Origin of the sequence: Pseudomonas sp. PAMC 25886 (assembly GCF_000242655.1) — a bacterium.
In the GTDB taxonomy this organism is placed as follows: Bacteria; Pseudomonadota; Gammaproteobacteria; order Pseudomonadales; family Pseudomonadaceae; genus Aquipseudomonas.
Genome location: NZ_AHHC01000039.1, coordinates 1 through 55,005, shown reverse-complemented (window position 1 = coordinate 55,005; position 55,005 = coordinate 1). Strand labels below are relative to the sequence as shown.

The following is a 55,005-nucleotide window of genomic DNA, read 5'->3' as shown; positions in this document are numbered from 1 at the left end:
TTGTTCTTTGCCAGTGCTCATAACGTTAACTCCAGGCTAAGACTGCCGTTGGCGCTCCTTATAACGATAATCCCGGGCCTGGTAAAAAAGATTTTTTCAATCGACTCATCGATAAAAGCAATGAAGGCTCAATCGTCGGAAGTCTTTTCCTTGTATTCGCACAGGTCTTCGATGCGGCAACTGCCACAGCGCGGCTTGCGGGCCTGGCAGACGTAGCGCCCGTGAAGGATCAACCAATGGTGTGAATCCAGCAGATACGGCTTGGGAACAAACTTCATCAGTTGTTTTTCCACCTCCACCACATTCTTTCCGCGGGCGATGCCGGTACGGTTGCTGACCCGGAAAATGTGCGTGTCCACGGCCATGGTCAATTGGCGAAATGCCGTATTGAGCACCACATTGGCGGTTTTGCGTCCTACGCCTGGCAGCGCTTCCAGGGCTTCCCGTGTCTGCGGCACTTCGCTGCCGTGCAACTCCACCAGCAGCCGGCATGTCTCGATGACATTCTTCGCCTTGCTGTTGTACAGGCCGATGGTCTTGATGTACTCGGACAGCCCCTCCACCCCAAGCGCATAGATCGCCTCCGGGGTGTTGGCCACGGGATACAGCTTGGCGGTGGCCTTGTTGACGCCGACGTCTGTGGACTGGGCCGAGAGAATCACTGCGATCAGCAACTCGAACGGCGAGGAATAGGCCAGTTCGGTCTTCGGTTCCGGATTGTCTTCGTGAAGCCGGCGGAAAATTTCCAGGCGTTTTGCGGCGTTCATGGGGCGAGCGGTTCCTTGCAGACAGTCAGTGTGATTTTGAAAAATGGGCCCAGGCTTGTCGCCCGGCCAGCAACAACCCGAGCAGGATAAACCCGACGGGGGCCAACCCGGTGACAGAGCCGCTACCGATCAGCCCACGCAGTATGCCGAGGGTGATCAGCAGTGCGCCAAACAGGCCGAACAGTTGCACGCGTGCCTTGCCCTGGTCTGCTTCGAAAAAGCCCGAAAACTCCAGTAACACGCATTGAACACTGATCAGTGCCAGGTAAATACCCAGCTGTTGATATAAGGGCAACGCGAACGCTTGCAAGAGCAGTTGTACCCAACTGACCAGTGTCGCGGCGATCAGCAGGCTGGCCATCAGTTGCATACGCTCGCCGAGGCGGTTGCGCAGGGTGTGCATGCCCAGGCCATACAGCGTCACGATCAGCACCGAGAGCACCCAGAAGCCCAACGCCCTGGGCAGCGTGTCGGTCACGCCAATCAATGGCGCCAGCATCAGCGAGCGGGCCAGGGCTTTAGTCATGGGTTGACGGCTCCAACACCCGTTGGCGGTGCTCATCAAAGTAACGCAACGCATCGTGAACCCCATTGATCACCGCCCGCGACGTGATGGTCGCGCCAGCCATCTGATCGAATTGGCCGTGGTCTTTCTTCAGCGCCCAGGCGGAATCATTGGAGTCGTCTCGGGACAGTCCCTTGAATGCCGCCAGCCACGGATTGCCAGGTTCTGCGATATGCCCACCGAGGCTTGGGGTTTCCGACTGACTCAAGGTTTTTACCGCCAACAGCTTGCCGTTGTGGGAGATGGCGATCAGCAATTCTATGGGGCCGCCATAGCCATTGGTTTGCGAGCGCAGCAGCACTGCGCTGGGTTGCCCGTTCATGCTGGCGAGGTAGCCGCCCAGCAATTGGCTGTTTGCCAGTGCCTGTGGATGTATCGCGAGCGGGTGTTGCAAGGGCTGATTGTCGTAAGTGCCGACGGGGAGGATATCCAGCAAGGCCTGGCGCTGGAGGTTGTGTTGGGCTTCGCTGGCACGGTTGGCAGTCAACTGCTGCACGCCCAACGTCAGTGCGATCCCCGCCGCAGCGATCAGTAACACCGTCATCAGGCCCCGTGTGGTGTTCATGAACTCACCTCAGGCTGTCTGGGTGTTGCCAGGCGCTCAAGCGCCGGCACCGCCAGGTTCATCAGCAGCACGGCGAACGCCACGCCGTCGGGGTAACCGCCCCACGTACGAATCAGGTACACCAGCAAGCCCACGCCGACGCCGAACATCAGGCGCGCCCGCGGGCTTATCGCGCCGGACACCGGTTCGGTCACGATAAAAAACGCCCCGAGCATAGTGGCACCGCTGAGCAGATGGAACAGCGGCGAACCGTGGGAATCCGAGCCCGAACCGTTCCAGCACAACAGGCTGATAACGAACACGCTACCGAGCATTCCCACCGGCGCATGCCAGCTGAATACCCGTTGTTGCAACAGCCACAGCCCGCCCGCCAGAAAGGCCAGGTTCACCCATTCACTGCCCTTGCCGGCGACGTGCCCGAAAGCGGAGTGGCTGGCAAACAGCTCATCCATGGTCAGGCTCTTATTGATCCGCAGGGCATCCAGGGCGGTCGCCTGGGCCCAGGCATCCGGCGCATCACCTTGCACACCGAACACCTGTTGCAGGCCGGCCAGCAGGTCCATGCCGTGGGAGACGGGCCAATGGGTCATGGGTTGGGGAAAGGCCACCAGCATCAGTGCATAGCCGACCATGGCCGGGTTGAACGGATTCTGGTTGCCGCCATACAGGTGCTTGCCCAGCAATAACGCACCGGCGACGGCCCCCACGCATAACCACCACGGACAATAAGGTGGCAGCGCCAGGGCCAGCAGCGTGGCCGTGACCAGGCCGCCGAGATCGCTGACCGAACGCCCGCGCAGCCGCTGAACGCCAGCCTCCACGACCCGCGCACAACCACAAGCCAGCAATAGATTGATCAACACGCCCCAGCCATACAGCCAGAACATCGCCAGCAAGCCCGGCACGGTCGCCAGCAGCACACGCGTCATCGCGTGCTGCTGACGATCAACGGCTTCAAGCACTGGCATCGGCGCCCACCAGCGCCGCAAGCGCCTGCTCTGCGGTTTCGAAGTGCTGTTGCAGGATGATCAACTGCGACTGCTGCTCAAAGGTCGGCGGATGCCCGAACGCTTTCAGGGACTTGTGCAACTGGGCGCGGCTCATGGCCAGGTTGATCTTGGCCTTCTTCAGGGCGGCGTCCCTCGCGGCGGCTTTTTGCGCGCGAACCCGCTCAATGGCCGCCTGGACCGGGTTAACCGTGACCGCGGCCGCAGCCACGGGCGCCGCGCGCTGGGTGCGGGCCAAACGCTCGGCGAGCTTCTGTTCTTCCTCACGTTGCAGCCGCGCGTTGCGCTGTTCAAACCGCCGTCGGGCCCGGTCACGCTTGAGGTCGCGGGCCTGGCGCTCGGCATCGTTGGAGGCCAGCCCGCCGACCATCGGCAGCACCGAGGTCAACGGGCGCATCTCGATGCAATCCACCGGGCAGGGCGCGACACACAGGTCACAACCGGTGCACTCGTCGATAATCACGGTATGCATCAATTTGGCCGCCCCGACGATGGCGTCCACCGGGCAGGCCTGGATGCATTTGGTACAGCCGATACACTCTGCTTCACGGATAAACGCGATCTGCGCGGGCGCTTCGCCCCGGGAAGTGTCCAGCTCCAGCACCGGGAACTTCAGCAACTGCGCCAGGCCGGCGATGGTTTCCTGCCCGCCGGGTGGGCACTTGTTGATCGCCTCGCCCTGGGCAATGCCTTCGGCGTAGGGCTTGCAGCCAGGGTGCCCGCACTTGCCACATTGGGTCTGCGGCAGCAGCGCGTCGATACGTTGAATCAGGCTCATGGTTTGATCATTGCGTTGAAACCCAGAAAAGCCACGGCCATCAGCCCGGCGCTGATCAACGCCACCGGCAGACCCCGAAAGGGCAGCGGGATGTCGTTGTCGGCAATACGTTGGCGCAGGTCACTGAACAGGCTCAGCACCAGCCAGAAACCCAGCCCTGCGCCCAGGCTCAGAGCGGCCATGTGTGTCAGCCCTTTATCCGCTTGCGTACCCAGCAGCACCACGCCCAACACGCCGGCATTCCCCAGCAATAACAGCCATAGGCCATCGAACGGCAGCGTGGGTAACCGGCGGGCCAGGACGCTCAACAGCGGTTGGATCAACAACACCGTCACCGGCAAAAACACAAACAGCCGCAGGGGTGTCAGCGCCAGCGGCTGCAGAAGATAGTGGTCAAGCAGATACCCCAGGATGGCACTCAGCAGCATCAGCGCCGTGGTGGCGATGCCCAGCGCATGTACGCGCCGGCGTGAGTCGGCCGTGGATGCCAACACCGGGTCGACAGCCAGCGGCATCTGCAACACGAGGTTGCTGATCAGGGCTGTGCTGACAAGGGTGAGAAGCATATCGGTCATGGTCGTGCCGGGTTAAGCCAACAGAATCCGATTATCCGGCAAGCGAGGAGGGGGTACTAGCTGAAACCGCCCCATGGCCGAGACCAGGGGGCGGTTCGCAGTTTTACTTGATGCGCTGACCCGGCTTGGCGCCGCTATCCGGGCTCAACAGGTAGATCTCTTCACCGCCAGGGCCCGCCGCCATCACCATGCCTTCCGAGATGCCGAACTTCATTTTCCGTGGCTTGAGGTTGGCGATCATCATGGTCAGGCGCCCGTCGAGCTTGGACGGGTCCGGATAGGCGCTCTTGATCCCGGAGAACACGTTGCGTTGCTCGTCACCGATGTCCAGGGTCAGGCGCAGCAACTTGTCGGCGCCTTCCACGGCTTCGGCCTTGATGATCAGCGCAACCCGCAGGTCTACCGCAGCGAAGGCGTCAAAGTCGATTTCCGGCGACAATGGATCTTTCGCCAGCTCGCCATTGCCTGCCGGGGCCGCGTCGCCAGTGTCGGTCTTGCTGGCTTCGAGGTCTTCTTTCGAAGCGTCGGTCATGGCCTGGACTTTTACCGGGTCGATACGGGTCATCAGCGGCTTGAACTCGTTCAGTTGATGGTTGCTGAGCAAGGTCGCGTGGTCGTTCCAGGTCAGCGGCGGCACGTTGAGGAACGCCTCGGCGTCGGCCGCCAGCAGTGGCAGTACCGGCTTGAGGAAGATCACCAGTTGGCGGAACAGGTTGACGCCCGTGGCGCAGATGGCCTGGACTTCAGCCTGCTTGCCTTCCTGTTTGTTCAGCGACCACGGTGCCTTGTCGGCGATCCAGGCGTTGGCACGGTCGGCCAGGCCCATGATCTCGCGCATGGCGCGGGCAAAGTCGCGGGCTTCATAGGCGTCGGCGATGCTTGGCGCAGCGGCCAGGAACGCATCGGTCAGCTCGGGTGCGGCATTTTCAGCCACCAGCACACCGGCGTTGCCCTTGTGGATAAACCCGGCGCAGCGACTGGCAATGTTGACGACCTTGCCCACCAGGTCCGAGTTGACCTTCTGTACGAAGTCTTCCAGGTTCAGGTCGAGGTCGTCGACGCCACGGCCCAGCTTGGAGGCGTAGTAGTAGCGCAGGTATTCCGGCGACAGGTGGTCCAGGTAGGTGCGCGCCTTGATAAAGGTGCCACGGGACTTGGACATCTTCTGGCCATTGACGGTCAGGTAGCCGTGAACCGCGATGCCGGTCGGCTTGCGGTAGCCCGAACCTTCGAGCATTGCCGGCCAGAACAGCGCGTGGAAGTTGACGATGTCCTTGCCGATGAAGTGATACAGCTCGGCGGTGGAATCCTTGGCCCAGAACGCGTCGAAGTCCAGCTCCGGCGTGCGGTCGCACAGGTTCTTGAAGCTGGCCATGTAGCCGATTGGCGCGTCCAGCCATACATAGAAGTACTTGCCAGGTTCGCCCGGGATCTCGAAACCGAAATACGGCGCATCGCGGGAGATGTCCCACTGTTGCAGGCCGGCATCCAGCCATTCGGCGATCTTGTTGGCCACGGCATCCTGCAGGGTGCCGCTGCGGGTCCAGGTTTGCAGCATTTGCTGGAAATCCGGGAGCTTGAAGAAGAAGTGCTGGGAATCCTTGAGCACCGGGGTGGCGCCAGAGATGGCCGACTTCGGATCCTTCAGGTCGGTAGGCGCGTAAGTGGCGCCGCATTTTTCGCAGTTGTCGCCGTACTGGTCTTCAGTGCCGCATTTCGGGCAGGTGCCCTTGATGAAGCGGTCGGCCAGGAACATTTTCTTTTCCGGGTCGAAATATTGGGTGATCGAACGCGTGGCAATGTGCCCGGCGTCTTTCAAGCGCAAGTAGATCTGGCTCGACAGCTCGCGGTTTTCGTCGGAGTGGGTCGAGTGGAAGTTGTCGAAATCCACCAGGAACTCGGCAAAGTCGGCGCTGTGTTCAGCCTGGACGTTGGCGATCAGTTGTTCCGGGGTGATGCCTTCCTTCTCGGCGCGCAACATGATGGCCGAACCGTGGGCGTCGTCCGCGCAGACATAAATGCATTGGTTGCCGCGATGCTTCTGGAAGCGCACCCACATATCGGTCTGGATGTACTCAAGCATATGGCCAAGGTGGATGGAACCATTGGCATAGGGCAGGGCGCTGGTGACGAGGATCTTGCGTGGCTCGGACATGGGGCTCGGCTACTTGATGAAACGGAGGTCGGCCACTATAAAGCGCCGGGAAATTTATTTCACCCCGTGCGGCTGTTTCAGGATTTTCCCGGCGGCCGAAAGCGTGCCGTTGAAGCGCTGGAACGGTTAGGATAGCCGCCTGTTTTAGTCAGTCTTTTTTCGGGAGTAGCCCATGAGCGCCGTCAATCGCGCAGCGGTGGAAGCCGTTCTTCGCCAATACACCGACCCCTACCTGAACCAGGACCCGGTCAGCGCCGGGTGCGTACGGGCCATCGACGTGCAGGGTGACAAGGTTTCGGTCCAGCTTGAGCTGGGCTATGCCGCCGCGCTGTTCAAGAGCGGCTGGGCGCAGATGCTGCAAATGGCCATTGAAGGCCTGGACGGCGTCAGTTCGGCCAAGGTCGACATCCAGTGCGTGATCGCCCCGCACAAGGCCCAGGCGCAGATCCCGGGCCTGGCCAACGTCAAGAACGTGGTAGCCGTGGCCTCCGGCAAGGGTGGCGTGGGCAAATCCACCACCGCGGCCAACCTGGCCCTGGCCCTGGCCCGCGAAGGCGCGCGCGTCGGCATTCTCGACGCTGACATCTATGGTCCCAGCCAAGGCGTGATGTTCGGCATCGCCGAAGGCACCCGGCCGAAGATCAAGGACCAGAAATGGTTCGTGCCGATCGAATCCCATGGCGTGGAAGTCATGTCCATGGCCTTCCTGACCGACGACAACACGCCGATGGTCTGGCGTGGCCCGATGGTTTCCGGCGCGTTGCTGCAACTGGTCACCCAGACCGACTGGGGCAACTTGGACTACCTGGTGATCGACATGCCGCCGGGTACTGGTGATATCCAGCTGACCCTGGCGCAGAAAGTCCCGGTGGCCGGCGCGGTGATCGTTACCACGCCGCAGGACCTGGCGCTGCTGGATGCCCGCAAGGGCGTGGAGATGTTCCGCAAGGTCAACATCCCGGTACTGGGCGTCGTGGAAAACATGGCGGTGCACATCTGCTCCAACTGCGGCCACGCCGAGCATCTGTTCGGTGAAGGCGGCGGCGAAAAGCTGGCGACCCAATACGGAGTTGAACTGCTGGCGTCGCTGCCCCTGTCCATGGGGATTCGTGAGCAGGCTGACGGCGGCAAGCCAACGGTCGTAGCCGAGCCCGATGGCCAGATTGCCATGGTCTACCAGGAACTGGCTCGTCACGTCGGGGCGCGGATTGTCCTGCAGGAAGCCGGGGCCCAGGCGATGCCGACCATCACTGTCAGCGACGACTGATCCACCGGATGGGAAAAAAGCCTCGACTGTGTCGGGGCTTTTTCTTGTCTGGCGAAAACTCAAGGGTCACTTGTTACCCGTTTACGTAATTGCTGGTGTAAGCATTCACTTACTTTTTCGTAAGCGTTTGGGTTTTTTCGCCGGTGCGGACGTCTCGAATCGGCTGCTTATATTTCTATCTAATTGAAATATAACAATTATTTATTCGTGTCTGATTATCGAAACCTGTAGTCCAGCGATTTGGATCCCGTTGAACTTCCTCGGGAACTCTCTAAGATCAGCCCTGTGTCCACGGATTGACACAGTCATCACGGAACGATGATTCAGGGAACCTCGCAGGATGCGATTCATCAGGACGATGAAAAGGAACACAGGGACTAGGGAAAAAATGTGGGCGGGTCATACCGCCCCTTTTTTTTGCCTGTAGAAAAGTGAAACCCGCCCCGCAGAAATGCAAAAAGGCCCGCAAGGGGCCTTTTGGAGGGCATCGACGCTATCAGCGCTCGAGGTCTGCAATCTTGCCTTTTTTGCCATCCCACTCTGCCGCGTCCGGCATCGGGTCTTTGCGCTCAGTGATGTTTGGCCAGATTTCCGCCAGCTCAACGTTCAACTGAATAAATTCCTGCATCTCTGCCGGGACTTCGTCCTCGGAGAAAATCGCGACGGCCGGGCATTCTGGCTCACACAGGGCGCAGTCAATGCACTCGTCCGGGTGGATGACCAGGAAGTTCGGGCCTTCGTAGAAGCAGTCCACCGGACACACTTCTACGCAGTCGGTGTACTTGCACTTGATGCAGTTGTCGGTGACGACGAAGGTCATTTCTAATTCTCTCCTCAGGCGGCGGCAGCGAAACCCTTTGTGGCAGGGCTCGCGAGGTTCGGGAGCGATAGTCTGCAGGCCAGGCTAAAAGCCCGCAGCATCCCAAACCGCGCGAGAGTCTACCAGCTTGCAAGCGTCTGCGTTATATCCGAGTCTTAAGTGCATATAACATTTCGAGCGCTTTTCGCGGCGTCAAGTCGTCCAGGTCAAGTTTAGCCAACTCATCCAGTACCGGGTGAGGCAGGCTGGCGAACATGTCGCTCTGGTGCGGCGTGCTCGGTTTGTTGCTGGCTTTGGCCGGGCTGGCCACGGGAAGCTCGTGGGGCAGGGCGGTTTCTTCCAGGCGGCTCAGGTGCTCGCGGGCACGGGTGATCACTTCAGCCGGCACACCGGCCAGTTGTGCCACGGCCAAGCCGTAACTCTGGCTCGCGGGGCCGGGCAGCACGTGGTGCAGGAACACGATGCGCTCGTTGTGCTCGGTGGCATTGAGGTGCACGTTGGCCACCAATGGCTCGTTTTCCGGCAGCACGGTCAGCTCGAAGTAGTGGGTCGCAAACAGCGTATACGCCCGCAGGTGCGCCAACCGCTCGGCTGCGGCCCAGGCCAGGGAAAGCCCGTCGAAGGTGCTGGTGCCGCGGCCCACTTCGTCCATCAGCACCAGGCTGCGTTCGGTGGCGTTGTGCAGGATGTTGGCGGTTTCGCTCATTTCCACCATAAAGGTCGAACGGCCACCGGCCAGGTCATCGCTGGAACCGATCCGGGTGAAGATGCGGTCCACCAGGGACAATTCGCAACTGGCTGCCGGCACGAAGCTGCCGATGTGGGCCAGCAGCACGATCAATGCGGTCTGGCGCATGTAGGTGGATTTACCGCCCATGTTCGGACCGGTGATCACCAGCATGCGGGTGTCGTCGTCCAGCGACAGGTCGTTGGCGACGAACGGCGTGGTCAACACCTGCTCCACCACCGGGTGGCGACCTTGCACGATACGCATGCAAGGCTCGCTGACAAACCGCGGGCAGTTCAGGTCAAGGTTCAGGGCACGCTCGGCCAGGTTGCTCAGCACATCCAGTTCGGCCAGGGCGGCGGCGGTGTCCTGCAACGGCGCCAGCTTGTCGATCAAGCTTTCCAGCAACGCTTCATAGAGCATCTTCTCCCGAGCCAGGGCGCGGCTTTTCGCTGACAGCGCCTTGTCTTCGAACTCTTTCAGTTCCGGGGTGATAAAGCGCTCGGCGCCCTTGAGGGTCTGGCGGCGCTGGTAGTCGATCGGCGCCTGCTCGGCCTGCTTGCTCGGCAACTCGATAAAGTAGCCGTGCACGCGGTTGTAGCCGACTTTCAGGTTGGCCAGGCCCGTACGGGCTTTTTCACGGGCTTCCAGGTCGATCAGGAACTGCCCGGCGTTCTCGCTCAGGGATTGCAGTTCGTCCAGCTCGGTGTCGTAACCGGTCTTCAACACGCCACCGTCACGGATGATCGCGGGCGGGTTGTCGATGATGGCTTTTTCCAGCAGCGCCGCCAGATCCGGGTAGGTGCTGGTGGTGACGGCCAGCTGTTGCAGGTGTGGCGCTTCCAGCTCGGTCATCGCCGCTTGCAGTTGGGGCAGGGCGCCCAGCGCGTCCCGCAGGCGCGCCAGGTCACGGGGCCGTGCGTTACGCAGGCCGATCCGTGCGAGGATCCGCTCGATATCGCCGATTTCCTTGAGCTGCGGTTGCAGCTTTTCAAAGCGATAGCGGTCCAGCAGGCAAGTAATGGAGGTTTGACGGGCTTGCAGCACCGTCAAATCCCGCAGCGGGCGGTTCAACCAGCGAGTCAGCAACCGGCTGCCCATGGCGGTCTGGCAACGGTCGACCACCGATTGCAGGGTGTTGTCGCGCCCGCCGGCCAGGTTGGTGTCCAGTTCCAGGTTGCGACGGCTCGCGCCGTCCAGCACCACAGTGTCGTCCAGGCGTTCATGACGCAGGCTGCGCAAGTGCGGCAGGGCGGTGCGCTGGGTTTCCTTGGCGTAGCTGAGCAGGCAACCGGCGGCGCCGATGGCCAGGGTCAGGGTTTCGCAACCAAAGCCCTTGAGGTCTTGCACGGAGAATTGCTGGCACAGGCTTTTCAGCGCCGAATCGCGCTCGAAATCCCACGGCGCGCGGCGCTTGGTCCCACGACGACGTTCCGCCGGCAGGTCCTTTGGCCAGTCATCCGGAATCATCAGTTCCACCGGGTTGACGCGCTCCAGCTCCGCCAGCAGGTTTTCCCAGCCCTTGATCTCCAGCACCGTGAAGTTGCCACTGGTGATATCCAGCACCGCCAGGCCGAACAGCCGCTCGTCCCCCAATACCGCAGCGATCAGGTTATCGCGACGCTCATCCAGCAGCGCCTCATCACTCACCGTGCCCGGGGTAATGATGCGCACCACCTGACGTTCCACCGGGCCCTTGCTGGTAGCCGGGTCGCCGATCTGCTCACAGATCACCACCGACTCGCCCAGCTTCACCAGCTTGACCAGATAGCCTTCCAACGAATGATAAGGAATCCCGCACATCGGAATCGCCTGCCCGGCCGACTGCCCGCGCGCGGTCAGGGTGATGTCCAGCAACTTGGCGGCCTTCTTCGCATCTTCATAGAAGATCTCGTAGAAGTCGCCCATGCGATAGAACATCAACTGATCAGGGTGCTGGTTTTTCAGGCGCCAGTACTGCTGCATCATCGGGGTGTGGGAGGACAGATCGGAGGTGTTTTTACTCATTGGATAGTTAGCAGATTCGTTGAAAGTGATGGGGCAAAGGGGGCGCTTGGCCCAGCATTTTTTGCAATGGGCGCAAGGTTAACACGCGAGGTCGGGGCTTCGCAGTTCACAAACGGTCAGGTCAAATTCGCCGCTCGATGCATAAAATATGCAAATTAGCATTTGCCAAGCATCAAAACTGCCTGCACTATCCGCGTTATGCAAAAACGCAACGTTTCTATCGTCTTAAGAGAGCTGCTGGACCGCGACCGGATCTCCCCCACGGAGCTTCACCGGCGTACCGGCGTGCCTCAATCCACGCTGTCCCGGATCCTCAGCGGCAAGATCGTTGACCCGTCGGACAAGCACATCTCGCGCATCGCCGATTACTTCCAGGTCAGCACCGACCAGCTGCGCGGGCGCGCGGCGCTGGTGCCGGCGCGGTCGGAAGAGCGCGACCCGATGCATTCGGAACTCAAGGACATAAGCCTGTGGGACGACGACACCCCCGTTAATGATGACGAGGTGTCGATCCCCTTTCTGCGCGAGGTTGAATTGGCTGCTGGATCAGGAAGATTCGTCATCGAGGAAAGTGAGAAGGCCAGCCTGCGTTTCGGCAAGCGCAGCCTGCGGCACAACGGTGTGCAGTTCGACCAGGCCAAGTGCGTGACGGTGCGCGGCAACAGCATGTTGCCGGTACTGCGTGATGGCGCGACGGTGGGCGTCAACGCCGGCAAGTGCGGGATCGGCGACATCGTCGATGGCGACCTGTATGCCATCAACCACAACGGGCAGCTGCGGGTGAAACAGCTCTACCGCCTGCCTTCCGGGATTCGCCTGCGCAGCTTCAACCGTGATGAACACCCGGACGAGGACTACAGCTTCCAGGACATCCAGGATGAACAGATCAGCATCCTCGGTCACGTCTTCTGGTGGGGCATGTACGCCCGCTAACCCCTCCGCGTAGGAAAAAGCCCGCCCATGAGCGGGCTTTTTTTCGCCTGTGCAAAACCACCAAACCCCATACCTGTAAGGCTATGAATGCATGCGTGCATATCTATCGCAAAAATAAATGCATTTGTGCATTGACTGTATATGCATACATGCATATTCTCCATCTCAAGCCAGCCAAGAAGGCCTGGTGGAGGCGGCAAGGATGCTGCCAGGGAAGACAAGGACGTTACGCAACACCGGCAAGGACGCCATCGAAGCGATGGCAGGGATGCCAGGCAACACCGGCAAGGATGCCGACGCTCTTTAGTTTCAAACCGCTTCAAGAACAGGCAGCGATGAACCGGCCTTAACGGTTCAGAGGGTTGGCAACTGGCCCGGGTGTGCAGCGTAAAGCACCAGAAGCAGTTATCCGGCAGACAGGGATCGTGGTCGGAAAAACATTGAGGAAAGGTCCGTACCGCGCCAGTAGCGCCGAAAGACCGAGGAAATCATTACTGAAAAGCCCGGGCAACCGGGCTTTTTGGAATGCCTACCTATAAATGGAATTACCCAAAACCCGGCACTGCGCCGGTAGTGCTCAGCCAGGAGGCGTGACATGACAAACGAGCAGCAAGCGTTAGCGGAAATGCCTATCTGGCTGGTGATCGTATTGGCCCTGATCGGCGGTGTATCCGGAGAAATGTGGCGCGCCGACAAGGAAGGCGCCCGTGGTTGGTCGCTGTTGCGGCGCCTGGTCCTGCGTTCCGGGGCCTGCATGGTGTGCGGGGTATCAGCCCTGATGCTGTGCTACGCCGCCGGCATGTCGATCTGGACGGCCGGCGCCATTGGTTGCCTGACCGCCATGGCCGGTGCAGACGTGGCCATCGGCCTTTATGAACGGTGGGCCGCCAAGCGGATTGGCGTCAACGAAGGCACCCGTCAGGACCCGCAGTAACCGTTGCAAGGACGCTACTTAAATGACCCTCATCGAAAAACCTTCCCAACTTCCTCAAGCCATCAGCGAGGCGCTGCATATTGCCTTTCCGGACCTGAAGGTCGGCAATCACCAGGATTTTCAGGGCGCCGGGGATAACACCGGCGTATTGATCACGGTCGAAGGCAATGGCCCGGGCATCCGCTCCCGCGAAGGGCGCAAGGCCCATGCCCTGGGGATTTCGCTCAAGGCCATGGTCGCTCCGGGTGCATTGCCGTTTGATGCCTGTGACCTGGCCAGTCGACTGATGGACCTGGTGCTGGACAACCGCTGGAACCTGCCGCAGGCGCAGTGCGACCTGCCGACCAACATCGTCGCCGCGCCCTCAATACGCACTACCGCCGAAACGGACTACGACACGTGGACCGTCACCTTCACCCAAACCCTCTATATCGGACCGCCGTTGCTCAACGACCCCGCAGGCAAACCGCTGTTCGCCTGCACCTGGGAAGTCTCGAACATCGACGACCCCGACCAATACAAACCACTGGCGGAGTAACCCATGTTTGACGCGCTGTTACGCATGCAACTGGGGCCAATCATCGAGCGCCTGGCTGAAATGGAAGCTCAGCTCGAAGACCTTTATCGACGCGCTGAAAGTTTCTGCCGCATCGGCGTGTGCCAGGAGGTCGATGCCGCCAGCAACACTTGCAAGGTCAGCCACGGCGACTTGCTCACGCCGGCGATCCGGTTTTTCAACCCCAGCGCCGGTGCGCAGACCGAAACCCGCATCCCTTCGGTGGGCGAGCAATGCGTGTTGCTCAACTACGGCGGCGGCGAGGGCGGGGCGCAATCGGTGGCTTTGTTCGGCTTGAACAGTGATCGTTTTCCGCCGGTTTCCAGCGTTCCGACGCTGACCCGGCGGCGCCATCAGGACGGCACCCAAAGCGACTACGACGACGCCAGCCACACCTTCAACTGGGCCAATGGTCCCACCACGTTCATCGGTTCCCGCGAGCAGGTCGACGTCAAGGTCGGCGCCGCCAGCCTGACGATGAGCGCCGAGAGCATCACGCTGCAAGTCGGCGGCACCAGCTTGTTGCTGGATGCCGGCGGCGCGCACTTCAGCGGCCCGGTGGTGGACCACCAGGGCCGGGTCATCAGCCCCTGATAAGGACATCCCATGATTGGAATCGATCGGAACACCGGGGCGGCCGTCGATGACTGGCTGCAATTCGTACAGCGCGCCACCCGAGCGCTGACCACGCCGTTGGGTACGCGCCAGAAGCGCCCGCTGTACGGCTCAATGATCCCGCAACTGCTCGGGCAAAACCTCGGCGACGACCTGCTGATTCTCGCCCAAAGCCATGCCGCCCAGGCGTTCTACAACCCACAGAACGGCATTGCCGACTTCGAGCCGCAAGTCATCGTCGCCAACCGTCAGGGCGCCGGACTGTTGCTGCGCTTTGCCGGCACCTGGAAAAACCGCAAACAAACCTTCGAGGTGGTGACATGAGCATGCTGATACCCGGCCAGAACCAGTTGGCCGAGCCGGCGATCATTGCCGTCGACGAGTTCGAACCGCTGTTGGCGGAGTTCAAGGCGTTTGTGGTTGATTACGTCGCTGGCCGAGCGCCGGAAAATGCGGCCAAGCTCAAGGTCAGCCTGGAGAACGAGAGCGAGTTGCTGACGCTGGCGCTCGAAGCTTTTTGCGTTCGCCTGCAAACCCACGAACGCAAATACAACGCCCGCATCAAGCAGATGCTGGCGTGGTGGGCCACCGGCAGCAACCTCGACGCACGCCTTGCCGACATGGGCCTGGAGCGTCAAGTGCTCGACCCAGGTGACCCGGCGGCTTTCCCGCCGGTGCCGCCGACGCTGGAAAGCGACGATGACGCCCGACTGCGTTATTACCTCGCGCCTCACGCTCCGGCGGCGGGCTCGCGCATGCAGTATCGCCGGGAGGTTTTCACCCTAGGTGAGCGTCCATCGGTGAAAGTGCAAAGTGCTACGCCCGGTGTGGTGACGGTTACTTATACCTTTGACCCGGACGGCTACGCGGCTCGGGTCAAGGATGGCAACGGGCGTCGCACCGCGCCGGGTGAAGTGATGGTGACGGTCTTGGCCCGAGACGGGGATGGCACGCCACCTGCTGATCTGCTCGACGGTGTGCGCCGGCATTTCGCCCGGCCTGATGTGCGGCCGGAAACGGATCTCGTCACGGTGCAGGCGGCTCAGATCCTGCGCTACAAAATCCGCGTGGTGGCGAAGATCAACGCCGGCCCGGATTCCGGGCTGACCCAAGTGGCCGCGCAACAACTGCTGCAAACCTACGCCGAGTCTTGTCATCGCCTGGAAGGGCGGGTGGACCCGAGCTGGATCGACTACGCCATCCACTCGGCGGGCGCTGCGCAACTTCAAATCCTTGAGCCGCTGGAGCCGATCGTCACCACGGCGTTTCAGGCGCCGTATTGCACGGGTGTCGAGGTGGAGGTGCGCACGCTATGAACGAGCCAAAAGGCAGTTTGCTGCCTGCCAACAGTTCTCCGTTGGAGAAGGCGCTGGATTTGGGTTTCGGGCAGTTGCTCGACCGGGTTACTCCGCCGTTCCCTGAACTGATGGATCCGGCTCGAACGCCAGTGGCGTTTTTGCCCTACCTGGCGGCGGATCGGGCGGTCAACGAATGGAGCGCCACTGCCCCCGAAGCTGAAAAGCGCTTGACGGTCAAACTCGCCTGGCCCACTGCCCGGCAAGCGGGCACTCGCCAAGCGCTGGAAAATGCGGCCAAGGGTTTGCAATTGGCACCGGAGGTTCGCGCCTGGTACGAACAGACGCCGCCCGGCGAGCCCTACAGCTTCTCCGTGCGGGCTTACACCGAGCTGCCCTACAGCGAAGAAATTGACGCCCGTCTCGACCGTCGCCTGTCCGATGCCAAAAGCGAGCGCGACATGCTCTCGATCTCCGTGGGCTTGAGCGCGTTCGGTGGCCACAGCATCGGCGCCGCCACCGTGTGCGGCGAGCTGACCACGATTTATCCGCTGGTGCTTGCCGGGCTCGAGGCGTCTGGCAGGGCCTTCATGGCCGCCGGCCTCTACACCGTCGAAACCACCACCCTTTATCCACAGGAGTCCTAAATGGCTGACTACTACACCCTGCTTACCAATGCGGGGATCGCCTACGAAACAGCCTGCAAGGCTGCTGGCGTGCCGATCAAACTTGCGCAGATCTCGATCGGCGACGGGAATGGCGCTGCCTACAACCCCGCCGCAACGGCTACTGCACTCAAGCGCGAAGTGTGGCGCGGCCCCTTGAACGCATTGTTCCAGGATGACAAAAACCCTAGCTGGTTGCTGGCTGAGGTAACGATTCCTCCCGAGGTGGGCGGCTGGTACGTGCGCGAGGCCGGGATCTGGACCGACACCGGTATTTTGTACGCGATCGTCAAATATCCTGAGTCGTTTAAGCCAGTGCTTGCGACATCGGGCTCTGGAAAAGAGTTCTATATTCGGTCGATTTTCGAGACAAGCAACGCGTCAGAAGTAACGTTGCTTATCGACGACAATATCGTCAAGGCCACGCGGGCTTGGGTGGCCAGCTATGTCGCTGACGAGCTGGCCAAGCTCGATAGCAAGCGGTCGGTTCGTGTGGTTACCACGGCAAATATCGTGTTGAGTGGCCCGCAGCAAGTTGATGGCGTTGCAGTTGTTGTTGGCGACCGTGTCTTGGTCGCTAAGCAAACGGCTGGCAAGGATAACGGACTATATGTTGTAGCTGTCGGCGCTTGGGTGCGTGCGACAGATGCGGATAACAGCCTCGAGGTGACGCCCGGCATGTTCGTCAGTGTCGAAGAGGGCAAAGCCTACGGTGATAGCGCTTGGCAGCTCGTTACGGATGCGCCGATAGTGTTGGGCACCACCGCGCTCGCCTTTGAGGTGGTCGCCGGTCGCACGGGGGTAGTCGCTGGTACCTATCGAAGCTTGACGGTAGACAAGCTTGGTCGCGTTATTGCTGGTACTAACCCGACAACGCTTGAGGGAAATGGCATCACTGATGGCGCAACAAAGACCGAGCTCGCGGAAGCGATTAGCGGTGTGGTGGCAAAAGCTGGTTCCACCATGTCGGGTCAGCTGATTTTTCAGAGCGGCACCGAAGACACCCCGGAGCTAGGTTTTAAGACTCCAACTTCCGAGGCGTACTTTGATTTATATGATAAGAACATGCGAATCGAAGCCGTATCAGACGGGGTGTTTTCAACGCCACTTCGTTTAAATCTTCCAACAAAGTCGGCCTATGTGTTCGGCAGCCTTGTTTGGAACTCTGCCAATTTTGATCCCGCAGGAAAGCTTTCTGTTGGGGCAGGCGGGTGGCTTGCAGGCGCGCCAGCGATAATGGGGTCTATTGGTGGACTTCCGGCAAGTCAACTATTTTCTGGGGCCAGCGGTCACACCACGGACGGCCCGACTAATTACCCGAACACTGTTGGTTTGCATATGACTTTTGCGAACCCTGATTTTGGGGCAGACATAGCCGTCAGTGTTAATGAGGCGGTGGGAACCCTTTTATTTCGAAACCTTGGGGGCACGGTGCCGAGTGGATGGAAAAAGGTTTGGCACGATGGAATCTTCACTCCATCTTCAAAGATCAGCGGCAACTATTGCCCCGCGGCCGGATTTTCGTCCGGGGATAAAGATGTCCCTTATATGTCTCACTCGGATGGCACAGTAGTACGGCTGCAAGTCAGTCGGCCAAAAAGCACGGCATTACTAGCCGCAAACGGCTGGAGCAAAAACGCGGATACCGGCGAGATTATTCAGTGGGTTGAATACGCTCAAGGGGATATGCCGAATTCGCAGATAATTAATATTGCATGGCCTTTTCAGTTTCCGACCCAGTTCCTAAACGCAAAAATTAACATTAAATTTCCTGGCAGTGGCACCGTAAGTTCGGTGACCCATTCATATTCTGGGGGGACTGTTACAGGCTGCGTTGTTCGCTTGGAAGAGTGGGCTGCTGTGGTTCAAACTGGAATGGTGATAGTTGTTGAAGGTAGGGGGTTTTAGTAAGTGAAACTATTCTATAGCTCAAAGCAAAACACGTTTTTCAATGAGGAGTTCCACGGAACCCGAACCATTCAAGTAGTAGACCCTGAATGGAAACGGCCAAGTGTGAAGGTGCCTGATCCTAATTGGACCCCCCCGGATATTCAGGTGCCGAATCCGGCGTGGGTTGGGGGTGATAAATCGGTGCCTGAAACAATATCGATTCCCGACTTTGATGCCGTAGCACCAATGATCGATTCGCCGGACTTGGAGGCAGTACAGCCGATGATTGCTGTCCCTAATCCGGCATGCTTGCTTCCACCTACGGCTGAACTTGTTGAGGTCAGACAGGACGAACACGACGCGATATTTCGGGCGGTCTCAACAGGCAAGTCGACCTTTACGGGCGGCGAAGGTGGCCGACCTATGATCGTTGCAGCACCTGGGCCGACTCTGGAAGAGTTGAAATCCAGCGAGCGAGCCTTCCGCGACAAAATACTGTTGCTAACTGATCCGCTGATCGCACGCCATCGTGACGAGCTTGAGGCTGAACGCCCTACAACCCTCACCGCCGCGCAGTACAAGCAGTTGCAGGGCTACCGGCAAGACCTGCGCGACTGGCCTGAGTCGCAGTATTTCCCTGCAGTCGAGCACAGGCCCGAGTCGCCGCCCTGGCTATCTGAGCAACTCTAATAACGCCCCTCACTGACAAGGCGTTTTGCCCTGTCACTTCCTGAAAGCCCAAGAAAACCGCGCAGCGGTTTTTTTTATGCCCGGAGATCCACCTATGGCCAACCGCCAAACCTACACCGTCCTCATCCCGTTCCCCACCGGCGCCGGCCATTGGTCCACCGCAGGCGAGGAACTCGACCTGCTGGACGTCGAAGCATCCGCCCTGCGCACCGCTGGCCGCCTGGAACTCACCAGCGTCCTCAACTCCACCCCGAAGAAGGCTGAATAACCATGGCTGAGGTTTTGAACTTCGAGCACAACGGCATCACCGTGAATGCCACCGAATCCCCCGAGGCCATGGGTGGCCTGGGCGATAACGTGATCGGCCTGGTGGGCACCGCGCCCAACGCCCATGCGTCGATCCCGAAAAATGCCCCGTTCCGCATCAACAGTTTCACCACCCAGGCGCTGCTGGACCCCACCGGCGCGGAGACGGGCACGTTGTTCCACGCCGTGTACCAGATCCTCAAAGTGGTCAAGGTGCCGGTCTACGTGGTGATCGTCGACGAGGGCACCACCCCGGCCGATACCCTCAATAACGTAATCGGCGGTGAAGAGCCGGTTACCGGCCGCAAACTGGGCCTCGCCGCCCTGGCCAGCGTCCCCGAAGACCTGACCATCATCGGCGCCCCTGGCTTCACCGGCACCAAGGCCGTGGCTGGCGAATTCGCCTCCTTTGGCAAGCGCATCAAGGCCCGTGTGGTGCTGGATGGCAAGGACGCAACCGTCGCCGACCAGGTGACCTACAGCGGCGAACTGGGCGGTGCCGACCTCGGTTTCGACCGTTGCCTGCTGGTGCACAACATGCCGTCGGTGTATTCCAAGGCCGCGAAGAAAAACGTGTTCCTGGCGCCGTCGTCCCTGGCCATCGCGGCACTGGCCAAGGTCAAGCAGTGGGAAAGCCCGGGCAATCAGGTGACGTTCGCCGAGGACGTTTCCCGCGTCGTCGAGTACAACATCCTCGACACCTCCACCGAAGGCGACCTGCTTAACCGCTACGGCGTGAGCTACTACGCCCGCACCATCCTCGGCGGTTTCTCGCTGCTGGGTAACCGTTCCATTACCGGCAAGTTCATCAGCTACGTGGGCCTGGAAGATGCGATCAGCCGCAAGCTGGTCAAGGCCGGTCAGAAAGCCATGGCCAAGAACCTGACCAAGTCGTTCATGGACCAGGAGGTGAAACGCATCAACGACTGGCTGCAAACCCTGGTGGCCGACGAAACCATCCCCGGCGGCAGCGTGTACCTGCACCCGGAATTGAATAGTGTCGAGAAGTACAAGAACGGCACCTGGTTCATCGTCATCGACTACGGCCGCTACGCGCCGAACGAACACATGATTTATCAACTCAACGCCCGCGATGAAATCATCGAGCAGTTCCTGGAGGACGTTCTCTAATGTTTACCAACCGTGTAAGACAGGCCATTGCGGCCACCCTTCAGGGCTTGCCGTTGTCGGCTACCGTCAATTCCTTCACCCCGCCGAAGATTGACTTCGATATGGAGCCCATGACCGGCGGGCGCTTCATCGCCGAGGAAATGGCCAAGAGCGCCAAAGTGCTCAACGCCACACTGGAGCTGCAAGGCGCGGGTCCGGAAATCATGCTTGCCCTGGGCGACGACATTTTGCTGAACGTGCGCGAAGCCGGTCAGGACCAGGACGGCAAGACTTACTTCACCTACCACACCATCGGCGGCAAGCTGAAGACTCTGACCGAGGCACCGGTGAAGATGGGCGATAAACCCACCATCACCCTGGAGTTCTCCTGCCGCACCTACAACCGCCTGGAAAACGGCATCCCGGTAATCGACATCGACGTACGCACCCAGAAGTTCGTGCTCAACGGCGTCGACATCCTCGGCGATGCCCGCCGCGCGGTGCTGATGCCGTAAGGGCCTTGCGATTTGTGTAGGAGCTGGCTTGCCTGCGATGCAGGCGACTCGGTGTATCAGTTGCACCGAGGCGATGCCATCGCGGGCAAGCCCGGCTCCCACATTGATCGCGTTCGCCCCGAGAGGTGCGGTGCTTTTCAACAACGTTTGACCAAGGAATAGACTCATGGCCTGGATGCCTCCGCTGCACATCCTGCTGTCCCCGATCACCGCCGACACCGGCGCGACAATCGAGCAGGTGCAACTCAAACCGCTGTACTACGCCGCGCAAAAAGACGCGCTGGCCCGGGCCGGTGACGATGAGGACGACCAGTTTTTCGAACTGGCGAAACTCGCCACCGGCCTGTCGGAAAAAGAGCTCGACCAGCTCAAACGCCCGGACTACGTGAGCATCGCGCAATACGTGCATGACATGTCGACCCGCCCAGCCTCGTTCTTCCGGGACGAAGCCCGCGAACCGGGCGACTCAATCGTCAGCGAACAGGTGAAACTGCTGCTGCCACTTAACGCTGCCGGCCGCACCCTCACTGCCGTGACCCTGGAAATGCCTGCCCTGCGCGCCACCAAAGTGATGAAAAAACTCACCACGGCCAAAGAGCGCGCCGAGTTCATCACCGCCCACTGCTCCGGCCTGATGATCCCCGACCTGGCGGACCTCACAGTGCCCGACTGGACCGAACTGCAGGAGCGCATCGACGATTTTTTAAATCAACCGGCGGCCTTCTTTCGGAGCGCGACATCGAAGTAATCCTCGACGTCGTGCCGCTGGTTTACTCGGTAAACGAAGCGGAAATCCTGGACTGGGAAGTCGGAAAAGCATTACGCCGCTACGACATCGCGATCACTCGCCTTGGCGTCAAACAGGAGTAGAGCGGGATGCACATTAACTATGCGCTGGCGTTTGCCGGGCAGACGTATGACCGGGGGCTTTCGGGAGACGTTTCACCGGCGGCACAGGATTTGACCGGGTCTTCTTCCCTTGATGCGGTGCCCGCCGCGCTGACGGACCTTAGCCTGGCACTGGCCAGCGCCAGCCTGGAAATCAACGGCTTGACCCTGGAGCAGGTACGGCTGCGCGAGACCCTGGAAACCCTCAACAGCACGTTGTTCATTAACGGGGATTCGCTGGCGAGCAAGACGGCTGATGCCGCCTCTAATGCACCGAAAAGCGAACAGAAAGAACCGGCACTGACGACCGATTCCTGGGTGGACAAAGGCCTCAAGGTTGGTGCAGATCTCGGGAAGGATTTGATTTCGAGCTTCTTTGATACGGCCAAGACCCGAGTGATGGGCAATGTGGTCGACGTGACCCTCGGCAAGATTCCCAGAGTCGGGAAACTGTTCAAGGACGGGGGGCTCGATAAAGACAAGGACAAGGGCGGCGACAAGCAATGTTGCCCTGGCGCCGCCGGCCTACTTGAAACGGCGGCTGCACAGCTACCCGAAAGCGTTGGAGAGACGGCCCGGAAGAAAGACAAAGCTCGCACCCCCGGGAATATGAAGAAGCGACGCGTCAAGCTTCCCAAACCAGGACAAACGGTTCCACGTGGACCGACGGCAGCCGTCGATGGCAAGTTGGCGGATATCAAGCCACAACGCCTTCCTCCCTTGGCAAATGCCACGCCCCAGCTCAATGCGATGGGCCAGCCGCTTGCTCCGTTCTCGGCCAAACAGGCGGCTCAGGCGTCGACCCATCTCCCTGGCAATTCGTTTGCCTCCTACGCGGCGCCGCCGGCAAACCGGCGTATGGCGCGCGGTGCAGGCAAAGGCCTGGCCGCGAGTTTGTCGGGAGCGTTTGCCAAGCTGGAATCGGCAGGCACCCGCCGCCTCGGCCCGTTGAAGTACGTCGACACCGCGATGGATGTGGTTCAGGGCGTACGCCATGGCGACGCAAAAGCTGTTGCCTCCGGCCTCAGCACTGCGGGCGGTGCCTGGGCAGGAGCCTCCGCCGGAGCCGCGATCGGGACTCTGATTTTTCCCGGTGTCGGTACTGCTGTCGGCGGGGCAATCGGTGGTTTGCTGGGCAGTGAGGCGGGCACTTGGCTCGGCGACAAATTGTTCGGGCCAAGTGATCGTCTGCCAGCGCCGGATGCGGTGAGCAAGGAACTCAACAGTGCCCGCACCGACAATGTCCAGGTCACGATTGCACCGAGTATCCAGATCACCGGCGTCAACCCCGCCGACGCTCAACAAGTCGTCAACCAGGTGATTCAGGCCCTGCAATTCCAATGCATGCCGATGGTCACCGACACGCTGGGTATCCGGCGCAACGCAGCACTGGCCGACCCAGGAGGTGATTGATGCGACAACAAATGGTACTCGGCGATTTCATCTTTGGTCTGTCCCGGGGCTTTACTTATTCCTCGCTGGTGCGTAACAGCGACGGCGGCTGGAGTGACCTGACGATTATGGCCAGCAAGCCCCAGTCGCGACAAAACGGTCAAAAACTGGAAAAGCTCACGTTCAGCGGCACGGCCATGTACGCCGTCGGCATGCAGCGCCTCGACGAACTGCGCGCGCTGCAAAATGCGCGGGTGCCGTTGCCCTTGGTCGATGGTATCGGGCGCAACTGGGGCTTGTGGCGGATCAATACCGTCGTGGAAACCCAGGGCAACGTGATCGATGACGGCACCGCCATGGTTATGACCTGGACCCTTGAGATGGAGGAGTTCATCAATGCGTAGAGCCCGAAGTATTGCCGGTGACTCGGTCAACCTGCTGCTCTATCGCGAGCTTGGACGATGCGATGACGCAGCTGAAGAAACCCTTTGGCGCCAGAACCCCTGCCTCGCAGAGTACGGCCCGGTGTTGCCCGCCGGTGTGTGGGTAAGCGTGCCGGAACTGGAGTCGCGGCCAACGGCCGTGCGTCCCGTTTCAGCTTGGGATTAAGGAGGCCGCATGGCCCAGGGATTTACCCCGATCGTGGAGTTTTATGGCGCCAACGCGGCGCTACTCAATCAACGCCTGATGCACTGGAGCCACACCGACGCCGGGGGCATTGAGTCCGACCGACTTGAACTGACCCTCAATATCGAGGGCCTTGAAGGCCTGCCGAGTCTCAGTGGAAAAATCGGCTTGCGAGTCGGGTACCAGGAATCGGGGCTGGTGGAAAAAGGCGAGTTCGTCGTCACCCAGCGAACCCCGGTGCTGTTCCCCATGCGCCTGATGATCGTCGCCACGGCGGCGCCCTTCAGCGTGGTCGACAAAACAGGCTACCGCCAGCGTCGGTCTGCCAGTTATGGGCCGACGACCCTGGGGGCGTTGTTTCGCCAACTGGTGGGCCGTCACGGCTATTCACCGCGTGTTGCGCCGTCTTTGGAAGGGATTGTGATTTCCCATATCGACCAGTCCAACGAAAGCGACATGGCCTTTATCACTCGCCTCGCCAAGCGCTACTGCGCCGTCAGCAAGCCGATCAATGAGCTGTATGTGCTGGCCGAAAGTGGCCAGGTCAAGACGCTCTCCGGTCAACAGCTGCCTGACGTAAAACTCTCGGTGACGCAGGACAACCGCCCCGGTGATCAGTCCTTTATCACCGCCAGGCTCGATGAGAAATCCCGGGCGAAATACGAGGGTAGCCGCGTCACCTGGTGGGATGCGGCGGCGGGCAAACAGCGCGTGGTCCAGGTCGGGAATGCCCCGTTTAAGACGCTGCGCCAGCGCTGCCAGAACGAAGTGGAAGCGCGCGCCGTGGCCGAAGGTGAGCTGCGCCGCGTCGGGCGTGAAAATTTGCAGTTGCTGATCGATTGCCCCGGCAATCCGCTGCTGTCCGCCGAAGGGTTATTGCTGCTGGATGAAACCTGGCCTTCGTATATGCAGGGGCGCTGGTCGATTACCAAGGTGACCCACGTTGGCGATCCGGCGACGGGGTATCGAAGTTCGATTGTTGCTGGCGGGTTGTCTGTCTAGCCGCCCCCCTCAACCAAACCCGCTCCCGAGCGGGTTTTTTATTGCCCGGTGAACCCATGAAGATCACCCCGTTACTGACTCACCTGCGGGATCACTGCCAAGGCTTCAACCAACAGATCCATGCCGGCCTTGATCTCGATGCCCTGCAAACCCTGCCCGGTGCACCCGCTGCGGTCGTCACGCCGATCACTGACGAGGCCACCTTGAACAGTTCGCAAAACACCAGCCGGCAAACCCTGCGCGAGCATTTCGGCGTGGTGCTGGTACTCGATCTGGCAGACGGCCAACAAGCCATGGCGATGGACCAACTCCACGCCCTGCGCGCCGAAGTCTGGCGTGCCCTGGTGGGCTTCAGGCCCGAGCGTTTCTACGAACCCATCCAGTACGAAGGCGGCGACTGGCTGCTGTTGACGAAAACCCGCGGGCTCTACCGGCTGCGCTTTTTCGCCGAGTTCCAACTGGGACGCAACCTCAGCACGCAGCCAGCCGAAACCTGGCCCGAGCTTGAGCTGGACGCTCTGCCGTCCTTCACCGGGGTGACGGTGCGGGTCGATGCCATCGACCCGGCCGACCCCAATCTGCAACGCCCAGGCCCCGACGGGCGCCTGGAAATGACCTTTTCTGCCGAGGTAAAACCATGAGCAAACGCATCACCGTACTGCCGGTTTCTGGCCGTGCCGTACCTGACCCGGAGGCGGGCGATCTGTTGCCGGCCGAAGGTCGCGAAGTCCCGGACAACGCCTGGTGGCGTCGACGTCTGGCCGATGGCGACATCACCACCAAAGCCGTCAAGGCGGCAAAACCACAGGGAGCCAAATAATGGCGATTGGATTCAGTCATATTCCGGCGGACATTCGTGTGCCGCTGTTCTACGCCGAGATGGACAATTCGGCGGCCAATAGCGCGTCTTCGGCCTTGCGCCGGCTGATCGTGGCTCAGGTCAACGACAACGTCACCAGCCCGGAAATCGGCAGCCTGGTGCTGGTGTCCAGCGCGGCGATGGCCAAGCGTATCGGCGGCCAGGGTTCGATGCTGGCGTCGATGTACGAGACGTTCCGCAAGAGTGACCCGGTGGGCGAGATCTGGTGCCTGCCGCTGCACAGCACCGAAGGCAGTGCGGCCAAGGCCGATCTCAAGCTGAGCGGTGCCGCCACCCAGGGTGGTGTTCTCAGCCTGTACGTCGGCGGCACCCGGGTTCAAGCGACCGTGATCAATGGCGCCACGGCGGCCGTTGCCGCCACCGCCCTGGCGCTGAAAATCAACGCCAGCGCCGACCTGCCGGTCAGTGCGGTAGCCGCCGAAGGCACCGTCACCCTGACCGCCAAATGGACCGGTGAGAGTGGTAACGACATCAGCCTGCAACTCAACCGTTTGGGCCAGAGCAACGGCGAGCAAATTCCCGACGGCCTGACCGCCGTCCTCGGCAAAATGGCGGCGGGCGCTGGTGTACCGGACCAACTCGCAGCGCTGGCGGCACTGGGCGACGAGCCGTTTGAATTCATCTGCATGCCCTGGGCCGACACCACCAGCCTCAACGCCTGGCAAGCGGTGATGGATGACAACAGCGGTCGCTGGTCCTGGGCCAAGCAACTGTTCGGCCACGTCTACACGGCCAAGCGCGGCACCATCGGTACTCTGGTGGCCGCCGGGCAAGGGCGTAACGACCAGCACGTGACCATCCAGGCCATGGAGCCGGGTGTGCCGCAACCGTTCTGGGTTCAGGCAGCGGCGTTGGCCGCGCGCACCGCGGTGTTTATCTCCGCCGACGCCAGCCGTCCGACCCAAAGCGGCAGCCTGCCAGGCCTCGACCCGGCCGACGCCAGCGAGCGTTTCACCCTGACCGAGCGCCAATCACTGCTCAACTACGGTATCGCCACGGCTTACTACGAAGGCGGCTACGTGCGCATTCAGCGGGCGATCACCACCTACCAGAAGAACGCCTTCGGCCAGGCGGACAACTCCTACCTGGACAGCGAAACCCTGCACCAGTCGGCCTTTATCGTGCGCCGCCTGCAAAGCGTGATCACCAGTAAGTACGGGCGCCACAAACTCGCGGCTGACGGCACGCGCTTTGGCGCCGGCCAGCCGATCGTGACCCCGAGCACTATTCGCGGTGAGCTGATCGCCCAGTACGCCAAGCTGGAACTGGAAGGCCATGTGGAGAACGCCGAACTGTTCGCCGAGCACCTGATTGTCGAGCGTGACAGCCAGGACCCAAGCCGGGTCAACGTGCTGTTCCCGCCCGATTACGTCAATGGGCTGCGGGTGTTTGCGCTGCTCAACCAGTTCCGTTTGCAGTACGACGCGGCGGTGTAACCCCCGCGCTTTTCGCAACTGATTCCAGCCCGCCGCGTGCGGGCTTATTTTTGGGAGAAACATCATGGGTCAACTGATTGCGGGCACCTGCTACGTCAAAGTGGACGGCGCTCAACTGACCATCAACGGCGGCTGCGAAGCACCGTTGATGGCCGTCAAACGGGAAACTGTGGTGCCGGGTTTCTATAAGGAAACCGACATCACCCCGTCCTTCAAAGTCACCGCACTGCACACGCCGGACTTTCCGCTCAAGCAGCTGATCGCGGGCACCGACATGACCGTCACCTGCGAATTCAACAACGGCAAAGTCTACGTGCTGGCCGGTGCCTACCTGGTGGAAGAACCGGTGGCCAAGGGCGACGACGCCGTGATCGAGCTGAAATTCGAAGGCATCAAGGGGACCTGGCAATGAGCGATACGGTGAAGCTGCAAGTGGCCATCGAGGCCCACGGCGAGCCGCTGGCCGAACTCACCCTGCGCCGCCCGACGGTGCAGGAAGTGCGGGCGATCAAGGCGCTGCCGTACAAGATCGACAAGGGCGAAGACGTGAGTCTGGACCTCGACGTGGCCGCCAAGTACATCGCGGTGTGCGCGGGTATTCCGCCGTCGTCGGTCAACCAACTCGACCTGGTGGACTTCAACGCGCTGAGCTGGGCCGTCGCCGGTTTTTTCATGAGTGCGGCGCAGGCTCCGTCGCCGAGCTGATTGCGGTGGCCTATGACCTGGCCTGGTTCTGGAAGGTTGACCCCGAACAGATGCTGGCCAGGCCTTTGGATACGCTCCGGGAATCCCTGGAGCATGCGCAACGGATCAATGCGATGCAGCAGGTGCAGTGATGGCAGAAGCTCAGAAAGTAGAAAGTACCGCCGTGCGCCTGACCGGCATCGACCAGCTGTCGCCCAAGCTTGCTGCGTTGCAGGCCACCGTCGGGCGCTTCCGGCAGAACCTGGAACAGACCGGTCTCGGCAAGCTGGACATCGCTGGTTTGGTGAAAGGCGGAGGGCTGGCGGCGCCGTTTGTCAGCGGTATCAAATCGGCGTTGGCGTTCAAGGCTGAGGTCGGCGGGGTGGGTGCCGCCGTGGGGCAGGGCGTTACCGAAGCGGCGGCGCAGGGGATGAAGGATTTCAACGCGTCGCTGGACAAGGTCTCGGTGGCTTTTGGTACTGCGCTGTTGCCGGCCGTTACGGCGGTGGTAGTCGGGCTGGAGCCGTTGCTGGCGTCGGTGGCCCAGGTGCTCACTGAAAATCCGCAACTGGTGCAGGGCCTTGCTGCCGGCGCGGTGGCGTTTACCGCGATACAGGCGGCCGTCACCGGCGTGTCTCAGGCACTGGGCTTGATGCAACTGGTGCTCAGCGCCAATCCGATTGTGCTGGTTGCCGTCGGCATTGCGGTGGCCGCGGGATTGGTCGTCGCCAACTGGAAGCCGATATCGGCGTTTTTTGTCGGGCTTGGCGAGCGCGTGATGTCGGCGATTGGAACCCTGGGTGAGTTTTTTCAGACGGTCTTTGCGTTTCGTCCGCTGGAACAACTGATGCGCCTGTGGGGGCCGATCAGCGGTTTTTTTGCGGGGCTGTGGACGTCGCTGAAGGTGGCAGCGCAGCCGGTGATCGGCTTTTTCAAGACGCTGTTTTCCTGGTCGCCGATCGGGTTGGTCGTCGACAACTGGACGCCGTTGAGCGGTTTTTTTGCCGCGCTTTGGGACTTGCTCAAGGCGCTCAGCGTGCCGGTGGTCGAGTTCATGAAGAGCCTGTTCAGTTGGTCACCCTTGGGGCAAATCATTGCCAACTGGGGCGTGATCAGCGAGGTGTTTGCGGCGATCTGGAGTGACTTCAAGCTCACCGCGCTGGCGGCCTTTACCGTCGTCAGCAGTTATTTCGACTGGTCACCCCTGGACAAGATTACTGCCGTCTGGGGCGCCGTCACCGGTGCATTCGCCTCGATCTGGAGCGATATCAAGTGGCAGGCCCGGGATGCCTTTGTGGTGTTGAGTGGCCTGTTCGACGATTGGCATCCGATGGAACAGCTCGAAGCCATGTGGGCGCCGGTACTGAGTTGGTTCACCGAGTTGTCGGAGAAGCTTGCGGTGATCACTGCGCCGATTCGCAAGCTGTTTGATGGCGGGCTGGGTGAAGCGATCAACCGGGCTACCGGCAGTGTGGTGGAGTTGACCACCGAGCAGCAGGCGCGCAATGCCGAAAGTGCGCGTAATCCATCCTGGTTTCGCAAGGGGCCTGAGTTGATCTCGCCGCTGGCGTCCAGCTCCAGTTCGCTGCTGCAACAAACCGCCGCCAACAACCGCACGCAGCTTAATGGCGACCTGCGGGTGAGCTTCGAGAATGCCCCGGCTGGCCTGCGGGTCGACCAACCCACAACCAACCAGCCCGGCCTGAGCGTCACCCCGCGTGTCGGCTACCGTTCCCTGTCCCTTGGAGGCTCCAATGAGCTGGCGTGATCGTTTGTTGCCGGCGTCGTTTCGTGGCGTCGGGTTTTGGGTCGACCAGGCGAAAGTCCCGGTTGGCAAGAAGGGCCAGCTGCACGAATACCCTCAGCGCGACCTGCCGTTCTTTGAAGGGCTCGGCCAACAGTCCAGGGTGCATGAGCTGACGGCGTTTGTGGTGGGCGAGGATTGCCTGGAGCAGCGCGACAAGTTGCTCAAGGCCCTGGAGGAGGGCGCCGGCGAGCTGGTGCACCCTTGGCTGGGAAGGTTGCAGGTCAAGGTCGGCGAGTGCGAAATGACCCAGACCCGTCAGGATGGCGGGTTGGTGACATTTGCCCTGAAGTTCTATCCCGACGAGCCTTTGAAGTTTCCTACTGCGGCGGTCAATACCCGCCAGTTGTTGCTGGTGTCGGCTGACAGTCTGCTGGGTTCGGCAGTACTGCGTTTTGAGCAGGCCGTCGCGCTGGTGAAACAGGCGCGCGTGGGCATCCAGGCGTTGCGCAATGGCCTGGCAGAGGTTTACCAGGTGATTGAGCAGCAGTTTGCCCCACTGATTCAGTTGTATGGCGACCTGAATGCCTTGGTCAAAGCCATCAAGGAAGTGCCCAAGGAGTTGAGCGCCGAGTTCAAGGGCCTGCTCGGCGATGTGAAGGAGCTGAAGGCGTTTGCCCGCACGGGCTACCGCGGCATGTTGGCCAACCTCTCGCAGCAGGTGGAAGCGGCGCGCAACATCGATGTGCCGAAGCTGACCACCGGCAAGGACAGCGTCGCGGCAGTGCAGGCTACTGCCAACCTCGTACAGGATGCGTTGTGGGTGAAGATCGCCCATTGGCTGGCGGACGTACCGGTGGCGACCAAACCGGTGACCCTGAGCACCACGCCGTCTCTGGCGCAACAGGCGGCACAGCCGGTGCAGCGCCGTGAGGTGCCGGTGGCTGACGATGTGCTGGTGCTGCGTGACCTTCTGAACGAGGCCATGTGGCAGTCCGCACTCAAGGCCGACGCCGGGCACTACGTGGCGCTGAACGACCTGCGCCAACAGATGTTCACTCACCTGACGGCAGTGGCCTCGTCCGGCGTTCGGCTGGTCAACCTGACACCGATGCGCAGCATGCCGGCCCTGGTGCTGGCCTATCAGCGCTTTGGTGATGCGACGCGAGTGGGCGAGGTGGTGCAGCGCAATCGGGTGGCCCATCCGGGCTTCCTGCCGCCTGCCGATCTGCAAGTGGTCAGGGAGTAATCCATGAACGAGTTGGACAATGCCGTCACGCTGACGGTTGATGGCCTGGACTATGGCGGCTGGAAAAGCGTCGAAATCAGCGCCGACCTGGAACGCCAGTTTCGCACCTTCACCCTCAACATCACCTGGCAATGGCCCGGGCAAACCCTGGCGGTGCCAATCAAACCGGGTGCCCGCTGCCAGGTACGGATCGGTTGCGACCTGGTGCTCACCGGCTTTGTGTTCAAGGTGCCGGTCAGCTATGACGGCAAACAGATCAGCCTGAGTATCGAGGGCGGTTCGCTGACCCAGGACCTGGTGGACTGCGCCGCGATCAACCAGCCCGGCCAGTGGCGCGGGCAAAGTGTGCTGAGTATCGTGCGTGCACTGACGGCTAGCTATGGCGTCGAGGTGCTCAGCGAGATTGCCGAGACCACCCGTTTGCATACCCACAGCATCGTGCCCGGTGAGACGGTATTTCAATCCATCGACCGCTTGCTGACGTTGTATCGGGTGTTCTCTACCGACGACGCGGACGGACGCCTGGTGTTGGCGTTGCCCGGCAGTGCAGGGCGTGCGAATGACAGCCTGGAGCTGGGCAAGAACATCCTTTCAGCGAATGCTCCGAGGGACTTTGGCTCGGTGTTTTCCGAGTACCGGGTCATCGGCCAGCACAAGGGCGATGATCAGAAAAGCGCGACGGCGGTGAGTGAGGTTTCAGGCATTTCCCGGGATGAAAACGCCACGCGAAAACGCGTCACGTTGATCAGCGAACCGACGCAGTTGACGCCTGAGCTGGCCCAGCAACGCGCCGACTGGGAGCGTGCTACTCGCACTGGGAAGGCCCTGACTACCACCTACACCGTGCAAGGCTGGCGGCAGTCCAACGGCGATCTGTGGCGCCACAACCTGTTGGTGCGAGTGATCGATCCGGTGCTGGGTTTCGACCAGGACCTGCTGATCTCCAGGATTACTTATTCGCTTTCCGAGCAAGGTTCGATCACCACCCTGCAGGTGGCGCCGCCGTCCACCTTTGATGCCAATCCGTTGCCCTCTGCTTAACCCCCAAGGAATTTCCATGAGCCTACTGACTCGCCTGCTGGCGCGCGGCACTGTCGTGCTCGCCCACTCGGCCACCAAGCTGCAATCGCTGCAAATGCGCCTGACCGCAGGCGAAGTGAACGACGACATGGAACACTTCGAACCCTACGGTTTTACCAGCAACCCGTTGGCAGGTGCTGAAGGCATCGCCACGTTCCTGGGCGGCGACCGCTCCCACGCCATCGTGCTGGTGGTAGCGGACCGTCGCTATCGGTTGCAGTCCCTGGCACCGGGTGAAGTGGCGATCTACACCGACGAAGGCGACAAGGTTCACTTCAAGCGCGGGCGGGTGATCGACATTGAAACCGCCACTCTGAACATCCGCGCCAGCAGCGCCGTGAACATCGATACGCCGACCCTGACCCAGAGCGGCAAGATCATCTCCCAGGGCGACCAGATTGCCGGCGGTATCAGCCAGATCCGGCACGTGCATGTGGGCGTACAGCCCGGCAATGGCCAGACCGGCGCGCCGGCGGGAGGCCAGTGATGTTTGTCTCCGACAACCTGAAAAATGCCCTGACCCGTTCGGTGCTGATCAGCCTGTTCACCTGGCGCCGTGCCGCGCCGGACGATGCCGTTGACGATGACGAGCGCTTCGGCTGGTGGGGCGACAGTTTTCCCAGCGTGGCCGACGACCGTATCGGCTCAAGGCTGTGGCTGCTGCGCCGGGTCAAGCTGACCCGCCAGACGCAACTGGACGCCGAATTCTATGCCCGCGAAGCCCTGCAATGGCTGATCGACGATGGGCATTGCAGCGCCATCGAAGTCCTCAGTGAACGCCTCGACGCCCAGCGCCTCAACCTGCGTACGCAGCTGACCCTGGCCGACGGCGAGCGCCTGGACATCAACCCTGATAACAGTTGGCAGGTGATCTATGCCGTTTGAAACCCCTTCGCTGCCGGTGCTGATCAAACGCACCCAAAGCGACCTGGCCAGCGACTCGCTGCGCCAGTCCGATGCCCAGGTTCTGGCGCGTACCCTGAGTGGTGCGGCGTTCGGCCTGTACGGTTATCTCGATTGGATCGCTGAGCAGATCCTGCCGGATACCGCTGATGAATCCACCCTGGAGCGCATTGCCGCGTTGCGCTTGAACCAGGCGCGCAAGGCCGCGGTGGCGGCCACTGGCAGCGTGAGTTTTACCGCGGCGGCGGGCGCGGTGCTGGATGTGGACACGCTGCTGCAAGCCAGTGATGGCCGCAGCTTCAAAGTCACTGCTGCCGGTACAACCCACGCGGGCCTCAACACCACCACGGTGCAGGCGATGGATGCCGGCGCACTGGGTAATGCCGACGCCGGGCTGAGCCTGGTTGCGGTGCAGCCGCTGCAAGGTATCGGCTCGACCTTTACCGTGCTGGCGCCGGGGCTGACCGGCGGTGTGGGGCGGGAAACCCTGGAGTCGCTGCGGGCTCGGGTGATTCGTTCCTACCGGGTTATTCCCCAGGGCGGTTCGGCGCAGGATTACGAGACCTGGTCACTCGAAGTGCCCGGGATTACCCGAGCGTGGTGTCGCGGCAATTACCTCGGGCCGGGGACGGTGGGGGTGTTCGTGATGCGTGATGACGATCCGCAGCCGATCCCGAATGCAGCACAGTTGGCGCAGGTGCAAGCCCATATCGAAACACTGCGGCCGGTGACGGCTGATGTGTATGTGTTGGCGCCCGTGATGAAGCCGGTGGCTTATCAGCTGCGGCTGACACCCGACACCAGCGGAGTGCGGGCGGCGGTTGAGGCTCAACTGCGGGACTTGCACAACCGCGAGGCGGGGCTGGGTGAGACCTTGCTGCTGACCCATATCGCCGAAGCCATCAGCACTGCGACCGGTGAGACCGATCACAACCTGACAAGCCCGCTGGCGGACGTTACGGCAGCGACGAATCAGTTGCTGGTGTTCGGAGGTATCACATGGCTGGAGTAAGGACCGCTGGCCAGTATCAAGAACAACTGATCGCCTTGTTGCCCAGCGGTCCGGCCTGGGATCTGGAGACGGTGCCGCAGTTGGAGACGGTGCTCAAAGGCATCGCCGAAGAACTCACGCGCATCGACGCCCGGGCCTGCGACCTGCAAAACGAGATGGACCCGGTGACGGTCAGCGAACTGGTGCCCGAGTGGGAAAGGGTGATGCAACTGCCCGACCCCTGCCTGGGCGTGAGCCCGCTGTACGACGACCGTCGCCTGGCGGTGCGTAGACGCCTGTTGGCGGTGGGCAGCCAGCGCGCCGCGTACTACATCGAAATCGCCCGCAGCCAGGGCTATCCGGACGCCAGTGTCACTGAACATCGCGCCCCGCGCATGGGCCGCTCGCGTTTCGGTGCCGCGCATTTCGGCACCTGGCAGGCGCACTTCATGTGGACCCTCAACACCGGCGGCCGCCAGCACCTGGGCCGGCGGTTCGGTGCGAGTTATTGGGGAGAGCGGTTTGGCGTCAACCCGGGGAATGCCCTGGAGTGCCTGATTCATCGCAGCGCACCTGCTCATACGCAGGTGCACATCAATTATGACTAGAGGGTAGAAGCGTGGATTATCCAAAGAGTGTGCCCAGCGTTGGGCTGGTGAATGGCAAATTTGTGGATGAAAACCCTGTGACCGGGACACCGGGGAGTTTGATTCCGGCGGCGTGGGGGAATGGGGTTACGCAGGAGATAGTTAACGCAATTACTGCGGCCGGTTTAGCGCCGAACGAGTCTCAAAATAATCAGCTGACGTTGGCGATTAAAGAATTGGCGAAGCTGGACCCGCAGCAAAATTTTCCGGCTCAGGTTTATCGCAAGAATTTGGTCATCAATGGCGGGTTTGATATTTGGCAACGAGGAGTGGTCAACGTTGGGCCCAATGTAGGCGGGTTTCTTGCCGACCGATTTCGTTGTGATTGGGACGGTGCTGCCGGGGTGAACATTTCTCGGCAGAGCTTCGCACCGGGCCAGACTGATGTTCCTAACGAACCGCGATTTTTTTTGCGTTGGCAGCAGGTGACAACCGGTTCGGGTTCAACTACTCATAAGATTTCACAAAAAATTGAGTCAGTAAGAACGCTGGCTGGAAAAGTGGCGACGATTTCGTTTTGGGTTCGTGGTGATGCGGCGCGTCGGGTGACCTTTTCGATTACGCAGTACTTCGGCAATGGTGGATCTGTTCCCGCCACTATGTCGGTTAACTCGTTTCAAGTGACGAATGGTTGGACGAAGTGCCAGGCGACGTTTCAGGTTCCGTCAATTGCTGGCAAGACGTTGGGCGCTGGAGATAACGACTGCCTGCGGATTGAGTTTGATCTTGCATTGAATGCACTGCAAACGATCGACGTTGCGCAGGTGCAGTTGGAGGAAGGGCCCGTAGCTACTCTGTTTGAACGAAGACCCATCGGGGAGGAGTTGAGACTTTGTCAGCGCTACTACGAGAAGACCTTTAATCAAGATGTTGTACCTGGTGATTCGACGTCCTCTACCGCGGGTTCGCTGATTTCAATCGTCATGCAAGGGCAGGTGGCTTCTTCGGGACAGCCAGCGACTCAGTGGTCTTTCAAGGTCGAGAAGCGTGCTATTCCCAGCACAACGCTCTACCGCGCGTTTGGATCTGGAGCGCCTGGCCAATGGCGATCTGGCAGTGATCTGGTCTCATCCGGCAATGCGCGAACCTATACCGCATCAACCCGGTCTGTCTGGGTGGATAACACGGATGTCGGTTTGGTCACTCAGTCCTATTACATCCACGCAGCGGCCGATGCCGAGCTTTAGGAGCGTTTTATGAGCTATCAGTTGACACATGATCCAGACACCGTTTTACGCATCATCGATAGAACTACGGTTCCACGGTCTCATCGTTACTGGTCCGAATATGAGCAATGGTTAGAGTCAGGCGGGATTCCTGCGCCCCAGGACGGCCCTGATGCACAGAGTCTGGAGCGTGATTGGCGGAACTTTCAGATCGAGAGCATCAAGTGGCTACGTGAACGCCATCGAGATGAAGCAGATATGGCGGCGAATACGACGCTGAGTGGCACGCAGTTTTCTGAGTTGCTTGCCTATTTGCAGGAACTTCGAGATTGGCCTCAGGCTTTGGGATTCCCTGAAATAGACAAGCGTCCAAAGGCTCCAGGCTGGATTTCACAGCAGGTGGAGTAATGCCTGACGGAGTTTTTATGCAAATTTCGCAGCTTCAGGCAATTTTGCCCGGCGCCGGCCTTAGAGCCGGCGTTTTTATACCCGCTTTAAACGCCGCCATGGCTCACTACCAAATCACCACCCCCAAACGCATCGCCGCCTTCCTCGCCCAAATCGGCCATGAGTCCGGCGAACTGCGTTACGTACGTGAACTGGGCAGCGATCAATACCTGAGCAAATACGACACCGGCACCCTGGCTGCCCGACTCGGCAACTCCCCCGAAGCCGATGGCGACGGCCAGAAGTATCGCGGCCGCGGCCTGATCCAGATCACCGGACGGCGCAACTACCTGGCGTGCAGCCAGGCGCTGTTCGGTGATGAGCGTCTGTTGCAGCAACCGGAGTTGCTGGAGCAGCCGCAATGGGCGTGCGAATCCGCCGCGTGGTTTTGGCAGAGCAATGGCTTGAACGAGCTGGCCGACAACGACCAGTTCACCACCATCACCCGGCGCATCAATGGCGGCCTTAATGGTCTGGAAAACCGTCTGCAGTTGTGGGCGCGGGCAAAGGCGGTGCTATGGGCTTCCTGACGTCGTACCGGCTGCTTGGCTTTTTGCTGTTGTTGGCGGTTTCGGCGGCAGTTGCATGGCAGGTACAGGCTTGGCGGTACGGCACGCAACTGGAGCGACTCGAGGCTATGCACGCGGAAGCGCAAAGCCAGCAACAACAGGCCGAACAGGACAAACGGCTGGCACTCGAGCAACAACTCAGTGCCAGCGACCAACAACACGCCCGGGAGCTTTCCGATGCACAACGTGATCAGGCTCACCTGCGGGATCGTCTGGCCACTGCTGATGTGCGGTTGTCAGTCCTTCTCGACGCCAGCGCCCCCGCCAACGGCTACACAATGCCAGCCCCCGCCGCCCCCGGCGGCATGGTTCATGCAGCCCCGCGAGCCCGACTTGACCCGGCGCATGCTCAACGAATTATCGCCATCACCGACGACGGCGATAACGCACTGATCGCCTTGCGCGCCTGCCAGGCGTATGTCCGGGCCGTCGCGCGTTAGTCTCTTGTAACTTGCATGGCCCATGGGCTCCTGTAGGGTAGGCAAACGCCCGCGCACTCCAGGAGACGACCGTGAAGGAAATTACTCAACTCGCCGCTGAACTTGGCCGACGCCTGCAGGTTCTGAATGCCCACGTCACCACGGCCGAGTCCTGTACCGGCGGCGGTATCGCCGAGGCGATCACGCGGATTCCCGGCAGTTCGGCCTGGTTCGAAGCCGGTTACGTCACGTATTCCAATCGCCAGAAGACCCGGCAGTTGAATGTGCCGGAAGCCTTGTTCCCGAAAGTCGGTGCCGTCAGCCGCGAAGTGGTGGAAGCCATGGTCCGCGGCGCCCAGGAGAAAAGCCTCGCGCGTTTTGCCGTGGCGGTCAGCGGCGTGGCCGGCCCCGATGGTGGTTCGCCGGACAAGCCGGTGGGCACCGTATGGCTGGCCTTTGGGGTTGGCGATGAGGTTACCGCCGAGCTCGAACACTTCCCCGGCAACCGCGACGAGGTCCGCCGACAAACGGTAAAGGCCGCGCTAGAGGGCTTGTTGCGACGAGCTGCAGCAGAAATAGAAAATCAGGGGTAGGCGATCACGGATCTTTGTGGAACAATACTGTCTACTTATACAGGTGTTGGCCGCCAGGCCTTATTGATTACGTGAGGACTTTAATGGACGACAACAAGAAGAAAGCCTTGGCTGCGGCCCTGGGTCAGATCGAACGTCAATTCGGCAAGGGTGCCGTAATGCGTATGGGCGATCACGACCGTCAGGCGATCCCGGCTATTTCCACTGGCTCTCTGGGTCTGGACATCGCGCTCGGCATTGGCGGCCTGCCAAAAGGCCGTATCGTTGAAATCTACGGCCCTGAATCTTCCGGTAAAACCACCCTGACCCTGTCGGTGATTGCCCAGGCACAAAAAATGGGCGCCACCTGTGCGTTCGTCGATGCCGAGCACGCCCTGGATCCTGAATACGCCGGCAAGCTGGGCGTCAACGTTGACGACCTGCTGGTTTCGCAACCGGACACCGGTGAGCAAGCGCTGGAAATCACCGACATGCTGGTGCGCTCCAACGCCATCGACGTGATCGTGGTCGACTCCGTGGCAGCCCTGGTGCCGAAGGCTGAAATCGAAGGCGAAATGGGTGACATGCACGTGGGCCTGCAAGCCCGTCTGATGTCCCAGGCCCTGCGTAAAATCACCGGTAACATCAAGAATGCCAACTGCCTGGTGATCTTCATCAACCAGATCCGGATGAAGATCGGCGTGATGTTCGGCAGCCCGGAAACCACTACCGGTGGTAACGCGCTGAAGTTCTACGCTTCGGTCCGTCTGGACATCCGTCGTACCGGCGCGGTGAAGGAAGGTGACGAGGTTGTTGGTAGCGAAACCCGCGTTAAAGTCGTGAAGAACAAGGTGGCTCCGCCGTTCCGTCAAGCCGAGTTCCAGATCCTCTACGGCAAGGGTATCTACCTGAACGGCGAGATGATCGACCTGGGCGTGCTGCACGGTTTCGTTGAGAAGTCCGGTGCCTGGTATGCCTACAACGGCAGCAAGATCGGTCAAGGCAAGGCCAACTCGGCCAAGTTCCTGGCAGACAACCCGGATATCGCGGCCACGCTCGAGAAGCAGATTCGCGACAAGCTGCTGACCGCTGCACCGGACGTGAAAGCTGCCGCCAATCGTGAGCCGGTTGAAGAAGTCGAAGAAGTCGACACTGACATCTGAAGCAAACGATGACCGTTGTCCTGGATACACTCGTCGCCGTAAGGCGCACTGCAATGGACCTGCTCGCACGGCGCGAGCACGGTCGTGTCGAGCTGACGCGCAAACTGCGGCAGCGCGGGGCAGATCCCGAGATGATCGACACAGCCCTTGACCGTTTGACGGAAGAAGGGCTGCTGTCGGAATCCCGTTACCTCGAAAGTTTTGTTTCCTACCGAGCCCGATCCGGCTATGGCCCTGCACGCATTCGTGAAGAGCTGAGCCAGCGTGGCCTGCAACGTGCTGATATTGAACTCGCCTTGCGTGAGTGCGGCATTAGTTGGCAGGCGCAATTGGAAGATACCTGGCGCCGCAAGTTTGCCGGTCATCTGCCCATTGATGCGCGGGAGCGGGCGAAGCAAGGTCGCTTCCTGAGTTACCGTGGATTCTCGATGGAGATGATCAGCCGCTTGTTGAGCGGTCGGGACATGGATGACTGAAGGCTGCGCCTGGTAAATGGTTGCTCTGATTATTGCGAGGCTTGGTGTGGCGAGGGAGCTTGCTCCCGCTGGGCTGCGCAGCGGCCCCAACCTGCGCATCGTTCTACCTGACACAACCCAAAAGGCCCGCTATGAAAATAGCGGGCCTTTTTGCGTTTCAGGGGCAGATCACGCCGTCTCCGTCACCCGCTGCTGCGTTTTCCCCTGAGCCTGGGCCCAGTTCTCCGGCAAGTTGATGTAATCCACCAATTCCCGCAGCCGTCCCTGATCGCGCCCATTGAAGTTGAACACCAGTCGCGTCAGGTGGCTGAAGCTTGGCTCGTCATGCTCCTCGCCAACGTACGCCGTTTGCTGGAACTCCCCACTCAGCCGCAGGCTGGCAAACGCCTCTTGCAGGTGAGCGAGTGCACGGTCGCTCAACGGATGATGCATGCGAATCACAAACTGGCGCTTCAGCCAGCGCGTGGAGTGGAAGTTGGCGTAGAACTGGTTGATTTCTTCCACCGCCTCTTCAGCGCTGTACACCAGGCGCACCAGCTTGAGGTCGGTGGGCAGGATGTAGCGATTGGCTTCAAGCTGGCTGCGGATAAAGTCCAGGGCCCCTTGCCAGAAGCTGCCACCCGGCGCGTCCAGCAGTACCACCGGAACCAGCGGGCTTTTGCCGGTCTGGATCAGGGTGAGTACTTCCAGCGCTTCATCCAGGGTACCAAAGCCGCCCGGACACAAGATCAGGGCGTCGGCTTCCTTGACGAAGAACAGCTTGCGGGTAAAGAAGAAGTGGAAGGACAGCAGGTTCTCGGTGCCATCGATGGTCGGGTTGGCATGCTGTTCAAACGGCAGGGTGATATTGAACCCCAGGCTATGTTGCAGGCCGGCGCCTTCGTGGGCAGCGGCCATGATGCCGCCGCCGCCGCCGGTAATCACCATGAGGTCCGAGCGGGCCAGAACCGCGCCCACTTCCCGGGCCAATGCGTACAGCGGGCTCTCCACCGGCGTACGCGCCGAGCCGAACACCGTGACTTTGCGGCGTCCCTTGAACTGTTCGAGTACGCGGAAGGCGTGGTCCAGTTCGCGGATCGCCTGGAGGGTGATCTTGGCGTTCCAGCGGCTGCGGTCGTCCTGGGCCATGCGCAACACGGTGAAGATCATGTCGCGATAAAGGGGGATATTTGGGCTGTTGGGCGCAATCAGGTGGAGTTGCGCGTCGACCTGCTGCGTGAGGTCGGTGCCGTTTTCTTCAAATTGACGGATCAGGAGTTCATTCGGTTCGTAAGGCATTCAACTTCTCCTTCTTCACAGAACCCTGGGTGCCGGCGAGAAATTCGTCGGGACCACGACACTGCATGTGTCGCTGCCTCTGTTTAACGAGGTGGGCGAAACCGGTTCTGTATGTTCCTTATGTTTAAAAACCTTTGCACTGCACGCACAGGAGGGCAACCCTCTTTTGCCCTGAAAATGTTACAAAACGGTGTGAAAACCCGCTGTTTCAGGCTTTCGGGATGAATTGATCATGAGCCTATAAAGTCTTGGCTGGCAACCGCTTATTGATCACTTGTGAGGGAGTTTAGACGCTGCCGCGAGCGGGCAAGGGCGGAGGGTTCAGAGGGGCATTTTGCGCGCCGCTGGTCAGCGGCGCGCGAAAGGGGGCATCGCTTACTTTTTCTTCTTTGCGGCAGCCGGTGCGGGGCAGTCAGCTTCCTGGAACTTCACCGACGCCACCGGGCGGTTTGTTTTGTTCTCGGTAATGTCGTAGCGCATGATCGCGCCCTTGGCCATCAGCTCGCGATAACCCTTGTTCAGGCACACGCTTTGTCCCAGCTGGAAGTACACCGCCTTGGGATTGGCGCGCATTTGTTCGGCGCGGTCCGGCAGTACGCTGAGATGATCGATCAGCTGCAAGCCTTCAACGGTGTAGGCCACTTCCAGGGTCTTGTCGTCAATTTCCCGTGGCAGGTCCTTGTTGCTTTCCTCTGCGACGCTTTGCAGCTTCTTGTTCAGTTGAGCCTCCAGCAGCGAGGCCGCTTGAGCGCCCAAGGGCAAGATCAGCGCCAGGGCGACGGACGGAACTAGAACACGTGGCATAAGACGCAGCATGAAACTCTCCTGATTCGGTTACTGGTGCATAGACCAGCCACTGCGCTGTGCGTTCAGTGGCGCGGGATTATAGGTGACCGCTTGCCACTACGGCCAGCGTATTACCGGGAAGTGCAGGTGGGCGCGGGCGCCTCTGGTAAACTGCGGCAACTTTTGCCTTCCCGAGTTCTATCCGTGTCGATTTCCACTTTCCGGCGGCGCACCCGATGAGCCATGCCGTTTCCCGTTTGCGCACCCAGCGCCTGGCTCGCGCCGTAAAGCCGTTTGTTGCGCGGGGCTCGCGTGCCGAGCGCTGCCCCGGCTGCCGGGTGATTCCCGAGTACTGCCTGTGCGCCTGGCGGCCCAAGGTCGAGGCGAAATCCGCCATGTGCCTGTTGATGCATGACGTAGAACCCATGAAACCCAGCAACACCGGCTGGCTGATTGCCGATGTGATCAACGACACCACCGCGTTCCCTTGGTCGCGGACCGAAGTCGAGCCCGAGTTGCTGACCTTGCTCGCCGACCCGCAATGGCAGCCTTACATCGTGTTCCCCGGCGAATTCGTGGCGCCGGAGCGAGTGGTCAATCAGGTCAAGCTGGAGGAGGGCAAGCGCCCGCTGTTCATCCTGTTGGACGGTACCTGGAGCGAGGCGCGCAAGATGTTCCGCAAGAGCCCGTATCTGGAGCACTTGCCGGTGCTGAGCCTGGCGCCCGAGCAATTGTCGCGCTACAAACTGCGGCGGTCCAAGCGTGATGATCACTTCTGCACCGCCGAAGTGGCCGCCCTGTGCCTGGAGCTGGCCGGAGACCTGGCCGCCAGCGAAGTGCTGGACGCTTATCTGGACGTGTTCAGCACCCACTACCTGGCCGCCAAGTTTCAGCTGGCGCTGGACCCGGCCGACATCGTCCATACTCGTCTTGCACCTTATCTATAGGGGTCATGGCCAGCCGACCTTTGCATGATGGCCGCGTAAACGCGCAGCCCGCTAAAATAGCCACGGGCGTAGCGCTTGACCACCCAGGCTACGCTGGGCATGCTTGGCGCCGATTGGGGCGCTGTCACAGATTGGATACGTCGTTTTTTGACGTTGAGCGCGCCCTTTGGTGACTGCTGGCCTGGCAGCCACCTTGCGCGTTGGCGAGCACTGAACCCATCAGTGCCACCCTAAAAAACAGGATCATTTAATAAATGGCCACATACGAAATCCTGATTGCCGATGACCACCCGCTGTTTCGCAGCGCGCTGCACCAGGCGGTCACGCTGGGCCTGGGGCCGGATGTACGCCTCGTCGAAGTCGCCAGCATTGCCGAGCTGGAAACCCGCCTCACCGAAAAATCCGATTGGGACCTGGTCCTGCTGGACCTGAACATGCCCGGCGCCTATGGTTTTTCCGGGCTGGTGCTGCTGCGCGGGCAATACCCGCAGATTCCGGTGGTGATGGTCTCGGCCCAGGAGGAGGCCTCGGTGGTGGTGCGCTCCAAGGAGTTCGGCGCCAGCGGTTTCATTCCCAAGTCCAGTTCCATGGAAGACATCCAGAAAGCCGTGCGCACGGTGCTGGACGGCGACGTCTCCTGGCCACCGCAAGCCTTTGAAGAGATCAATGTCTCGGACGAAGCCAAGGCCGCCCGCGATGGCCTGGCCAGCTTGACGCCCCAGCAGTTCCGCGTGCTGACCATGGTCTGCGAAGGCCTGCTGAACAAGCAGATTGCTTATGAGTTGAGCGTGTCGGAAGCGACCATCAAGGCTCACGTCACGGCGATTTTCCGCAAGCTGGGCGTACGTACGCGAACCCAGGCGGCGCTGCTCTTGCAACAACTTGAGTCAATTTCGCAGCACTAAGACGCTGTTCATTCACGTTTTTTTGACTTTGCTTGCTCTAGTTTCCCCACACCTTTTTGCTCAGTTGCCTACTCTATGTCGCCTTTCAAAGGTCAAACCGGTATCAAACGTATCTTCAACGCGGGGGGATATTCCCTGGATGGCCTGCGCGCGGCTTTCACCGGCGAGGCGGCGTTTCGTCAGTTGGTGTTGCTCAACGTTATCCTGATCCCGCTGAGTTTCTTCCTGAACGTCAGCCGGGTGGAGCGGGCGTTGCTGATTGCCGTGTGCCTGCTGGCGTTGATCGTCGAGTTGCTCAACTCGGCAGTCGAGGCGGCGATCGACCGGATTTCCCTGGACCTGCACCCCTTGTCCAAAAACGCCAAGGACATGGGCAGCGCCGCTCAGTTCGTCGCGCTGACCATGATTACCCTGGTGTGGGCCGTCATCCTGATCTAGGCGATGGTGGGCAACACAATCTCGTCGCTGCGCTGCACCCCGGCGGTAAAGGCGCGGCACAGTTCAAGAAACTCGCGCATCGCCGAGGTCTGGTACTTCTGCTTGTGCCAGATGAAGTAGAACTGCCGGGCCAGGTCCAGGTCCGGGGTTTCCACCGGTACCAGGCTGCCGCGCCGGAAGGCATCGCGCAGCGCCAGCCGTGAAATACAGCCAATCCCCAAACCTGACTCCACGGCCCGCTTGATCGCCTCGGTGTGTTCCAGCTCCAGGCGGATATTCAGCGCGCTGCGGTGATGGCGCATGGCCTGGTCAAAGGTCAGGCGCGTGCCGGAGCCTTGTTCCCGCAGGATCCACGCCTCATGGGTCAGCTCTTCCATAGTGGCCTGGCCGCGTTTGGCCAGGTGATGCTGGGGCGCACAGAACACCACCAGTTCATCTTCCACCCAGGTTTGCACCTCGATGTCCGGGTGGCTGCAGTCGCCTTCGATTAGACCCAGATCAATTTCGTAGTGCGCCACCTGATGCACGATATGCGCAGTGTTCTGCACATGCAGCTTTACCTGGCTCTCGGGGTGCTGCTGCATAAAGCTGCCGATCAGCAGCGTGGCCAGGTAATTACCGATGGTCAGTGTGGCGCCGACCGCCAGGGAGCCGAAGCCCGACTTGCCGTTGAGCAGGTCCTCGATCTCCTTGGCCTGGTCCAGCAGCGCCACCGCCTGGGGCAATAGCTGGTGACCGAGGGCATTCAAGCTCAGGCGTTTGCCCGCACGGTCGAATAATTGGCAGCTGGATTGGCGCTCCAGCTCGGTGATCGAGGTGCTGGCGGCGGATTGAGATAAGGCCAGAAGGCCAGCAGCGCGCGAGACGCTTTCCTGCTGGGCGACGGCGACGAAGACTTGCAGTTGACGTAGAGTAAATCGCATATCTATATAACCGATAACCCTTATCTTAATAATCCAGTTAACAGATATTGTCGCCGCCATTAGAATGCTGTGCAATTGCGCATCCAACAGTTGGCGCAGACCCATTTCCAGGAGTCCCCCGTACATGAGCAACATGAACCACGAGCGTGTCCTCAGTGTTCATCACTGGAACGACACTCTGTTCAGCTTCAAGTGCACCCGCGATCCGGGCTTGCGCTTCGAGAACGGTCAGTTCGTGATGATCGGCCTGCAACAGCCCAATGGCCGCCCGCTCATGCGCGCTTACTCCATTGCCAGCCCGAACTGGGAAGAGCATCTGGAGTTCTTCAGCATCAAGGTGCCCGATGGCCCGCTGACTTCCCAATTGCAGCACCTGAAGGAAGGCGACGAGATCATCATCAGCAAAAAACCGACGGGCACCCTGGTGCTTGACGATTTGAAGCCGGGCAAGCACCTGTACCTGCTCAGCACCGGTACTGGCCTCGCGCCCTTCATGAGCGTGATCCAGGACCCGGAAACGTACGAGCGTTTCGAAAAAGTGATCCTGTGCCACGGCGTGCGTTACGTCAACGAAGTCGCTTACCGCGAATTCATCACCGAGCACCTGCCGCAGAACGAATTCTTCGGCGAGGCCCTGCGTGACAAGCTGATCTACTACCCGACCGTGACCCGCGAGCCGTTCGAAAACGAAGGCCGCCTGACCGACCTGATGCGCAGCGGCAAGCTGTTCAGCGACATCGGCCTGCCGCCGATCAATCCTGAAGACGACCGTGCCATGCTGTGCGGCAGCCCGAGCATGCTGGATGAAACCAGCGAAGTGTTGAACAGCTTCGGCCTGAAGGTTTCCCCGCGTATGCGTGAGCCGGGTGACTACCTGATTGAGCGTGCGTTCGTCGAGAAATAAGGGAACCGATTTGCTTTTGTGGCGAGGGAGCAAGCTCCCTCGCCACATGACTTTGGTGCGACTAAAAAGCCCGCGTTGCCTTCACAGGCAGCGCGGGCTTTTTCGTTTCCGGGATTTACTTGGCGGCAATCACTTCCAGCACACAAATCATCCCGGCCTCGGGGTAGTGCCAGCGCACATCCACGTCCCAGAACTGTGCCCCGTATTCCCGCTCCGGCCCCGGCGTCTGGTACGCCGGCCGTGGATCCTGTGCCAGGCACTGCTCGATCAGCGCCACCAATGGCTCGCCAAGGCGCTGAGCGTGGCCTTCTGCCTGTTGCAGTGCCGTCTTCAGCCACTGCACAGGAATCAGCGCTGGCGCGGCGCTGGCGATGCTGTTGGTCGCGGTGTCAACGATGTCTGCGTACGGTACGTACGGCTTGATGTCGAGAATCGGCGTGCCGTCCAGCAGGTCGATGCCGGATATCCACAGGCGGCCGTCTTCCACCTTGTCCAGCTTGACCACCGACTGGCCAATGCCATTGGGCCGGTGCGTCGCGCGAGTGGCAAACACGCCCATGGACGTGTTGCCGCCCAGACGAGGCGGACGCACTTTCAGCCGTGGCTTGTCTTCCAGCGCCTGGTGGAACAGGAACAGCAGCCACACATGGCTGACCTGCTCCAGGCCCTGCACAGCCTCACCCTGATCGAACGGCGCCACCAACTCCACCACGCCCCGAGCGGCAGGCGCCAGTTGAGGCTGGCGCGGGATGGCGAACTTCTCCTTGAAACAGGAGCGGACAAAGCCGATGGGCGAGACGCTGTAGGTCACGGGCTTAGGCGCGAACGCGCAGGGTCAGGCCCTTGAGGAAGTTGCGCAGCAACTGGTCGCCGCAGGTGCGGTAGTTGGTGTGGCCGAACTTGCGGAACAGCGCGCTCAGTTCAGGCTTGGACACCGGGAACTCGGAAGCCTTGAGGATCGCATGCATGTCGTCTTCCTTCAGTTCGAAGGCGACGCGTAGTTTCTTCAGGACGATGTTGTTGGTCACCGGCAGTTCGATCGGCTGCGGAGGACGGCTTTCGTCCTTGCCGCGCTTGAAGATCACCAGGCCGTCGAGGAAGTGCGCCATGACTTCATCCGGGCAGAACACGAAGCCTTCTTCCTCGTCTTTCTTGAGGTAGGTCAGCAGGTCGTCCTTGGTGACTTCCATGCCGCCGAGCTTGGTGATCTCGACCATCTTGTTGTCGCTGATGTCGAGCATGTAGCGCACGCTGCGCAGTACGTCGTTGTGAATCATGTGGGCAATCCTGGTCATTCAACTGTGAGCACCGCCCAGGCAGGCGGTGCCTTACGATTCGGCGACAAAAGAGGTGTCAGAACTTCTCTTTGCCGGACAGATAGCGCCATTGGCCTACCGGCACTTTGCCGATGGAGACTCCGCCGATGCGGATGCGTCGAATGGCGACGACTTTCAGGCCAACGGCTTCGCAGAACAAGGCAATCACACCCGGTTGCGGGTTTTTCAGCGCAAAGCGCAGGCGGTTCTCGTTCTGCCAGCTGGCTTTCACCGCGGGCAATTCCTTGCCTTTGTAGGTCAGGCCGTGGTTCAGGCGGTTCAGGCCGTGGGCGACCATGTCGCCGGACACCTCCACCACGTATTCCTGTTCGATCTTGTTCGCGTCAGCCGTCAGCTTGCGCAGGATCTTCCAGTCCTGGGTGAACACCAACAGCCCGCTGGCCTTGGCTTGCAGGTCGCTGCTGGCGGTCAGGCGCAGGAAGTGGCCTTTGAGCGGGCGCTTGCTGAAGCGGTGTTCTTCCGACAGGGTCTCGGCGTTGATCGACGCCATGGCCGTCTCGGCGTCCACACCCGCAGGGGCGTGGAACAGGATGGTCACTGGCTCCGGCGCGGTGGCCTTGGCCTCAGGGTCAAGTTCGACCTTCTGGGTGGTGACCTTGAACTGCGGCTCGTCGATCACTTCGCCATCCACCGTGACCCAGCCGCCTTCGATGAACAGCTCAGCCTCCCGACGGGAGCAACCGACCAGTTCGATGAGGCGTTTGGAGAGGCGTAGGGGTTCAGTCATGACAAGGGCCGAAACAAAAGGGGGCGGCTATTGTACCTGTGTGGCGCCGGTTAATCCCGGCTCCATTTCATTTAGCCGCGGCGCGCCTGTTGCTGGGCCTGGCGCAAACGCATGTGCAGCAACGGATAGGGCTGCCCCATGCCGTCATGCTCGGTGCGTCCGATCACCTCGAAGCCCTGCTTGAAGTAGAAGCCCAGGGCCTGCGGGTTCTGCTCATTGACGTCCAACTGGTCGGCGTTCATGCACTCGATGGCATAGCGCAACAATTGCCGTCCCAGGCCCTGGCCACGGTGCGCGGGGTCGATAAACAGCATCTCGACCTTGCCCGCCGCCACTCCGGCAAACCCGGTGATGCGCTGGCGTGAGTCCTTGGTGCAGATCAGCATCACCGCGTCGAGGTAGCGGGTCAGCACCAGGTTTTTCAGCAACTCGATGTAACTGTCCGGCAGGAAATCATGGGTGGCCCGCACCGATGCCTCCCAAATACGGGTCAGTTCCTGATAGTCGCTGGATTTGGGTGTATGGATAACCGAATGCTGACGCATGCCCGCTGCCCCTTGCCGATGATTGGCGCTGATGGGCAAAACGATAGACCTAAAAAAGCCCCGCATCTTGTCCAGAAGCAGGGCTTTTTCAATTCTTTACACCTTATGCGCGTTTTTCAGCCCACAGGTCGTACTCGTCGGCGTCGGTCACGGTGCACCAGACCTTGTCGCCTGGCTTCAGACCGCTGGCATCGTCGATGAACACGTTACCGTCGATTTCCGGCGCGTCGAAGAAGCAGCGGCCTACCGCGCCTTGCTCGTCGACTTCGTCGATCAGTACTTCGATTTCCCGGCCGATGCGCAGTTGCAGGCGCGCCGAGCTGATGGCCTGTTGGTGCGCCATGAAACGCTCCCAACGGTCCTGCTTGACGTCGTCCGGAATGATCGCAGCGTCCAGCAGGTTGGCCGGCGCGCCTTCAACCGGCGAGTACTGGAAGCAGCCAACGCGGTCCAGCTGGGCCTCGGTCAGCCAGTCCAGCAGGTACTGGAAGTCTTCTTCGGTCTCGCCCGGGAAGCCGACGATGAAGGTGGAGCGGATGATCAGTTCCGGGCAGATCTCGCGCCAGTTCTTGATGCGCGCCAGGGTCTTGTCTTCGAAGGCCGGGCGTTTCATGGCCTTGAGGATTTTCGGGCTGGCGTGCTGGAACGGGATGTCCAGGTACGGCAGGATCTTGCCGGCGGCCATCAGCGGGATCAGTTCGTCAACGTGCGGGTACGGGTAAACGTAGTGCAGGCGCACCCAGACGCCGAGGCTGCTCAGGGCTTCGCAGAGTTCGGTCATGCGGGTTTTCACCGGCGCGCCGTTCCAGAAACCGGTGCGGTATTTGACGTCGACGCCGTAGGCGCTGGTGTCCTGGGAGATCACCAGCAGCTCTTTGACGCCGGATTTGACCAGGCGCTGGGCCTCGTCCAGGACGTCGCCCACCGGGCGGCTCACCAGCTTGCCGCGCATCGACGGGATGATGCAGAAGCTGCAGCTGTGGTTGCAGCCTTCGGAAATCTTCAGGTAGGCGTAGTGGCGCGGCGTCAGCTTGATGCCCTGCGGCGGCACCAGGTCGATCAGCGGGTTGTGGTCCTGGCGCGGCGGCACTACGTCGTGCACGGCGTTGACCACCTGCTCGTACTGCTGCGGGCCGGTCACGGCCAGCACGCTCGGGTGCACGTTGCGGATGTTGCCTTCTTCCACGCCCATGCAGCCGGTGACGATCACCTTGCCGTTTTCCTTGATGGCCTCGCCGATCACTTCCAGGGACTCTGCCTTGGCGGAGTCAATGAAGCCGCAGGTGTTGACCACCACCACGTCCGCGTCCTGGTAGGTGGACACGACGTCATAACCTTCCATGCGCAGCTGCGTAAGGATGCGTTCGGAGTCGACCAGAGCCTTTGGGCAGCCCAGGGATACAAAGCCTACCTTGGGGTTGGCTTTTGCGATGGTGGTGGACATGTCTAACCTCGGTATTGAATGACGCCGCCAGTCGTGCACGAAAGGCGGCGGACGGGCGCTTAGCGCGCCTCTGATCAAAAAGTGCGCAATTCTAGCGACGGGAATCGCTCTTGACCAGCTTTATGCAGGGAAATACGACGAGTGCTGCGCTATGCTTCGCGCCGTTGCACCTGAGTGAATTTCCTCGGTCAATAAATCGTCTGTAACGAGAAGTAAAACAGCGCATGCTGTGGACAGCATAGGCGCCCGCAGCAGGCGCGCTGTTTATAAAAGACCGCAGGTCAAAGGGCAGGAGTGGTTGATGGGTCAGGCAAGTAGTCAGGCAGCAGGTGCCGAGCAGTCCAACGCAAAGCCGATCGGCATGCTGGTGGCGGCGGTGGGGGTGGTTTATGGCGATATCGGCACCAGCCCGCTCTACACCCTTAAAGAGGTGTTTACCGGCGGTTATGGGGTTCAGGTCAACCATGACGGTGTGCTGGGGATCCTGGCGCTGATCTTCTGGTCGCTGATCTGGGTGGTCTCGATCAAATACATGCTGTTCGTGTTGCGTGCCGATAACCAGGGAGAAGGCGGCATCATGGCCTTGACCGCGTTGGCGCGACGGGCGGCGGGCGAGCGTAAGCGGCTGCGCAGTTTCCTGGTGGTTTGTGGCCTGTGTGGCGCGGCGCTGTTCTACGGCGACAGCATGATCACCCCGGCGATTTCCGTGTTATCGGCGGTTGAGGGTCTGGAGTTGGCCTTCGATGGCCTGGAAAAATGGGTCGTGCCGATCGCCCTGATTGTGCTGGTGGCCCTGTTCCTGATCCAGAAACACGGTACCGACCGCATCGGCAAGTTGTTCGGGCCGGTAATGGTGACCTGGTTCCTGGTGCTGGGCGGCCTCGGCGCCTATGGCATCACCCAGCATCCGGAAGTGCTCAACGCCATGAACCCGATGTGGGGCGTGCGTTTTTTCGAGGCCCACCCGGGTATTGGCGTGGCGATCCTCGGTGCGGTGGTGCTGGCGCTGACCGGTGCCGAAGCGCTGTACGCCGACATGGGCCACTTCGGTCGCAAACCCATCGCTCGCGCCTGGTTCATGCTGGTGTTGCCGGCGCTGGTGCTCAATTATTTCGGCCAGGGCGCCTTGCTGCTCGGCGATCCTGAGGCCGCGCGCAACCCGTTCTACCTGCTGGCGCCGAGTTGGGCGCTGATCCCGCTGGTGGTGTTGTCCACGCTGGCTACGGTGATCGCGTCCCAGGCGGTCATCTCCGGCGCGTTCTCCCTGACTCGCCAGGCGATCCAGCTCGGTTATATCCCGCGCATGCACATCCAGCACACCTCCAGCGCCGAACAAGGCCAGATCTACATCGGCGCGGTGAACTGGTCGCTGATGGTTGGCGTGATCCTGCTGGTGCTGGGCTTTGAGTCCTCCAATGCACTGGCCTCGGCCTACGGCGTGGCGGTGACCGGTACGATGCTCATGACCACCATCCTGGTGTCGGCGGTAATGCTGCTGCTGTGGAAATGGCCACCCATACTGGCGGTCCCGGTATTGGTCTGCTGCCTGTTGGTGGACGGGCTGTACTTTGCTGCCAACGTGCCGAAGATCGTCCAGGGTGGTGCCTTTCCGGTACTCGCGGGGATTGTGCTGTTCGTGCTGATGACCACGTGGAAGCGTGGCAAGCAACTGCTGGTGGACCGCCTGGATGAGGGCGGGCTGCCGTTGCCGATCTTTATCAGCAGTATCCGTGTGCAGCCGCCCCACCGGGTCCAGGGCACGGCGGTGTTCCTCACTGCGCGGCCCGATGCCGTGCCCCACGCGCTGTTGCACAACCTGTTGCATAACCAGGTACTGCACGAGCAAGTAGTGCTGTTGACGGTGGTCTACGAAGACATTCCGCGAGTGCCGGTCGCACGTCGCTTTGAGGTGGATGCCTACGGCGAAGGCTTCTTCCGGGTGATCCTGCATTTCGGCTTTACCGATGAGCCAGACGTGCCCGAGGCGCTGAAGCTGTGCCATCTGGATGACCTGGATTTCAGTCCGATGCGCACCACGTACTTCCTCAGCCGCGAGACGGTGATCGCTTCCCGCATCAAGGGTATGGCGCGCTGGCGCGAAGGGTTGTTCGCCTTCATGCTCAAGAACGCCAACGGCAACCTGCGCTTCTTCAAGCTGCCGGTTAACCGGGTGATCGAGCTGGGTACCCAGGTAGAAATGTAAGCCCAACAAAAAGCCCCCGGTGCCTTGCGGCAGCGGGGGCTTTTTTGTGGGCGCTTATTCGGCCTTGGGGGTGCCTTGGCGCTTATTGATGATGTCCACCAGGCGCTGGGCCAGCGCCGGGTAATTCTCGTCGAAGTGATGGCCGCCAGGCAGCTTCACCGCTTCGCCGACGGCAGTCTTGTCGGTACAGCCGCTTTCATCGACTTCTTCGGCACCGTAGATGCACACCACTTTGGCCGCTGGCAGCTTGGCCATTTCCGGGCCGGTGGCGGCTTCTTTGCCGGCGTTGCCCAACCAGCCTTCCACTTCGATCTCGAAGCTGCCGGTGCGGGCGAAGGCCAGCAGGATAATTGCGTCTACACGCTGCTGCTCGCTTTCCGGCAGGCGGTTGTAGATGGCCGGCAGCACGTCGGCGCCGAACGAGTAGCCGGTCAGCACGAAGCGCTTGGTGCCCCACTTCTGCCGGTAGTGCTGCATCAGCTCGGTGAGGTCCTTGGCGCTTTGTTCCGGGGTCTTGTGCTGCCAGTAGTAGCGCAGGGTGTCGATGCCGACCACCGGGTAGCCGATCTTGGCCATCTCTCCGGCCACGTCACGGTCCAGGTCACGCCAGCCGCCGTCTCCGGAGAGGAACAGGGTGACGGTGTCCTTGGCCTGGCCGGCAGGCACTTCGACCACCGGGATCGCCAGGCCGCCGTTGTCCGAACCCACCAGTTGCTTGCGCAGTTCGTTGTTCAGCACTTGCGGGTAGTGAACGTCGTAGTCGCTGATGCTGGTGGTGGCGCGCGGTGTGTCGCGTACGAAACTGGCGGCATCATCGTCAGGGTTATCGTTCCAGGCCACCAGCCAACTGCCGTGGGCCGAGGTTTTCGGCAGCGGGTCGTTGCAGCCCGGTTGTGCCAGGGCGAAACCGACGGAGATGGCGTTGGCCTTGTCATCGTTCTGAGCAGCCAGCCAGCGCCAGGCCAGGGCTGCGCCAGGGCCGATGCCGCTGACCAGCGTCGCCGGGCCTTTAAGCTGGCCGAGGGCGGTCTGCAGGGCTTGTTCCTGCAGCTTGCAGTCTTCCTTGGGCAGGATCACCTGGACGATCTGCGCCGCGCCGCCCTGGCTCAGGGCAATCAGTTGGCTGTCGGTCAGGGTTTCGTCGGCCAGCACGGCCACGGCCACGCGGGCCTTGGGCGCGGTGCCCGGGGTTACGCGGGTCAGGACGGTGCCATCGGCCTGTGGCAGTTGTTCCAGAGTCGGTTGCGGTGCAGGGCGGTTCCAGTACCAGTAACCGCCACCGAGAATCAGTGCCAGTACCACCAAAAATGCCAATACATACCGCCAGGAGCGTCGAATCATCAGCGTTTCACCAATCCAGTCAAGCCGCCCGCAATCAGGGCGGCGGTGTCGGCCAGTGCCACCAGCGGATCAAGTCCTGCGGGCACGGCCATATAACGGGGTTCCCAGTCAGGCTGGAACTTGTCTTTGAAGCGGCGCAAGCCTTGGAAGTTATACAGTTGCTCGCCACGGCGGAACACCATCGAGCCCAGGCGTTGGGTCAGCGGGGCGCCACGTCGTGGTTGCAGGCCCGACAACGGCACCATGCCGAGGCTGAAGCGGGCGTAGCCATGGTTCTTATAATGTTGAATCAGGCCGACCATCATGAATTCCATGGTCAACTTCGGCGCGTCCGGGTGCGCACGCATCAGGTCGAGACTGGCCAGGTCATGGCTGTAGGTCTCAAGCAGGTTCGCAAACGCTACCGGGCGCCCTTCGAAGCGAATGATCGCAATGCGAAAGTGCTTGAGGTAGTCGTCGCTGAATCGTCCCAGGGAAAAGCCTTTTTCCCGCACGTTCTTGCCTGTCAGCCACGCGTCGGAGATGACTTTCAGCTCCTCCATCGGGGCCTGGCCGGGTTCGTGGATCTCCAGGGACAGGCCATCGCGGGTCCCGCGGTTCCAGGTGTAGCGCAGGTCCTTCATCTCTTTGCCCTTGGCTTCCAGGTCAAAGCGTTTCAGGTCGACCCGGGCTTCTTCACCCAGCTTGATCGCGGTCAGGCCGATGTCCATGTAGTACGGCAGGTTCTCTGCGCGCACCTGGTAGAACACCGGGCGGGCATGGTGAATATCACACAGGTCACGGAACTGCCAGATCATCTCGGCCCGTTGCAGGGTCGGGCCGATCGGGTCATACAAGGCCACCAGGCTGCGACCGCGACGGGCGTACATCAGGAACGCCTCGTCGTTGGGGTGAAACAGCAGGGCTTTGTCGCCGGTCAGTGCCAGGCCGCCATCGGGTTGCGCCGAGTTCATCAGGATCTTGGTGGCGCGCTCCAGTTCATCCGGTGTCGGCAGGTGGATGATCGGGCGCGCCGTGCGCAGCAGCCAGGTCAGCGAGACCACCACCAGCACCACGGCAGCGCCCAGCAGCGAGCGCAGGCCACGCGGGGCGTTGGCGTCGAGGGTGAACTGCCACCACAGCTGATGGCTGTAAGGCACATCCTGATAGGCAAACAACAGCAGCCAGATCGACGCGCCGAGCACGCACACGCTGGCCACCAGGTACAGCGGCGAGAACGGCAGTTCGGTCAGGCGGCTGGCGCGATAGAACGAGCGCCGAAAGATCGCCAGCAGCACCGCCGTCATGGTCATCAGGCTGGCTTCTTCCCAGTCGAAACCCTTGAGCAGCGAGAGCAGGGCGCCGGTCAGCAGCAGCACCATGGTCAGCATCCACGCGGCGGACAACCGGCGACGCAGGCCTTGTGCGAGCAACAGGCAGAGCACGCCGATCAGGCTGGCACCAAAGTGCGAAGCGTCAATCAGGCGATGAGGAATCAGGAAGCCGATGTTTTCCAGGCGTGAGTCGATTTCCGGGGTTGCGCCGGAAAACAGCAGGACCACGCCGGACAAAAAAACCAGTACGGCCAGGATCGGTGCCGCGAGGCCGGAGGCCGCCCGCAGGCTTTGTTGCGTCTGGAACAGGCGCTGGGCTTCATTGACCAGCAGGAACACACAGGCGATCAACAGCGGCAGCACCACGTAGATCATCCGGTACAGCAGCAATGCGGCAGCCAGTGGGGCGGCGCCGAGCTTGTCGGCAAAGGCCGCCAGCAGGATCGCTTCGAACACCCCGACGCCGCCCGGTACATGGCTGAGCACGCCGGCGGCCAGGGCCAGCAGGTACACCAGCAGGAACGGGCCAAAGGGCGGCGCTTCCGGCAGCAGCATATACAGCACGGTGGCGGCGGCGGCGACGTCGAGGGCGGTGATGATCAGTTGCAGGAAGGTCAGGCGACGGCCCGGCAGGCGCAGGGTGCGGCGCCCGGCCTTGACCAGCAGGTTGTCGGGGTACGGTTGTTCCGGCAGGCGACGGCGGTAGATGCCGATACACAGCGCTGCTGTCAGCAACAGCACCGCGCCGGCGATACCGCCGAGCAGGCTGGCCGGTAAATGCAGCGCGTTGGACGCGGCGGGCAGGTTGCTCAAGGTGGCCAGCGCAGCCAGTGGCGG

The 55,005-nt window shown here is 60.9% G+C and carries 62 protein-coding genes and 1 pseudogene (1 of these 63 only partly in view); 43 read left to right on the top strand and 20 right to left on the bottom strand.

Going from position 1 to position 55,005, the window contains the following annotated elements; all coding sequences use genetic code 11:
• The 8 genes and pseudogenes from MUM_RS0112645 to metG form a co-directional block, all read right to left on the bottom strand.
• Positions 1-21: the beginning of a PA3496 family putative envelope integrity protein gene (locus MUM_RS0112645; protein WP_003208696.1), read on the bottom strand. Its footprint begins 165 nt before the window's first position; only the first 21 of its 186 coding nucleotides appear in the window; it begins with the start codon at positions 19-21; its stop codon lies beyond the left edge, outside the window.
• A gap of 107 nt (positions 22-128) precedes the next feature.
• Positions 129-767: an endonuclease III gene (nth, locus tag MUM_RS0112640; protein WP_010170146.1), complete on the bottom strand. Its 639-nt coding sequence runs from the start codon at positions 765-767 to the stop codon at positions 129-131.
• Positions 768-792: 25 nt separating this feature from the next.
• Entirely contained in the window at positions 793-1,293 is a 501-nt protein-coding gene (locus MUM_RS0112635; RefSeq protein ID WP_010170145.1) for an Rnf-Nqr domain containing protein, read from the bottom strand.
• The gene (locus MUM_RS0112630; RefSeq protein ID WP_010170144.1) at positions 1,286-1,897 is read right to left on the bottom strand and encodes an RnfABCDGE type electron transport complex subunit G; all 612 of its coding nucleotides are present in this window, start codon (positions 1,895-1,897) and stop codon (positions 1,286-1,288) included. The genes MUM_RS0112635 and MUM_RS0112630 overlap by 8 nt, the downstream gene beginning before the upstream one ends.
• Positions 1,894-2,865, bottom strand: a complete 972-nt coding sequence (locus MUM_RS0112625) for an RnfABCDGE type electron transport complex subunit D (RefSeq protein WP_010170143.1) — start codon at positions 2,863-2,865, stop codon at positions 1,894-1,896. The genes MUM_RS0112630 and MUM_RS0112625 overlap by 4 nt, the downstream gene beginning before the upstream one ends.
• A gap of 1 nt (position 2,866) precedes the next feature.
• A pseudogene (rsxB, locus tag MUM_RS0112620) lies at positions 2,867-3,682 on the bottom strand (electron transport complex subunit RsxB); the annotation flags it as partial.
• Entirely contained in the window at positions 3,679-4,257 is a 579-nt protein-coding gene (locus MUM_RS0112615; RefSeq protein WP_010170140.1) for an Rnf-Nqr domain containing protein, read from the bottom strand. The pseudogene rsxB and the gene MUM_RS0112615, both read right to left, overlap by 4 nt.
• Positions 4,258-4,360: 103 nt before the next feature.
• Entirely contained in the window at positions 4,361-6,412 is a 2,052-nt protein-coding gene (gene metG, locus MUM_RS0112610) for a methionine--tRNA ligase (protein ID WP_010170138.1), read from the bottom strand.
• 172 nt (positions 6,413-6,584) lie between these two features.
• Between metG and apbC the strand changes: the two genes are divergently transcribed.
• The gene (apbC, locus tag MUM_RS0112605) at positions 6,585-7,679 is read left to right on the top strand and encodes an iron-sulfur cluster carrier protein ApbC (RefSeq protein ID WP_010170136.1); all 1,095 of its coding nucleotides are present in this window, start codon (positions 6,585-6,587) and stop codon (positions 7,677-7,679) included.
• A gap of 496 nt (positions 7,680-8,175) precedes the next feature.
• On the opposite strand, the gene fdxA is transcribed toward apbC, so the two are convergent.
• Both fdxA and mutS read right to left on the bottom strand, forming a co-directional pair.
• Positions 8,176-8,499, bottom strand: coding sequence for a ferredoxin FdxA (gene fdxA, locus MUM_RS0112600; protein WP_003208688.1), 324 nt, complete (start codon positions 8,497-8,499; stop codon positions 8,176-8,178).
• A gap of 142 nt (positions 8,500-8,641) precedes the next feature.
• Positions 8,642-11,233, bottom strand: coding sequence for a DNA mismatch repair protein MutS (mutS, locus tag MUM_RS0112595; protein ID WP_010170132.1), 2,592 nt, complete (start codon positions 11,231-11,233; stop codon positions 8,642-8,644).
• A 198-nt stretch (positions 11,234-11,431) separates the two neighbouring features.
• Here mutS and MUM_RS0112590 point away from each other — a divergent pair, with 198 nt between their 5' ends.
• The 37 genes from MUM_RS0112590 (at position 11,432) to recX (ending at position 39,077) form a co-directional block, all read left to right on the top strand.
• Positions 11,432-12,166, top strand: coding sequence for a LexA family transcriptional regulator (locus tag MUM_RS0112590; protein ID WP_029615867.1), 735 nt, complete (start codon positions 11,432-11,434; stop codon positions 12,164-12,166).
• 595 nt (positions 12,167-12,761) lie between these two features.
• Positions 12,762-13,100, top strand: coding sequence for a phage holin family protein (locus MUM_RS0112580; protein WP_010170128.1), 339 nt, complete (start codon positions 12,762-12,764; stop codon positions 13,098-13,100).
• A 22-nt stretch (positions 13,101-13,122) separates the two neighbouring features.
• Positions 13,123-13,638 carry a hypothetical protein gene (locus tag MUM_RS0112575; RefSeq protein ID WP_010170126.1) on the top strand — a complete coding sequence of 172 codons (516 nt, stop codon included), beginning with the start codon at positions 13,123-13,125 and terminating at the stop codon, positions 13,636-13,638.
• Between the two features lie 3 nt (positions 13,639-13,641).
• Positions 13,642-14,250: a phage baseplate assembly protein V gene (locus MUM_RS0112570; RefSeq protein WP_010170124.1), complete on the top strand. Its 609-nt coding sequence runs from the start codon at positions 13,642-13,644 to the stop codon at positions 14,248-14,250.
• 12 nt (positions 14,251-14,262) lie between these two features.
• Positions 14,263-14,595, top strand: coding sequence for a phage baseplate protein (locus MUM_RS0112565; RefSeq protein WP_010170122.1), 333 nt, complete (start codon positions 14,263-14,265; stop codon positions 14,593-14,595).
• Positions 14,592-15,587 (top strand): baseplate J/gp47 family protein, encoded by a 996-nt coding sequence (locus MUM_RS0112560; protein ID WP_010170120.1) that lies wholly within the window; start codon positions 14,592-14,594, stop codon positions 15,585-15,587. Before MUM_RS0112565 ends, MUM_RS0112560 begins: the two co-directional genes overlap by 4 nt.
• Complete coding sequence (locus MUM_RS0112555) at positions 15,584-16,213, top strand: phage tail protein I (protein ID WP_010170118.1); 630 nt, start codon at positions 15,584-15,586, stop codon at positions 16,211-16,213. Before MUM_RS0112560 ends, MUM_RS0112555 begins: the two co-directional genes overlap by 4 nt.
• Positions 16,214-18,139 (top strand): phage tail protein, encoded by a 1,926-nt coding sequence (locus tag MUM_RS1000000134760; protein WP_010170115.1) that lies wholly within the window; start codon positions 16,214-16,216, stop codon positions 18,137-18,139. It begins immediately after the preceding gene.
• A gap of 3 nt (positions 18,140-18,142) precedes the next feature.
• Positions 18,143-18,811: a phage tail protein gene (locus tag MUM_RS1000000134105; protein ID WP_141629491.1), complete on the top strand. Its 669-nt coding sequence runs from the start codon at positions 18,143-18,145 to the stop codon at positions 18,809-18,811.
• A 94-nt stretch (positions 18,812-18,905) separates the two neighbouring features.
• Positions 18,906-19,079 carry a hypothetical protein gene (locus MUM_RS1000000134590; protein ID WP_010170111.1) on the top strand — a complete coding sequence of 58 codons (174 nt, stop codon included), beginning with the start codon at positions 18,906-18,908 and terminating at the stop codon, positions 19,077-19,079.
• Positions 19,080-19,081: 2 nt separating this feature from the next.
• Positions 19,082-20,248 carry a tail protein gene (locus MUM_RS0112535; protein ID WP_010170109.1) on the top strand — a complete coding sequence of 389 codons (1,167 nt, stop codon included), beginning with the start codon at positions 19,082-19,084 and terminating at the stop codon, positions 20,246-20,248.
• Entirely contained in the window at positions 20,248-20,742 is a 495-nt protein-coding gene (locus MUM_RS0112530; protein WP_010170107.1) for a phage major tail tube protein, read from the top strand. Before MUM_RS0112535 ends, MUM_RS0112530 begins: the two co-directional genes overlap by 1 nt.
• 166 nt (positions 20,743-20,908) lie before the next feature.
• Entirely contained in the window at positions 20,909-21,490 is a 582-nt protein-coding gene (locus MUM_RS0112525) for a phage tail assembly protein (protein WP_010170105.1), read from the top strand.
• A gap of 128 nt (positions 21,491-21,618) precedes the next feature.
• The gene (locus MUM_RS0112520; protein WP_010170103.1) at positions 21,619-23,043 is read left to right on the top strand and encodes a hypothetical protein; all 1,425 of its coding nucleotides are present in this window, start codon (positions 21,619-21,621) and stop codon (positions 23,041-23,043) included.
• A complete protein-coding gene (locus tag MUM_RS0112515) occupies positions 23,043-23,426 on the top strand; it encodes a phage tail protein (RefSeq protein WP_010170101.1) in 384 nt (127 codons plus the stop codon). Before MUM_RS0112520 ends, MUM_RS0112515 begins: the two co-directional genes overlap by 1 nt.
• Entirely contained in the window at positions 23,419-23,631 is a 213-nt protein-coding gene (locus MUM_RS1000000133180; RefSeq protein ID WP_010170099.1) for a tail protein X, read from the top strand. The genes MUM_RS0112515 and MUM_RS1000000133180 overlap by 8 nt, the downstream gene beginning before the upstream one ends.
• A 9-nt stretch (positions 23,632-23,640) precedes the next feature.
• Positions 23,641-24,651, top strand: coding sequence for a contractile injection system protein, VgrG/Pvc8 family (locus tag MUM_RS0112505; RefSeq protein ID WP_010170097.1), 1,011 nt, complete (start codon positions 23,641-23,643; stop codon positions 24,649-24,651).
• Positions 24,652-24,707: 56 nt separating this feature from the next.
• Complete coding sequence (locus MUM_RS0112500) at positions 24,708-25,292, top strand: phage tail terminator protein (protein WP_010170095.1); 585 nt, start codon at positions 24,708-24,710, stop codon at positions 25,290-25,292.
• A complete protein-coding gene (locus MUM_RS0112495; protein ID WP_010170093.1) occupies positions 25,289-25,471 on the top strand; it encodes a DUF2635 domain-containing protein in 183 nt (60 codons plus the stop codon). Before MUM_RS0112500 ends, MUM_RS0112495 begins: the two co-directional genes overlap by 4 nt.
• Positions 25,471-26,967, top strand: coding sequence for a phage tail sheath subtilisin-like domain-containing protein (locus MUM_RS0112490; protein WP_010170091.1), 1,497 nt, complete (start codon positions 25,471-25,473; stop codon positions 26,965-26,967). The genes MUM_RS0112495 and MUM_RS0112490 overlap by 1 nt, the downstream gene beginning before the upstream one ends.
• Before the next feature lie 64 nt (positions 26,968-27,031).
• On the top strand, positions 27,032-27,379 hold the full coding sequence (locus MUM_RS0112485; RefSeq protein WP_010170089.1) for a phage tail tube protein: 348 nt from the start codon (positions 27,032-27,034) through the stop codon (positions 27,377-27,379).
• Positions 27,376-27,672: a phage tail assembly protein gene (locus MUM_RS0112480; RefSeq protein ID WP_010170087.1), complete on the top strand. Its 297-nt coding sequence runs from the start codon at positions 27,376-27,378 to the stop codon at positions 27,670-27,672. Before MUM_RS0112485 ends, MUM_RS0112480 begins: the two co-directional genes overlap by 4 nt.
• Positions 27,673-27,677: 5 nt before the next feature.
• Complete coding sequence (locus MUM_RS1000000134885) at positions 27,678-27,803, top strand: hypothetical protein (protein WP_010170085.1); 126 nt, start codon at positions 27,678-27,680, stop codon at positions 27,801-27,803.
• Entirely contained in the window at positions 27,803-29,419 is a 1,617-nt protein-coding gene (locus tag MUM_RS0112470; protein WP_010170083.1) for a hypothetical protein, read from the top strand. The genes MUM_RS1000000134885 and MUM_RS0112470 overlap by 1 nt, the downstream gene beginning before the upstream one ends.
• A complete protein-coding gene (locus MUM_RS0112465) occupies positions 29,406-30,644 on the top strand; it encodes a DNA circularization protein (protein ID WP_010170081.1) in 1,239 nt (412 codons plus the stop codon). The genes MUM_RS0112470 and MUM_RS0112465 overlap by 14 nt, the downstream gene beginning before the upstream one ends.
• A gap of 3 nt (positions 30,645-30,647) precedes the next feature.
• Entirely contained in the window at positions 30,648-31,685 is a 1,038-nt protein-coding gene (locus MUM_RS0112460; protein WP_010170079.1) for a phage baseplate assembly protein, read from the top strand.
• A 16-nt stretch (positions 31,686-31,701) separates the two neighbouring features.
• The gene (locus tag MUM_RS0112455) at positions 31,702-32,211 is read left to right on the top strand and encodes a phage baseplate assembly protein V (protein WP_010170077.1); all 510 of its coding nucleotides are present in this window, start codon (positions 31,702-31,704) and stop codon (positions 32,209-32,211) included.
• Positions 32,211-32,609: a phage GP46 family protein gene (locus MUM_RS0112450; RefSeq protein WP_010170074.1), complete on the top strand. Its 399-nt coding sequence runs from the start codon at positions 32,211-32,213 to the stop codon at positions 32,607-32,609. The genes MUM_RS0112455 and MUM_RS0112450 overlap by 1 nt, the downstream gene beginning before the upstream one ends.
• Positions 32,599-33,639 carry a baseplate J/gp47 family protein gene (locus MUM_RS0112445; protein ID WP_010170072.1) on the top strand — a complete coding sequence of 347 codons (1,041 nt, stop codon included), beginning with the start codon at positions 32,599-32,601 and terminating at the stop codon, positions 33,637-33,639. Before MUM_RS0112450 ends, MUM_RS0112445 begins: the two co-directional genes overlap by 11 nt.
• Entirely contained in the window at positions 33,627-34,226 is a 600-nt protein-coding gene (locus MUM_RS0112440) for a YmfQ family protein (protein ID WP_010170071.1), read from the top strand. The genes MUM_RS0112445 and MUM_RS0112440 overlap by 13 nt, the downstream gene beginning before the upstream one ends.
• 11 nt (positions 34,227-34,237) lie before the next feature.
• Positions 34,238-35,452: a carbohydrate-binding protein gene (locus MUM_RS0112435; RefSeq protein WP_029615866.1), complete on the top strand. Its 1,215-nt coding sequence runs from the start codon at positions 34,238-34,240 to the stop codon at positions 35,450-35,452.
• Between the two features lie 9 nt (positions 35,453-35,461).
• Positions 35,462-35,839 (top strand): phage tail assembly chaperone, encoded by a 378-nt coding sequence (locus MUM_RS0112430; RefSeq protein ID WP_010170069.1) that lies wholly within the window; start codon positions 35,462-35,464, stop codon positions 35,837-35,839.
• A 17-nt stretch (positions 35,840-35,856) separates the two neighbouring features.
• Entirely contained in the window at positions 35,857-36,408 is a 552-nt protein-coding gene (locus MUM_RS0112425) for a glycoside hydrolase family 19 protein (protein WP_029615865.1), read from the top strand.
• Positions 36,396-36,887: a lysis system i-spanin subunit Rz gene (locus MUM_RS0112420; protein WP_010170067.1), complete on the top strand. Its 492-nt coding sequence runs from the start codon at positions 36,396-36,398 to the stop codon at positions 36,885-36,887. Before MUM_RS0112425 ends, MUM_RS0112420 begins: the two co-directional genes overlap by 13 nt.
• A 71-nt stretch (positions 36,888-36,958) precedes the next feature.
• Positions 36,959-37,459 carry a CinA family protein gene (locus MUM_RS0112415; RefSeq protein WP_010170066.1) on the top strand — a complete coding sequence of 167 codons (501 nt, stop codon included), beginning with the start codon at positions 36,959-36,961 and terminating at the stop codon, positions 37,457-37,459.
• A gap of 83 nt (positions 37,460-37,542) precedes the next feature.
• Positions 37,543-38,601 carry a recombinase RecA gene (gene recA / locus MUM_RS0112410; protein WP_010170065.1) on the top strand — a complete coding sequence of 353 codons (1,059 nt, stop codon included), beginning with the start codon at positions 37,543-37,545 and terminating at the stop codon, positions 38,599-38,601.
• Positions 38,602-38,609: 8 nt separating this feature from the next.
• Entirely contained in the window at positions 38,610-39,077 is a 468-nt protein-coding gene (gene recX, locus MUM_RS0112405; protein ID WP_010170064.1) for a recombination regulator RecX, read from the top strand.
• Between the two features lie 168 nt (positions 39,078-39,245).
• On the opposite strand, the gene MUM_RS0112400 is transcribed toward recX, so the two are convergent.
• Positions 39,246-40,355 carry a TIGR00730 family Rossman fold protein gene (locus MUM_RS0112400; protein WP_010170063.1) on the bottom strand — a complete coding sequence of 370 codons (1,110 nt, stop codon included), beginning with the start codon at positions 40,353-40,355 and terminating at the stop codon, positions 39,246-39,248.
• Between the two features lie 375 nt (positions 40,356-40,730).
• A complete protein-coding gene (locus tag MUM_RS0112395) occupies positions 40,731-41,171 on the bottom strand; it encodes a PA3611 family quorum-sensing-regulated virulence factor (protein ID WP_010170062.1) in 441 nt (146 codons plus the stop codon).
• A gap of 206 nt (positions 41,172-41,377) precedes the next feature.
• Here MUM_RS0112395 and MUM_RS0112390 point away from each other — a divergent pair, with 206 nt between their 5' ends.
• From MUM_RS0112390 to MUM_RS0112380, 3 genes are all read left to right on the top strand, one after another.
• Positions 41,378-42,088 carry a tRNA-uridine aminocarboxypropyltransferase gene (locus tag MUM_RS0112390; RefSeq protein ID WP_010170061.1) on the top strand — a complete coding sequence of 237 codons (711 nt, stop codon included), beginning with the start codon at positions 41,378-41,380 and terminating at the stop codon, positions 42,086-42,088.
• A 254-nt stretch (positions 42,089-42,342) separates the two neighbouring features.
• The gene (gene erdR, locus MUM_RS0112385) at positions 42,343-42,993 is read left to right on the top strand and encodes a response regulator transcription factor ErdR (protein ID WP_003208636.1); all 651 of its coding nucleotides are present in this window, start codon (positions 42,343-42,345) and stop codon (positions 42,991-42,993) included.
• Between the two features lie 75 nt (positions 42,994-43,068).
• Positions 43,069-43,431, top strand: coding sequence for a diacylglycerol kinase (locus MUM_RS0112380; protein WP_003208635.1), 363 nt, complete (start codon positions 43,069-43,071; stop codon positions 43,429-43,431).
• On the opposite strand, the gene MUM_RS0112375 is transcribed toward MUM_RS0112380, so the two are convergent.
• The gene (locus tag MUM_RS0112375) at positions 43,428-44,354 is read right to left on the bottom strand and encodes a LysR family transcriptional regulator (protein WP_010170057.1); all 927 of its coding nucleotides are present in this window, start codon (positions 44,352-44,354) and stop codon (positions 43,428-43,430) included. The two genes, MUM_RS0112380 and MUM_RS0112375, sit on opposite strands and share 4 nt — an antisense overlap.
• Before the next feature lie 124 nt (positions 44,355-44,478).
• Between MUM_RS0112375 and fpr the strand changes: the two genes are divergently transcribed.
• Positions 44,479-45,258 (top strand): ferredoxin-NADP reductase, encoded by a 780-nt coding sequence (fpr, locus tag MUM_RS0112370; RefSeq protein WP_003189055.1) that lies wholly within the window; start codon positions 44,479-44,481, stop codon positions 45,256-45,258.
• 115 nt (positions 45,259-45,373) lie between these two features.
• Here fpr and tsaA read toward each other — a convergent pair whose 3' ends face one another.
• From tsaA to rimO, 5 genes are all read right to left on the bottom strand, one after another.
• Positions 45,374-46,069, bottom strand: coding sequence for a tRNA (N6-threonylcarbamoyladenosine(37)-N6)-methyltransferase TrmO (gene tsaA / locus MUM_RS0112365; RefSeq protein WP_010170049.1), 696 nt, complete (start codon positions 46,067-46,069; stop codon positions 45,374-45,376).
• 4 nt (positions 46,070-46,073) lie between these two features.
• Positions 46,074-46,535, bottom strand: a complete 462-nt coding sequence (locus MUM_RS0112360; protein WP_010170047.1) for a DUF1456 family protein — start codon at positions 46,533-46,535, stop codon at positions 46,074-46,076.
• A gap of 76 nt (positions 46,536-46,611) precedes the next feature.
• Positions 46,612-47,322 carry an rRNA pseudouridine synthase gene (locus MUM_RS0112355; RefSeq protein WP_003208627.1) on the bottom strand — a complete coding sequence of 237 codons (711 nt, stop codon included), beginning with the start codon at positions 47,320-47,322 and terminating at the stop codon, positions 46,612-46,614.
• A 71-nt stretch (positions 47,323-47,393) separates the two neighbouring features.
• On the bottom strand, positions 47,394-47,867 hold the full coding sequence (locus MUM_RS0112350) for a GNAT family N-acetyltransferase (protein WP_010170043.1): 474 nt from the start codon (positions 47,865-47,867) through the stop codon (positions 47,394-47,396).
• 103 nt (positions 47,868-47,970) lie between these two features.
• Positions 47,971-49,311 (bottom strand): 30S ribosomal protein S12 methylthiotransferase RimO, encoded by a 1,341-nt coding sequence (gene rimO, locus MUM_RS0112345; protein ID WP_010170042.1) that lies wholly within the window; start codon positions 49,309-49,311, stop codon positions 47,971-47,973.
• A gap of 301 nt (positions 49,312-49,612) precedes the next feature.
• Here rimO and MUM_RS0112340 point away from each other — a divergent pair, with 301 nt between their 5' ends.
• The gene (locus MUM_RS0112340) at positions 49,613-51,514 is read left to right on the top strand and encodes a potassium transporter Kup (RefSeq protein WP_010170040.1); all 1,902 of its coding nucleotides are present in this window, start codon (positions 49,613-49,615) and stop codon (positions 51,512-51,514) included.
• Positions 51,515-51,568: 54 nt separating this feature from the next.
• Here MUM_RS0112340 and MUM_RS0112335 read toward each other — a convergent pair whose 3' ends face one another.
• Positions 51,569-52,855, bottom strand: a complete 1,287-nt coding sequence (locus tag MUM_RS0112335) for a virulence factor family protein (protein ID WP_010170038.1) — start codon at positions 52,853-52,855, stop codon at positions 51,569-51,571.
• A partial coding sequence (gene mprF, locus MUM_RS0112330) for a bifunctional lysylphosphatidylglycerol flippase/synthetase MprF (protein ID WP_010170036.1) occupies positions 52,855-55,005 on the bottom strand: 2,151 nt, incomplete at its 5' end. The genes MUM_RS0112335 and mprF, both read right to left, overlap by 1 nt.

Bases quoted from the DNA above. Each gene is read 5' to 3' on its own strand.
- MUM_RS0112500 (WP_010170095.1), top strand. From the start codon at position 24,708: ATGAAGATCACCCCGTTACTGACTCACCTGCGGGATCACTGCCAAGGC.
- MUM_RS0112535 (WP_010170109.1), top strand. From the start codon at position 19,082: ATGGCTGAGGTTTTGAACTTCGAGCACAACGGCATCACCGTGAATGCC.
- MUM_RS0112445 (WP_010170072.1), top strand. From the start codon at position 32,599: ATGCCGTTTGAAACCCCTTCGCTGCCGGTGCTGATCAAACGCACCCAA.
- MUM_RS0112580 (WP_010170128.1), top strand. From the start codon at position 12,762: ATGACAAACGAGCAGCAAGCGTTAGCGGAAATGCCTATCTGGCTGGTG.
- MUM_RS0112560 (WP_010170120.1), top strand. From the start codon at position 14,592: ATGAGCATGCTGATACCCGGCCAGAACCAGTTGGCCGAGCCGGCGATC.
- MUM_RS0112490 (WP_010170091.1), top strand. From the start codon at position 25,471: ATGGCGATTGGATTCAGTCATATTCCGGCGGACATTCGTGTGCCGCTG.
- MUM_RS0112350 (WP_010170043.1), bottom strand. From the start codon at position 47,867: ATGCGTCAGCATTCGGTTATCCATACACCCAAATCCAGCGACTATCAG.
- MUM_RS0112440 (WP_010170071.1), top strand. From the start codon at position 33,627: ATGGCTGGAGTAAGGACCGCTGGCCAGTATCAAGAACAACTGATCGCC.
- metG (WP_010170138.1), bottom strand. From the start codon at position 6,412: ATGTCCGAGCCACGCAAGATCCTCGTCACCAGCGCCCTGCCCTATGCC.
- MUM_RS0112425 (WP_029615865.1), top strand. From the start codon at position 35,857: ATGCAAATTTCGCAGCTTCAGGCAATTTTGCCCGGCGCCGGCCTTAGA.
- MUM_RS0112355 (WP_003208627.1), bottom strand. From the start codon at position 47,322: ATGACTGAACCCCTACGCCTCTCCAAACGCCTCATCGAACTGGTCGGT.
- MUM_RS0112420 (WP_010170067.1), top strand. From the start codon at position 36,396: ATGGGCTTCCTGACGTCGTACCGGCTGCTTGGCTTTTTGCTGTTGTTG.
- recA (WP_010170065.1), top strand. From the start codon at position 37,543: ATGGACGACAACAAGAAGAAAGCCTTGGCTGCGGCCCTGGGTCAGATC.
- MUM_RS0112480 (WP_010170087.1), top strand. From the start codon at position 27,376: ATGAGCGATACGGTGAAGCTGCAAGTGGCCATCGAGGCCCACGGCGAG.
- MUM_RS0112400 (WP_010170063.1), bottom strand. From the start codon at position 40,355: ATGCCTTACGAACCGAATGAACTCCTGATCCGTCAATTTGAAGAAAAC.
- MUM_RS0112430 (WP_010170069.1), top strand. From the start codon at position 35,462: ATGAGCTATCAGTTGACACATGATCCAGACACCGTTTTACGCATCATC.
- MUM_RS0112460 (WP_010170079.1), top strand. From the start codon at position 30,648: ATGAACGAGTTGGACAATGCCGTCACGCTGACGGTTGATGGCCTGGAC.
- MUM_RS0112625 (WP_010170143.1), bottom strand. From the start codon at position 2,865: ATGCCAGTGCTTGAAGCCGTTGATCGTCAGCAGCACGCGATGACGCGT.
- MUM_RS0112520 (WP_010170103.1), top strand. From the start codon at position 21,619: ATGCACATTAACTATGCGCTGGCGTTTGCCGGGCAGACGTATGACCGG.
- MUM_RS0112590 (WP_029615867.1), top strand. From the start codon at position 11,432: ATGCAAAAACGCAACGTTTCTATCGTCTTAAGAGAGCTGCTGGACCGC.
- mutS (WP_010170132.1), bottom strand. From the start codon at position 11,233: ATGAGTAAAAACACCTCCGATCTGTCCTCCCACACCCCGATGATGCAG.
- fdxA (WP_003208688.1), bottom strand. From the start codon at position 8,499: ATGACCTTCGTCGTCACCGACAACTGCATCAAGTGCAAGTACACCGAC.
- recX (WP_010170064.1), top strand. From the start codon at position 38,610: ATGACCGTTGTCCTGGATACACTCGTCGCCGTAAGGCGCACTGCAATG.
- MUM_RS0112380 (WP_003208635.1), top strand. From the start codon at position 43,069: ATGTCGCCTTTCAAAGGTCAAACCGGTATCAAACGTATCTTCAACGCG.
- rimO (WP_010170042.1), bottom strand. From the start codon at position 49,311: ATGTCCACCACCATCGCAAAAGCCAACCCCAAGGTAGGCTTTGTATCC.
- nth (WP_010170146.1), bottom strand. From the start codon at position 767: ATGAACGCCGCAAAACGCCTGGAAATTTTCCGCCGGCTTCACGAAGAC.
- MUM_RS0112395 (WP_010170062.1), bottom strand. From the start codon at position 41,171: ATGCTGCGTCTTATGCCACGTGTTCTAGTTCCGTCCGTCGCCCTGGCG.
- MUM_RS0112485 (WP_010170089.1), top strand. From the start codon at position 27,032: ATGGGTCAACTGATTGCGGGCACCTGCTACGTCAAAGTGGACGGCGCT.
- MUM_RS0112575 (WP_010170126.1), top strand. From the start codon at position 13,123: ATGACCCTCATCGAAAAACCTTCCCAACTTCCTCAAGCCATCAGCGAG.
- MUM_RS0112495 (WP_010170093.1), top strand. From the start codon at position 25,289: ATGAGCAAACGCATCACCGTACTGCCGGTTTCTGGCCGTGCCGTACCT.
- MUM_RS0112335 (WP_010170038.1), bottom strand. From the start codon at position 52,855: ATGATTCGACGCTCCTGGCGGTATGTATTGGCATTTTTGGTGGTACTG.
- MUM_RS0112525 (WP_010170105.1), top strand. From the start codon at position 20,909: ATGGCCTGGATGCCTCCGCTGCACATCCTGCTGTCCCCGATCACCGCC.
- MUM_RS0112455 (WP_010170077.1), top strand. From the start codon at position 31,702: ATGAGCCTACTGACTCGCCTGCTGGCGCGCGGCACTGTCGTGCTCGCC.
- MUM_RS0112515 (WP_010170101.1), top strand. From the start codon at position 23,043: ATGCGACAACAAATGGTACTCGGCGATTTCATCTTTGGTCTGTCCCGG.
- MUM_RS0112615 (WP_010170140.1), bottom strand. From the start codon at position 4,257: ATGACCGATATGCTTCTCACCCTTGTCAGCACAGCCCTGATCAGCAAC.
- MUM_RS0112570 (WP_010170124.1), top strand. From the start codon at position 13,642: ATGTTTGACGCGCTGTTACGCATGCAACTGGGGCCAATCATCGAGCGC.
- MUM_RS0112390 (WP_010170061.1), top strand. From the start codon at position 41,378: ATGAGCCATGCCGTTTCCCGTTTGCGCACCCAGCGCCTGGCTCGCGCC.
- MUM_RS0112375 (WP_010170057.1), bottom strand. From the start codon at position 44,354: ATGCGATTTACTCTACGTCAACTGCAAGTCTTCGTCGCCGTCGCCCAG.
- apbC (WP_010170136.1), top strand. From the start codon at position 6,585: ATGAGCGCCGTCAATCGCGCAGCGGTGGAAGCCGTTCTTCGCCAATAC.
- erdR (WP_003208636.1), top strand. From the start codon at position 42,343: ATGGCCACATACGAAATCCTGATTGCCGATGACCACCCGCTGTTTCGC.
- MUM_RS0112340 (WP_010170040.1), top strand. From the start codon at position 49,613: ATGGGTCAGGCAAGTAGTCAGGCAGCAGGTGCCGAGCAGTCCAACGCA.
- MUM_RS0112565 (WP_010170122.1), top strand. From the start codon at position 14,263: ATGATTGGAATCGATCGGAACACCGGGGCGGCCGTCGATGACTGGCTG.
- MUM_RS0112635 (WP_010170145.1), bottom strand. From the start codon at position 1,293: ATGACTAAAGCCCTGGCCCGCTCGCTGATGCTGGCGCCATTGATTGGC.
- MUM_RS0112505 (WP_010170097.1), top strand. From the start codon at position 23,641: ATGGCCCAGGGATTTACCCCGATCGTGGAGTTTTATGGCGCCAACGCG.
- MUM_RS0112555 (WP_010170118.1), top strand. From the start codon at position 15,584: ATGAACGAGCCAAAAGGCAGTTTGCTGCCTGCCAACAGTTCTCCGTTG.
- MUM_RS0112465 (WP_010170081.1), top strand. From the start codon at position 29,406: ATGAGCTGGCGTGATCGTTTGTTGCCGGCGTCGTTTCGTGGCGTCGGG.
- MUM_RS0112470 (WP_010170083.1), top strand. From the start codon at position 27,803: ATGGCAGAAGCTCAGAAAGTAGAAAGTACCGCCGTGCGCCTGACCGGC.
- MUM_RS0112450 (WP_010170074.1), top strand. From the start codon at position 32,211: ATGTTTGTCTCCGACAACCTGAAAAATGCCCTGACCCGTTCGGTGCTG.
- MUM_RS1000000134760 (WP_010170115.1), top strand. From the start codon at position 16,214: ATGGCTGACTACTACACCCTGCTTACCAATGCGGGGATCGCCTACGAA.
- MUM_RS1000000133180 (WP_010170099.1), top strand. From the start codon at position 23,419: ATGCGTAGAGCCCGAAGTATTGCCGGTGACTCGGTCAACCTGCTGCTC.
- MUM_RS1000000134590 (WP_010170111.1), top strand. From the start codon at position 18,906: ATGGCCAACCGCCAAACCTACACCGTCCTCATCCCGTTCCCCACCGGC.
- MUM_RS0112630 (WP_010170144.1), bottom strand. From the start codon at position 1,897: ATGAACACCACACGGGGCCTGATGACGGTGTTACTGATCGCTGCGGCG.
- MUM_RS0112530 (WP_010170107.1), top strand. From the start codon at position 20,248: ATGTTTACCAACCGTGTAAGACAGGCCATTGCGGCCACCCTTCAGGGC.
- MUM_RS0112360 (WP_010170047.1), bottom strand. From the start codon at position 46,535: ATGATTCACAACGACGTACTGCGCAGCGTGCGCTACATGCTCGACATC.
- fpr (WP_003189055.1), top strand. From the start codon at position 44,479: ATGAGCAACATGAACCACGAGCGTGTCCTCAGTGTTCATCACTGGAAC.